Raw genomic sequence first — 57,671 nt, forward strand, 5'->3', positions numbered from 1 at the left:
TAAGTTTGCGGTTGAAGCACAAGGTGATGATCCTAGTCGTTACCCTAAACACCTTTTAAATTCTAACTATTACCCATCGCGTCATATTAGTATTCCTGTTAATAAAGACATCGTGCTTAAAAACGGTACCGTACAACCTAAAGACGCTGATAAAATAGTCGATAACGTTTATACACAAATTAGCGGAGGCTACCTTTACAAGAACCGTCTCTTAATGTTAGACATCCTCGCAAACAACAATTGGGAGCGCCCTATTTACTTTACCGGTGGAGCCTTTGGAGATGAGGATTATGTTTGGCTGAAGGATTACTTACAGTTAGACGGTATGTGCTATAAACTCGTTCCTATTAAAACACCAGTAGATAGAGCTAATCCTTATGATATGGGCCGTGTAGACCCAGATCTTATGTATGATATGGTGAAGAACTGGAACTGGGGTGGCAGCGGTGAAGACATCTATTACGATGTGGAAACACGTAGAAACGGTATCACCTATAGAGGAAACTTAGCGCGTCTTATCCAAGAACTTATCAACGATAAACAATTAGATAAAGCGGAAGAAATTACCGATTTAGCTATGGAAAAAATGCCCGTAGATCAGTTTGGCTTTTATTCCTTATTAGAACCTTACGTAAGTGCTTATTACGAAATTGGTAATGTAGAAAAAGGACGTGCCTTATATAAAGACGTTGCTAAAAAGTACCAAGAAAAGTTAATGTACTACAGCAGTCTGTCTTTAGAGAACCAAGACCGTATTGTTGGGGATGACATCTTTATGGACATACAACGTTACCGATCTTTAATTGATCTTTTAGTTATATATAATGATAAGGATTTTGCTTTACAGGAAACTAAGACATTCAATAGCTATTTAAGTTTATTTGATGCCTTAATGAATCATTATAGTGATGGCGAAATGCCTGCGGAAGTTCCTGATGAAGACTTAGATATTCAAAACGCTATTAAGGACACTATAGACCTTATTGCACCAGAGCAGTAAAACCAAATGAAGCTAATTCCGGTTAAAACACCCAAGATTGTAAAATCTTTGTTTCCACGTTATACATGGAATGTCAACACGCTTCAAAAAGAACTATATCTCACTTTTGATGATGGCCCCACTCCCGAAATTACGGAGTGGGTACTATCTACCTTAAAAGCCTATAAGGCCAAAGCCACATTTTTCTGTGTTGGCAATAATATTAAAAAGCACCCCGAGCTCTTTCAGAAATTAATACAAGACCAACACACTGTAGGCAACCACACTTTTAATCACCTTAAAGGTTGGAAAACCGCAACGGCAGCCTATCTTGAAGACGTAGAAGAGACCCAACAACTTATTGAACATTACCGAAACCGCTCTAACCCTGAGAGCACATCGGCCTCAAAACTGTTCCGTCCACCTTATGGTAAGTTTTCAGCAGCACAAAGCAATCAACTCTTACAAAAAGATTACACTATTGTATTATGGGATGTTTTAGCTTTTGATTGGGACCGTAAGCTTACAGAAGAACGCTGTTTTAAGAATATATGCACCAATGCCAAAGAAGGTAGCATTGTTGTGCTTCATGACAGCCAGAAAGCCTCAAAAAACTTAAGGTCTGTGCTGCCTAAAGTGCTAGAATATTACAGTAACTTAGGCTATCAATTTAAGGCACTCTGAGTCTTATCCATTTCCTTAGGAAACGGCTTTAAGATTCCAAATGAATACAATTGGAGTGAAGATTATAAATAGGTTTGTACAATATCGATTAAGGCATTAGCATCTTGCATACCACTATACCTCCATTTCATTTCGCCATGTTTATAAAGCATTAAGGTCGGTAAACTACTTACCCGCAAAGCTTCGGCCAATTCCTTGTTTTTATTGATATCTATTTTTATAATTTTAGCCTTATCCCCAAATGCAGCTGCTACTTCTTTAAGAACAGGATGCATGGCTGAAGACTCTAAATTCCCTTCAGTATAAAAGTCTAAAAGAACAGGTATATGAACATCTATTAATTCCCCAAATTTCGACATACGTTATAATGGTTTTAATCTCTTTACTGCGCAGCACTCGCCTCAAAAATCCCTGATCAGCGCTATCGGCATTATATAAAAATAAGCAATTCTTTACAATTACGCACTTTTAGTGCCTTTTTTGAGTTCAATGACTGTGATTTCAGGCCAAATCCCTACACGACCCGGATAGCCTAAATACCCAAAGCCTCTATTGACATTTATGTATTGTCCGAGTTCTGTATAGATCCCCGCCCAATGTTTGTAGCGCCATTTGGCAGGACTCCATTTTATCCAACCCGGAATTTCGATCCCAAATTGCATACCGTGTGTATGACCACTTAAGGTAAGATGATAATGGTTGGGATCGGGTAAGACTTGTGCTTCCCAATGGCTTGGATCGTGACTCATTAAAATTTTGAAATCGTCGGCTTGGATGTTTGCACTCGCCTTCGTTAAATCGCCTGCTTTTTTAAATCCGCCTTTACCCCAATTTTCAACACCCACTAAAGCCAAACGTTGTCCGTCTTTTTCAAGAAAACGACTTTCATTAAGTAATAAATCGAAGCCCATTTCTTTCTGGATGGCTTTTAAATCTTCAAGATTTTGATGCTTAGCCTCTGTAGAAGGCCACTCTACATAATCCCCATAATCATGATTTCCTAACACCGAAAACTTTCCATCTTTAGCCTTTAGACGACCAAAGGTGGCTTTCCAAGGTAACATTTCAGAAGCTTTATTATTCACCATATCACCGGTAAACAACAAGACATCTGAATTCTGTTCATTAATTAAGTCTATGGCATATTCAATCTTATTCCTATCATCAAAACTTCCGGAATGAATATCACTAATCTGTGTAAGGCGATACCCATCAAAAGCTTCAGGTAAATCTTCAAAATGCAAGGTATATTTTAGCACCCTAAAATTGTATTTTCCTTTATACATCCCGTAAAGTAAGGAGGCCAAAGGAACGGCTGCTAGACCTAAGGCTATTTGACTAATAAACCGACGACGCGACGGCAAGTAAAATCCTGTTTTCTTAATAACCACTTTATCATAGAGTGCAATAATACTGCGGATAATATCTTCCCCGAATAAAATAGGCACCAAGACCAAATTAAAAGCCATAAAGGCCAATAAAAATCCAAAAGCAAAACTCTTAGGTGGGGTAAGCACACGACCTTCACTAGCCGCGGTAAACTGATAGATAAAGTTACCAACGACCACTAAGGTGACTATAAAAAAGAGGTAGTACACCCATGTTTGTTTGGTGACGGTTCTTATGGCTTGAAATCCATAGGCCGTAAGAATAATGAATAAAATAGCAAAAAGTATCCAGCGAATCATCCTAATTATTTAGAATTACAAAATTAAGCAACTGCCTTAGGACTTATCTTATCAATATGTTAAAGGTTTTAGTTCACGGTTTTAAGGGCTTAAACCTACCTCAACAGAGAATAGAACTTTTAATTAGGCAACACGGTTTTAAAGACCGCACTAAGGCAAAGCCATTTTTTTTTAGGTTTGGAACGTCTAATATTAGTATTTTGCAGGGTATAAATTTTAATCTATTACGCTTTTCAAACGCAAAACAAAGTGTATTTTCACTTTTATATTAACTTTAGACCACTTAACAAACACCCCATAGAATGAGTAGTAATCAAAATAACAAATCGGCATTAGCAACCTTATGTACAGTGTTCTTCTTTTGGGGATTTATAGCGGCATCCAACAGTGTTTTTATTCCGTTTTGTAAAACCTATTTTAATATCGATCAATTCCAATCGCAATTGGTAGACTTCGCATTTTATGGTGCTTATTATATAGGAGCCCTTTCTTTATTTATAATGTCTAGTGCAGTGAAACGCGACATCTTAAACAACTGGGGTTATAAAAATGGTATTGTCTATGGTTTATTACTCTCTGCCATTGGAGCCTTTGTGATGTTTCCGGTGACCGCAGGTGCTGAACAAGGGCAAACCGGGGTATTCTATTTGGTACTCATTGCCTTTTTTATTGTAGCTTTAGGCTTTTCTTTACAACAAACGGCAGCTAATCCTTTTACGGTAGCGCTTGGCGATCCTAAAACCGGATCGCACCGTTTAAACTTAACCGGAGGTATAAATTCCTTCGGAACCACTATTGGGCCTATCGTGGTGAGTTTAGCCATTTTTGGTACGGCCTCTTGGTCTACCGATCAGTTGGCTGAAAAAATTAATTCTAATGAAATCACTCTAGTTACCGTACAAGTCTTGTATATGTGTGTTGGTGCCTTGTTTTTAACCGCAGCCGCACTATTCCATTTTTCTAAAAAGCTACCAGCACTAAAATCTGACACCGCATTTGAACCTGCTAATAAAGCAAGAAACCTATTAATTCTATTAACCCTTATTATTATTGGTTGCTTCGGTTATATTTTTAGCACTTATGCCGGAGATGCTGTAGCCACAGATCAGTTAGAACATACGAGACTGCTTATTCTATTTATTGCCTTGTTTGCAGTTATTGCTACCGTTTTTGTAGCCAATAGCAGTGCGGCTAAAAACCCAATAGGATGGGGTGCCATGAAATACCCACAATTGGTTTTAGGGATGCTCGCCATCTTTACCTACGTTGGGGTTGAAGTAACAATAGGAAGTAATTTAGGTGAACTCTTAAAACAAAGTTTTGAAGGTACGGGTTTAAATGCCCTTGGCTTTCCCGTTTTGAACGATTCGGAATTGGGAAAATACATCTCTTTATATTGGGGTGGATTGATGATTGGCCGTTGGGTAGGCGCCATTACCGTTTTTAATCCAAGTAAAGGCGTTAAGAAGGTTTTATTAATTATTGTCCCTTATGTGGCCTTTGCCGTAATCTTACTCGCTAATTTAGTGAAATACAGTTTTACCCTAAATGAAATTCTTTATTTCGGAATTTGTATTGCCGTACAAATTGCAGGATTCTTATTTGCCAAAGACAATCCCGTAAAGACCTTAAAAACATTTAGTTTATTAGGAATTCTAGCCATGCTTATTGGCTTATTCTCTTCAGGAAATATTGCCTTATTTGCATTTTTAAGTGGCGGCCTATGTTGTTCTATTATGTGGCCTTGTATTTTCACCTTAAGTATAGCAGGTTTAGGAAAATACACCTCTCAGGGTTCTGCTTTTTTAATTATGATGATCTTAGGAGGGGCTATTATCCCTCCTGTGCAAGGGAAGTTAGCCGACGTCTTTAGCATTCAATCTTCATATTGGATGGCCGTGGCTTGTTTTGCATATCTATTATTCTACGCGTTTAGAACCAAACGTGTGTTAGACAAACAAGGCGTGAGATACTAAAACAGCAGCAACATTAACCAATTGTTGTCCTTACCCTTAAAACCATTTAATAGTAAAGCGCGCTAAGCGTTCTTTGATTCCGGTATACGGTGGAAATAAAAACTCCGTCATCCCAAAGCTATATTGGGTCATTACAGATCGTGCATTACTAAAAGCTTGAAAGCCATAAAACCCATGACTTTTACCAATACCACTATGGTTTACCCCTCCAAAGGGTAAATTATGGTTGGCATAATGCAACACACTATTATTAATGCAGGTCCCTCCTGCCCTCGTGTTTTGGATAATTTTACGGGTTGTTGTTTTATTTTCACTATAAATATATAAGGCCAAAGGTCTAGGTTTCGCATTGATATAAGCAAGGGCCATATCTAAACGCTCATAACTGACAATAGGCAAGATGGGACCAAAAATCTCTTCCTCTAAAAGCAGCGCTTCTGGTTTTAAGTCTGAAATAAGCGTTGGTGCCATATATTTTGATGCCCTATCGGTTTCACCTCCAGTTTCAAACGTAGCGCCTAAACGTTTAGCATTGTCTAAATAGGTTTGTAAACGATCAAAATGTTTTTCTGTTACAATCCTTCCGTAAGACGACGAGGCTTTAGGTTGATTGTCATAAAAATGTTGAAGCCAGGTTTTACACGCCGCTATAAATTCTGATTTTACGGAGGCATCCACTAACACATAATCTGGAGAAACACAGATCTGACCACAATTAAGAAACTTAGCCCACATTATTTTTTTTGCGGCCCGACTAAGGTTTGCCGATTTATCTACAATTGTTGGTGATTTTCCGCCTAACTCTAGAGTTACGGAGCTAAGGTGTTTGGCCGCTGCTTTCATCACAATTTTTCCAACTTGAGGCGAGCCCGTAAAGAAGATATGATGAAACGGTAAGGCCAGCAAAGCGGTAGAAGCCTCAACTTCACCTTGAACCACCGCCACCTCATCTTCAGGAAAAATAGACTCAATAATTTTGGCCATTAAGGCAGACGCATGAGGTGTCATTTCCGAAGGTTTAATTACAACAGTGTTCCCCGCAGCAATTGCCGATATTAAGGGCCCGAAGGTTAAATTAAACGGAAAATTCCAAGGCGATATAATAAGACAGACGCCTTTAGGTTCATAACAAATATGCGAACGCGAGCCCAAAAGCGCAATAGGTGTGGCCACTTTCTGTTTCCGCATCCAACGGTGCAAATACGTTTTGGCATGTTTAATGTCTCCTATAATGGCATAAATTTCGGTTAACTCCGTTTCCAAAACTGGTTTTCCTAAATCCTTTTGCAAGGCCAATTGAATCGCTTCTCTATAAGTTACCGCAATCGCCTTGTGTAAGGCGTCTAAAACGGCTATTCGTGCTTTATAATCACGATTTCCTATATAAAACTGATTTTCTTGCTGTTTGCAAAACAATTCAAAGTAGGGATTATCTTTAAAATCTTCCATAAATGACCACTATGTTTTGGGCTTCAAACTTAAATATTGCACTTTATCGATATATGGTTCAAAAAAATGTAATTCATCTAAGAAACTTAAACCTTTAACCTTATTAAAATCGTTTTTAAAGGGCTGTAGGCGGACTTTATGTATTTCATCGATGTTTTTTACGAGCCATTTCCACTTAACCGTTTATCGATTGTTTTCATCTAAAAATTTCAACAAGGTGTGTAATGTTACGTTTCTTTGACCCGAAGTTAAAACAATCTTGTTACTTACAATTATGAAAAACGCTTTATTCATCTTTTTATTCTTAACTCTTTCTTTTGCAGGATATGCACAGCAAGAATCTATTGCTCTTACAGAGACGGAAGTTGTTGACACTAAAAAAGCTGAAAATACCGAAGCGAAAACTATAGATATGTCTGCTGCGATTAAAGCTAAGGTTATTAAAATGAACCGTAAAAAAAGTAAGGCTATTATCAGTATTAAAGCGTACAGAAAAAGTCTTCAGATTAAAGTAAAAACAGTAAAACTTTGCTAATCGTTTTACCTTAACATATATCTAAAAGCCGAAATTTACGTTTCGGCTTTTTTTATGCCCTTGTTTTTATAGGAAAGTTGGAAGATGACCTCCAAAATACCTTTACGTCTCCCAAGGCTACAGCGCTTTAAAATCCCCATAGTTAAGACCTCCCCTTCTATTAGGATTAGAAAGGCCCTGTTATTTCTAAAAAACCCATGAAAACCTTATCACTCATAGAAGTGCTAAGCTTCGGAAATAAATACAGGTGAAGCCTTTAAAAGCGCCATCGGTCTGCTAACTTTTTCGTAGTTTTGAAGTCCTTTCAAAACACATATAATGTCAGATAAAAAACGCCTATTTCTAGTAGATGCCTATGCTTTAATTTTCAGAGGTTACTACGCTTTTATAAAGAACCCAAGAATAAATTCTAAAGGAGAAGACACCTCCGCCATCATGGGTTTTATGAATTCCCTTTTAGATGTCATTAAACGTGAACGTCCCGATCATTTAGCCGTTTGTTTTGATAAAGGGGGGAGTGCCGACCGTGTAGAACTCTTTGAAGCTTATAAAGCCAATAGAGACGAAACGCCTGAAGGTATAAAAACGGCCGTGCCTTATATCTATAAGATTTTAAAAGCCATGCATATTCCTATTATGGTTAAAGAAGGTTTTGAAGCCGATGATGTTATTGGAACTTTAGCTAAAAAAGCTGAAAAAGAAGGTTATCAAACCTTTATGGTTACTCCAGATAAGGATTTTGCCCAATTGGTATCGGAGAATATTTTTATGTACCGTCCTGTTTTTGGTGGTGGTTATGAAACTTGGGGCATTCCAGAAGTACAAAAGAAATTTGAAGTTACAGACCCGCTTCAGGTTATTGATTATTTAGGGATGATGGGCGATGCCTCTGATAATATTCCCGGCTTACCAGGAGTTGGTGAAAAAACAGCGAAGAAGTTTTTAGCCGCTTATGGGACTATGGAAAACCTTTTTGCCAATACTCATGAGCTTAAAGGCAAGATGAAAGAGAAAATTGAAGCCAATAAAGAACTCGGTTTATTATCGAAACAACTGGCCACGATTATGCTGGATGTTCCGGTAGAATTTAATGCCGAAGATTTTGAAATGTCTGAACCTGATATCCCTAAAGTCACTGAGATTTTTCAAGGCTTAGAGTTTAGACGTTTAATAGATAATTTTACTAAAACCTTTACCTCAGCAACGGAGGCCACAGCAAAAACAAGCAGCACCACAACCAAGGCCTCAACTCCAGCAGCAAAAGAAAACACGAGTGCTAATGCCGGTGCAGGTCAGTTTTCATTATTTGGGGGCGGCGAGACATCTGCAACTGATGGCGCTACCACCGTAACCCGTAAAACTGCCGAGAACACCTCTCACTTTTACCAAAGTGTGGCTCCCGGAATGGCCACAACACTTTTTGTAAAGACCTTAATGCAACAAACATCGGTTTGTTTTGATACCGAAACTACTGGATTAAATCCGCTAACAGCAGAGCTTGTTGGCATTGCTTTTTCTTGGGAAACCGGAAAAGGGTTTTACGTCCCATTTCCTGAAGCTAAAGATGAAGCCCAAGAGCTTATTGAAGTTTTCAGACCTTTTTTCGAATCAAAAAGCATTGAAAAAGTCGGTCAGAATTTAAAATACGATATCAAAGTCTTAGCCAAATATAACATTCAGGTTAAAGGCAAATTATTTGATACCATGTTGGCCCATTATTTAATTAATGCCGATATGCGTCATAACATGGATGTGCTCGCGGAAACCTACCTCAACTACACTCCAATTTCTATTACAGAACTTATTGGTAAAAAAGGCAAGAATCAATTGTCTATGCGCGATGTTGCGTTAGAAAAGCTTACCGAATATGCCGTAGAAGATGCGGATATCACCCTTCAGCTCGCTGCTCATTTTCAGAATGAATTAGGCGAAGCCAATACCCAAAAATTATTCGACGAGATTGAAATTCCATTGCTACGTGTTTTAGCAGCTATGGAATTGGAAGGGATTAACCTAGATATAGACTTTTTAAACTCTCTTTCCGAAGCCTTAAATAACGACATTCAAAATTTAGAACAAGAGATTTATACGGCTGCCGGCGAAGAATTCAATATTGCCTCTCCAAAACAATTGGGGATTGTGTTGTTTGAAAAAATGAAATTGGTAGACAAGCCTAAGAAAACCAAAACCGGACAATATTCTACCGCAGAAGATGTGCTGAGCTACTTGGCTAAGGAGCACAAAATTGTTCAGAATGTCTTAAACTACCGAGGGCTTGCCAAACTAAAAAGCACCTATGTAGACGCCTTACCTTTACAAGTACAGGAGGCAACAGGACGTGTGCATACCGATTATATGCAAACTGTTGCAGCCACAGGACGTTTGAGTAGTAACAACCCGAATTTACAAAATATTCCGATTCGTACGGAGCGTGGGCGCCAGGTGAGAAAAGCCTTTGTGCCACGCAACGAAGACTATACCTTACTCGCTGCAGATTATAGCCAAATTGAACTACGAATCATCGCGGCTTTAAGTGAGGAAGAAACCATGATAGAAGCCTTTAAAAATGGTGAAGATATTCATGCCTCTACCGCTTCAAAAGTATTTAATGTGCCTTTAGAAGAAGTAACCCGAGAACAACGTAGCAATGCTAAAACGGTTAATTTCGGAATTATCTATGGTGTGTCTGCCTTTGGTCTAAGCAACCAAACCGATTTATCGCGTGGGGAAGCCAAAGAACTTATTGATACCTATTACGAGACCTACCCAAAGCTTAAAGCTTATATGAGTAAGCAAGTCGATTTTGCTAGAGATCATGGTTATGTGTCTACGGTTTTAGGGCGTCGTCGTTATCTTAAGGACATCAATTCCCGTAATGCCGTAGTTAGAGGTGCCGCAGAACGAAATGCCGTGAATGCACCTATTCAAGGCTCTGCTGCCGATATTATAAAAATCGCCATGATTAATATTTATAACAAACTGGAAGCCGGTCAATATAAATCGAAAATGCTCTTACAAGTACATGATGAACTGGTCTTTGATATCTACAAACCTGAACTTGAAGAACTCACCAGCTTAATTAAAACGGAAATGGAAAATGCCTTTAAATTAGAAGTGCCTTTGGATGTTGAAGTGGATACTGGTTTGAATTGGTTGGAGGCACATTAGAAAGTTTGAATATTTCAAAATGAACGAATTCAAAACTATAAAAACAGAATATCTAAGAGCTTCAATAACTATAGAAACGGTTTTAGTTTCAAATAAAAATTTAAGTGACATTTTCTTTATTTATAATTATGAAGGAACTTCATTTAGAGTCTTTAAAACACATCTTGAATTGGTAAACTTTTTTTTAAATAAACATAAAAGTATGTATCATTTTGATACAGTAGAAGAGGTAGATGATTTTTTATCTGAATTTAAATTAGTCGCATAGGATATGAAAATAATTCCTGTTACATGTGCTATAGTAAAATTTGATGATAAAATATTAGCTGTTCAAAGAAGTGAAACAATGAAACTTCCGTTAAAATGGGAATTTGCTGGTGGTAAAATTGAAGAAGGCGAAACAGAAATAGAATGTATAAAAAGAGAAATATCTGAAGAATTGAATATTCATATTGAAATTAAAGAAAAATTAACTCCCGTAATACATAAATATCCTGATTTTAAAATAAAATTGATTCCATTTACTGCAGACTATGTTTCAGGAGAGTTGAAGCTTAAAGAACATTCTGATTTTGTTTTAGCAAATAAACAAGAATTGATTAATTTAGATTGGGCAGAAGCTGATTTACCTATTTTAAAAGAGTTTATCGAATTATGAATCAAGGAATATACGAACAGTTGGTAACACAACTAGTGTCCGAAAAATTAAACGAACTTGATAAAAATAAATTCTTTCTAAAGAAAGACTTAATTGATAAAGAGGAAGTATCTAATGTCCTTTCTAAACATTTATCCAATACATTAAAACAAGCATTTAGTCTTTTAGGTAAAAACAAAGTCGAACAACAAATTCAAATTTCGAATAAAATAATCAAACTTCTAAAAGAAGAAATAGGTAAACAAGAATTTGATGATGACCTAATAAATATTAAAGGTGAAATTTTAAAAGCTGTATTCTCAAAAACTGATGCACATTTTTCAAATTTAGATTTACACCTACAAGAAATTACCCCGTACACTACTCTAACCCAAAGTGAATTATTTACTGGAGGTAATGGAGGCTTATCGCTAGAAAGCGAGTTAAAAAAAGAGATTCTTTCTTCTAATCAAATAAATTTGTTAGTCTCTTTTATAAAATTTAAAGGAATTATAATTCTTGAAAAAGAACTAAGAGAATTCACAGAACGAGGTGGAAAGCTAAAAGTTATAACAACAACTTATATTGGAGCTACGGACTACAAAGCAATCCAATTACTATCTAAACTACCAAATACTGAAGTTAAAATATCTTACAACACAAGCAATGAAAGATTGCACGCAAAAGCATATTTATTTTACAGAAATTCAGGTTTTCACACGGCATATATTGGTTCTTCTAATTTTTCAAGGTCAGCTTTAACAGATGGTTTAGAATGGAATTTAAAAATTACGACAAAAGAAGTAAGTCATATAATTGATAAATTTCAGAAGACATTTGATGCTTATTGGCAGAGTGATGACTTCGAAGTATTTGACGATTCCTTACATAAGGAGAAATTACAAACCGCATTAAAGCGAAGTAAATTCAGTAAACCTTACGAAAACACAACTGCTTTTTTTGACCTTAAACCTTTTCCTTATCAAAATGAAGTTTTAGAAAAACTAGAAGTTGAAAGAACTGTACATAATAGACACAAAAACTTAATTGTTGCGGCAACTGGAACAGGAAAAACTGTGATTTCGGCTTTCGATTATAAACGTTTCAAACAAAATAATAAATCCGCAAAACTTCTTTTTCTTGCTCACAGAAAAGAAATATTACAACAATCACTTTCTACCTTCCAAGGTGTTCTAAGAAATAATAATATTGGAGAGTTATGGGTTGATGGTTTAGTACCTGATAATTTTGAGTATGTTTTCGCTTCTGTTCAAACTGTAAACAATCAGCTTGAAACAGCCAATATACCTGCCGATTATTATGATTTTATCATAATAGATGAATGTCATCATCAAATCGCGAATAGCTACAGGTCGACAATCAATTATTTTAAACCCAAAATACTTCTTGGACTTACAGCTACGCCTGAAAGAATGGACGGTGGAAATATTCTAGAAGATTTTGAGCACAAAATTGCTGCTGAAATTAGACTACCTGAAGCAATGAACAGAAAATTACTTTGTCCTTTTCAATACTTCGGAATTACTGATAGTATAGATTTATCTAACATTAAATGGACCAAAGGACGATATGTTGCAAGTGAATTAACAGATATTTATACCGAAAACGACAGAAGAGTTGGAGAAATAATAACGTCCTTAGACAAATACACCAAAGACATCAATGACGTTAGAGCATTAGGTTACTGTGTATCTATGGAGCATGCTAAATATATGGCTGAAAAATTTACTTTAGCAGGGTTAAAAGCCAATTATCTAACCAGTAACAATAGCCAAAATAGAGCAAAGGTTAGACAAGAACTAGAAAAGAAAGAAATCAATTATTTATTTGTCGTTGACATGTTCAATGAAGGAGTAGATATACCCGAAATTGACACCGTTTTATTTTTAAGACCTACAGAAAGCTTAACCGTTTTTTTACAACAATTAGGAAGAGGCTTGAGACTACATGAAGACAAAGATTGCCTAACCGTTTTAGATTTTGTTGGAAATTCTAGACCAGAATATAACTTTGAAAGTAAATTCAGAGCATTAATTGGCAAGACAAACACAACAGTTATAAAAGAAGTAGAAGACAATTTCCCGCACTTACCTTTGGGCTGTTCAATAATTCTAGAAAAAAAGACAAAAGAAACAATTCTTAAAAATATCTCAGCAGCAACGTCATTAAACAAAAAGAAACTAATTCAAAGAATACAACAGTTCAATCACGACACAAATTTACCGTTGACTATCGGCAATTTTAGCACCTTTTATAATATTCCATTAGAGTCTATATATAAAAGAGGGAGCTGGAAGCGATCGTGTCAACTTGCCGGTAAAATAAAAGAATTTGATTCTAATAATGAAAAAGAAATTGTTTCTGCAATTTCGAAGAAATGGCTTTCAACAAATTCATTAACTTACTTCTCCTTTCTTTTGAAAGTTGCCAAATTGAATTTTAATATCAAGATTTCAGATTATAATTCAAGTGAAAAAACTATGCTCTTAATGTTGCATTATGATGTATGGCAAAAGGAAGCAGGCTTTGATTCTTTAGAAAAAAGCATACAAGCTATTGGTTCAAATATAGTTTTAGTTGAAGAAATAATAGAAATTCTCGAGGTGTTAATTGAAAACATAGATTTTAAAGAATTACCTATTGAACTCCCTTATGAACAACCATTAAAATTACATAGTCGATACACTAGGGATCAAATTTTAGCTGCTTTTAAGTTTAGTAGTTTTGAAAAAAAATCATCTAACAGAGAAGGTACAGCAGAAAACAAAGCGTTAAACACTGAAATATTATTCATTAACCTAATTAAATCTGAAGAAAATTTCTCTCCAACAACAATGTACGATGATTATGCTGTGAACGAATTAATATTCCATTGGCAAACTCAAAACTCAGCAAGACCAGATTTAGGCAAAGGCTTATCATACGTAAAGCATATAAAAAACGCGAAAAGAATACTACTATTTGTTAGAGAAAAAGCAAAAAATGAATTTGGTAATAGTTTAGGGTATGTTTTTATTGGAGAAGGCACACTGAAAGACCATTATGGCTCTAAACCAATGAGTATTAATTGGGAACTTAGCGAACCTATGCCACATTACTTATGGAAGGATGCTGCTAAATTATCGATTGGCTAAACCCCACCCAACCCACATAAACCCCTAAAAAACAACAACTTTAAAAATAAATGCTTAAATTAGGTAGGTAAAGATTACAAGGCTATTAATTAATCTTCATCTCATGAGCAAAAGCAATTTAAATCCCTTAGACCTCAGATCTGTTCTTTCTTTTAAATCCCTACTCTTAAAAATCATTGGCGTCTCTTGTACGGTAATTGCCATAAAAGGCTTTATGATCCCTAACCTCTTTTTAGATGGTGGCCTCCTAGGCATTTCCATTCTTATTCATGAGTTTTATCACATCGATGTTTCTATTCCCTTAATACTTCTCAACCTACCTTTTGTCTATATCGGTTATAAAAAATTCGGAAAAAACTTTGCGGCCCACACCTTTATATCCTTGGTATTCCTTGGCCTGCTCTTAAGTGTGTTAACCGTCCCAACGGTCACCCAAGATCATTTTTTAGTGGCTGTTTTTGGCGGGGTTTTTATAGGGCTTGGTATTGGCCTAATCATAAGAGGCGGCGGTGTTATTGATGGTTTAGAAGTTATTGCGGCTTACACCAATACCAAATTCGGACTTACCACTACCGAAATCATTATGGCCATTAACACCACCATCTTCTTAATTATTGCCTTTTTCTTAGGTCTAGAAAAAGCCATGTACTCCATTATTACCTTTTTTACGGCTTTAAAAATTTCAGATTATGTAGTCGATGGTTTTGAAAAATTAATCTCCCTAACCATCATCTCCCCCAACGATCAACTGATTAAAGAACTTATCGTAAATCAATTCAACAAACCCATCACCATCTATAAAGGCGAACGCGGAAACCTTCCTGGAAGCTACGACATCAAACACGATTGCGAGGTTATTGTTACTGTGGTCACCCGATTAGAGGTTCATAAAATGCGAAAAGCCATAGCCAAAGCAGACCCCAAAGCGTTTATGTTTATACAGAATATTAATGAAGTCGATGGCGGCCTGATTAGCAGAAAAACTGGACACTAATGAAACCGAGTCTCTCTACCATACGCCATGCTGTTATTCGTTATTTAAACGAAAACCTACCGGAGTATTACACCTACCATAACACTCAACACACCTTGTATGTATATGAAAAAGCCCAGTATATTGCTAAAAAAGAAAACGTAAACCCGGTAGACATAGACTTATTAAAGGTAGCTGCTTTATACCATGATATTGGTTTTGCAAAATCGCATATAGACCACGAAAAGTTAGGCTGTGCCATGGCCACAAAACAATTAAAGGCCTATGGGTTTTCAGAAGTAGAGATCAACACGATTTGCGGAATGATCATGGCTACCAAAATTCCACAAAATCCCAAAACCTTGTTAGAACAAATTTTAGCCGATGCCGATTTAGAATATTTGGCCACCGCTAAGTACCCAAGCACAAGCCAAGCCTTATACCAAGAATTACTGCATTTTAATCCAAATCTAAGTGAAACCGAATGGCATAATATTCAGATCGCATTTATTAAAAATCACAACTACCACACCGCCTACTGCAAACGCTATAAAACGTTCCGAAAAAATAAAAATTTAGCACGCTTAGAAGCCACACTCTAGGCATCCTCCGCGTATAATTTCAACTATTTTTACGTTAATAATCTTAATAACAGAGATTTACAACTAATTATTCACTATATTTAGTAACCTTCATTAGGCGCTTCAAAGAACAACAAACCTATTCTACTTAGAGCTGTGTACACCATACGGTTTTCAAATTAAGCCTTTAGTTTGAGTATCGTGACTATTAATTCAATCTAACTTATTAATTCATGAAAACATCGCACCGATTATTTCAAATGCTTGTTGTTGCACTGATTTTTAATGTAACCAACTTGTTTGCCCAAGACCTCTACTACATCACCATCCATGTTGAAACCGACAAGATTTCTAATCAAAATAAATTAGGAGTCTGTTATTTTACTTCGGAAGCGCCAAACGGAGACATCACCACTTCCACCGGTAATATTGAAGATTTCAATATTGAGGTCAAGCCTTCAGATATAATTATATGGAGAGGGGTGTCTAGTACCAATCCTGAGGGCGATATGGTTAATATCCGGTCTATAAACCACCAAGGCGGCCAAAACGTCTTTGATAGAAATATATTACACGGCAATGGCCAAACACCAGAAGTGGTGATTGGCGAGGTAAACCCAGGTACTCAAGGTCGTATTCAAAAATACGCCATTAAAATCACGGTTTATAATGAAGACCGCAAACGTGGCAACTACCGTATTGACCCCAAAATAACCGTTAAACCCTAATCTTCTAAAATGAAATTCAAGGCCGCACGTTTGTTCTTAACGTCTTTAAAAACCTGTTTGCTTGCAGGTTTTTTTTGCCTCTCTGCCTTGGGCATCAGTCAAGAAAAATCAGAAACGCATCCTCTTGAAATTAAATACAGCAATAACAACTTTTCCAAAGAAGAAAAACTAGCGCTTCTCAATGAATTGGCACAAAACCATCCCGATCCACAAAAAAAGCTACACTACAGTATCGTATTTATAAAAAACGCCAAAGCCTTAGATTCTACACATCTACTGTTTCAAGGTTATATGCACAAAGGCGCTGCTCTTAGATTAAAAAGCGATTTTACCCAAGCCTTAGAAAGTTATTTTAAAGCGGCCCACAGGGCTGTTAAAGACAACCACCAGCGCAATCTCGGTTTGGCCCATATTTCTATTGCCGATGTGTACTCCATTACCAGCAATCATGAAAATGCCGTAAAATATTACACCTCAGGCCTCGATTTACTAAAGCAAGAAAATGATCTTGAAAATTATGCCAACGGCCTACTAAACTTAGGCGATGCTTATTTTAATGAAAAGGACTACGATCTGGCTATGGAATGTTTTATGGAATCGGGCCTTCTATTTCGTAAAATTAATTCTTTAGAAGGGCACGCCTTTGTATTAGGCAATATGGGAATGGTCTATGCCGAACAAGGGAAGGACGATTTAGCCGAAGCCAATATCAATGAAGCCATTCACCTCTTAGAAGACCTACAATTGCACTACCCCATTTCGGTGTACCTCATTTATATGTCCGACATCTATGCTGCTAAATCCAACAGAAGCGCAGCTTTAGCCTACGCCAACAGAAGCTTGAAATTAGCCACAAAATACGGCCTAAAAGAGCAAATAAGTGATGCTAATTTGCAACTCTCGCTCTTATACGAACAGCAAGGCGGATACAAGAAATCTTTACAACATTTTAAAGCACACGTCACCTTTAAAGATAGTGTGGCCAATATTGAAAAAGTGCAAAAAATGGGCGATTTACGGACCGCCTTTGAAGTTTCAAAAAAACAAACTGAAGTAGACCTGCTCACCCAACAGCAAAAAGTTCAGAATATTCAAGTCGCTTTATTAAACCAACAAAATAAGAACAGACAACATCTCGCCATTGCTACCATCACTGCTTTGTTTTTAATTTTAATGATTGCCTTTGGTTTATACAGACGTAACAAATACATCACTAAAACCAAAATTATCATTGAAGAGGAAAAGCAACGTTCAGAAAACCTATTACTCAATATTCTACCTGAAGAAACAGCCTACGAACTTAAAACCAAAGGCAAAGTCGAGGCCAAACGCTTCAATTCGGTAACCGTTTTATTTACGGATTTTAAAAGCTTTACAAGTTATTCAGAAAAGCTCACCCCAGAGAAATTAGTAAAGAGTGTGGATTATTATTTTTCTGGATTTGATAGAATTATTGAAAAATATGAACTCGAAAAAATAAAAACCGTAGGCGACTCTTATATGTGTGCCGGAGGCTTACCCTTTCCAACCGCAGATCATGCCATAAAAATGACTTTAGCGGCCTTTGAGATTCTTCAATTTACCGAAGCGACGAAACAGTTAAACCATCCGGCTATTGCGCATTTCGATATTCGTATTGGCATCAACACAGGTCCTGTAGTTGCCGGTGTTGTGGGCACAAAAAAGTTTGCCTATGACATTTGGGGAGATACGGTGAATGTGGCCTCGCGAATGGAATCGAATTCCATCCCCGGAAAAATTAATATTGCCGAAAACACCTATCAATTAATTAAAGCTGCTTTTGACTGTGAATACCGCGGAGAAATTGACGTTAAAAACAAAGGGCAATTACATATGTACTTTGTAAAAGGCATTAAAGAAAAAACCTTCTATGCGTTTATGAACGGACAGAAGGCAGGTCTATAAAAAAGAAAGCGTCATCACTTAACGACGCTTCTGCTTATTTCGTTTTTTGGGTTTCCCTTTCCCTTTAAAACGCACTTTATCCTCAGGCTTACGCTGATTAAAAGGTACCGCATCATTAAAGGTATTTTTAGCCTCACCTTTCGGTTTATTTTTACGCCATTTCTCTGTTTTCTCAGGGAGTAAAACATTTAGTAGATCTTGACGGCCTACTTTATTTAAGGTCTTTTTAATCCAAGCTTTATTTTCATCCTTATACCAGAAGAAAAAACGATGCTGCTCCTCTTTTTCCTTACGTGTTTTAGGCGTATTGACCTTTTTTAAGGTGTAGGGATGGTACCCACTGTAATAAATAACTGTAGCTACCGTCATCGGTGTTGGTGTAAACCCTTGCACCTGCTCTAACTGGAAGCCCATATCTTTAGTTTCCGCAGCCAAATTAGCCATATCCTCCACCTCACAAGCCGGGTGGTTAGAGATAAAATACGGAATCAACTGCAGCTTTAAGCCTTTCTTAATATTAATTTTATCAAAGCGCTCTTTAAACTTATGGAAATACGAAAACGACGGTTTACGCATCAGCTTTAAAACCGGATCACTAGTATGTTCTGGAGCTACTTTAAGACGTCCCGAAACGTGCTTGGTCATCACCTCTTCGGTATAATCATCCAATTCCTTAGGATCGGCATTTTTATTAAATTCTGGCACCAACATATCATGGCGAATTCCAGATCCAATAAATGATTTCTTAACCTTAGGATGTTTATCAACCGCTTGGTACAATTCTGTTAATGGCTTATGAGAGGTATCTAAATTACTACAAATCACCGGCGAAATACAACTTGGTGCCACACACTTATCGCAAATAGACTGCACCTTTCCTTTCATCTGATACATATTGGCACTAGGCCCTCCAATATCAGATAAATACCCTTTAAAATCAGGCATATTCGCAACCGTATCGACTTCTTTTAAAATCGATTCCTGACTACGCGAGGCAATAAATTTTCCTTGGTGCGCAGAAATGGTACAGAAGCTACAGCCTCCAAAACATCCTCTGTGAATGTTAATGGAGAACTTAATCATTTCAAAAGCCGGGATTGGGCCACGCTTATTGTATTTTGGGTGTGGTAATCGGGTGTAAGGCAGATCAAAAGACGCATCAATTTCCGCTTCCGTCATGGTCGGGTATGGCGGATTAATCATCAAGGTCTTCTCGCCTATTTTCTGAAATATACGACGTGCCGCTAATTTGTTAGACTCCTGCTCAATGACTTTAAAATTAGAAGCGTACTTCTTCTTATCCTTTAAACAGGTTTCGTGCGATGCAATTTCTACATCTTCCCAATTGCTGTTCTTTGGTATTTTATCGTTCTTATCCATTAACACAGCCGTTTGCAATACTGTATTAATGCTATTAAAAGGGACTCCTTTTTCTAATAATCTTACAATTTCTCGCAAGGGCTGTTCGCCCATACCATACACCAACATATCGGCTTTAGACGTTTCCAAAATAGAAGGCATCAGCTGATCGCTCCAAAAATCATAGTGCGTAACACGGCGTAACGAACCTTCAATACCACCAATTAAAACTGGGGTATCGGGCCATTTTTCTTTTAAAATCTTACTATAAACGGTAGAGGCGTAATCTGGTCTAAAACCAATATCACCATTTGGGGTATAGGCATCCTTATCGCGCTTCTTTTTATTCGCATTATAGTTACTAATCATAGGATCCATACAGCCACCAGTGACACCAAAAAACAATCTTGGCTTCCCTAGTTTTACAAAATCCTGCAGATTATCATTAACGTTTGGTTGCGGTACAATAGCCACACGTAAGCCAAAACTCTCTAGGAGACGGCCAATTACGGCAGGCCCAAAAGTAGGGTGATCTACATACGCATCGCCGCTAAACAAGATGACGTCAAGCGCTTCCCATCCGCGTATTTTTACCTCTTTGTTTGTGGTAGGCAACCAATCTGAAAGTTGTAATTCATTCTTCACCGTGCAAAAGTAGTTAAAATATTGCCGCTAAGGCATTAGAAAACGTTAAGGTCATTATTTGGGACGTTACCACGCTTATACCGAAAAGGTTTCAACAGCCAAAACAAATTGGCGTTTCCGCTTTTCGTTAACGCTTAGGTCGCGCTCTCGGCCGTCGCTTTTTGTTGTGGCATATGCGCCACCACAACAAAAGAGCTTCAACAAAGGCCTCCATCACTAACGCAGTACGCTAAGAGACTTTGGGTACAAATAATATGGACATCGAAAACGCAGGTTATAAACACTTAGCTCAAGTTGGGTTAAATATAGAAAACGCGTATTGAAAATGAAGCTTATGCCCCCTTCAATACAAGATACTTTAAATTATAGTCTGGTTGTTAAAACGCTATAAACTATAAGTTTAAAGCTTTAACACTCTCAATTCTATTGCGTTCTAAAAAGGCGTCAATAGTTTCAAAATGTTCAATAACACGTTGGTCTTTAAATTCAAAAACCTTTTTAGATAATCCTTGTAGAAAATCACGATCGTGAGACACCAAAACAAGGGTGCCGTCAAAATTCTGAAGTGCTGTTTTTAAGACGTCTTTAGATTTTAAATCCAAGTGATTTGTAGGCTCATCCAAGATCAATAAGTTCACGGGCTCTAATAATAATTTCACCATGGCTAATCGGGTTTTTTCACCTCCAGAAAGCACACTGACTTTTTTATCAATATCATCACCTCTAAACATAAAACCTCCTAAGATGCTTTTTATTTGCGTTCTAACATCGCCTTGCGCCACTTCATCAACGGTCTGAAAAATGGTTAAACTTTCATCTAACAAAGCCGCTTGGTTTTGGGCAAAATACCCCACTTTTACATTATGTCCTAGACTACAAGTCCCTTCTACATCAATTTGACCTAAAATGGCTTTTATCATTGTCGATTTTCCTTCACCATTTCGTCCTACAAAGCAAACCTTCTCCCCTCTGGCAATAGACATATTCGCATTCTTAAACACCACATGATCGTCATAAGACTTAGACACCTCCTTCACCGTTACCGGATAATCTCCAGAACGACTACTCGGTGGAAAGCGTAATTTTAAAGCCGAGGTGTCAATTTCATCTACCTCAATACGCTCTAATTTTTCTAGCATACGCTCTCGAGAGGACACTTGGTTGGTTTTAGAATAAGTGCCTTTAAACCGTTCTATAAAAGCCATATTATCTGCAATAAACTTTTGCTGCTCTTGGTAGGCTTTAATTTGGTGTGCACGGCGCTCTTCTCGTAATTGTAAATAATGCGTGTAATTGGCTTTATAATCGTAGATTCGCCCCATAGTAACTTCAATCGTTCTATTGGTAATATTATCTACAAAAGCACGATCGTGAGAAATCACCACAACCGCTTTGGCTTTATTCACCAAAAAGTCTTCCAACCAAATCACCGATTCTATATCAATATGGTTGGTAGGCTCATCTAATAAAATTAAATCGGGTTTTTGTAATAGAATTTTAGCCAACTCAATACGCATACGGTAGCCTCCAGAAAAAGCATTGGTTTGTTTTGTAAAATCTTCAGGCTTAAACCCAAGACCTTTTAAGGCTTTTTCTACTTCAGCATCATAATTAACATCTTCTAAGGCATAGTACTTCTCCCCCAAATCAGACACCCTTTCAATAATTTTCATATAGGCCTCAGACTCGTAATCCGTACGGGTTTCAAGTTGCTTGTTAAGCGCTTCCATTTCGTCGCGCATTTCAAACACATGGCTAAACGCCTTAGAGGCTTCATCAAAAACTGTGGTATCGTCTTCGGTAAGCAAATGCTGTGGCAAATACGCAATTACGGCGTCTTTAGGACATCTTACATTACCGCGAGTAGCCTTTTGCACCCCGGCAATAATTTTCATCATGGTCGACTTTCCGGCACCATTTTTACCCATTAGGGCAATTTTATCATTTTCATTAATCGTAAAAGAGACCTCACTAAAAAGGGTGTGGCCACTAAATTCTACGGCTAAATTATCGACTGAAATCATATTCTAAATTTTAAAGCTGCAAAATTACTAAATGGTAAGGCATTATTTTTATATGTCTTTAAAATAATATCAGAAGGCATTTCAGTTAATCCTCATCCCGATAAAGCTAAGCGCTACCACAGTAATCCTGTAATTTTAAAGTCCTTATTCATTTTATTTAAATACAAACCTTATGATTATTACAAAACTATTAGGCGTAACCAGCGCATTCACAAAAAGTAAAAAAGCTAAAATGGTCATTCTTGGCGTAGAGATGGCTGTATTAGGCTATGCCCTTTACCAACAAAAACAAGAAAAGAAAAATAAGCGTCTTAAAGCATAGACGTATGAGATTTTGAAGTAATTTTGCAGCGTATTTTTAAGATTATGAGCATTATTTCAAAAGACATCGCTAAGGCGGTTCAACTATTAAATGACGAGCATATTGTAGCTATTCCTACAGAAACCGTTTATGGTTTAGCAGGAAATATATACAGTCCTAAAGCTATTACAGCAATTTTTGAAACCAAAAAGCGCCCGTTCTTTAATCCTTTAATTGTTCATATTCCTGCCATAGAGCAGCTCACTACCATAGTGGCGCATATTCCACCAAAAGCACAGTTACTCGCCAAAGCCTTTTGGCCAGGCCCAATTACCTTAGTTTTAGAAAAACAAGATCATATCCCGGATTTAATTACTGGAGGTAAACCAACCGTAGCCGTTAGAATTCCTAACCACCCCGTTACGCTTAGCTTGCTAAACGCTTTAGATTTTCCTTTAGCGGCGCCATCGGCAAATCCGTTTAGTAGCATCAGCCCTACCACAGCACAGCATGTAGAAAACTATTTTAAAGACCAAATCCCTATGGTTTTAGACGGTGGTCCTTGCCGTAGTGGTATAGAATCCACCATTATTGGTTTTGAAAATGACGAACCTATAATTTATAGATTAGGTTCTACTGCCCTAGAAGATATTGAAGCCGTTGTTGGTCCAGTGACCGTAAAAAATACGGTAAAACAAAAAACGGAAGAAGCGCCGACGGCACCTGGCATGTTAGATCGCCACTATGCGCCTAAGACCACAACCCTATTAAGCAATAATCTTTTAGAGAGCTTAGACCAGCATGCCAATAAACGTGTGGGCCTCTTAGTTTTTAAGACCCAAATCAGCCATAGTGCGGTAAAAACACAAGTTGTTTTATCTGAAAATGGCGACTTAAATGAAGCTACAGCCCATCTCTATGAGGCCTTGCATCAGTTAGATCAGGAAAATTTAGACCTTATTATAGCCGAAGAATTTCCAGATTACGGACTTGGAAAATCCATAAACGACAGGCTAACCAGAGCGACAAAAAGCTAAGTCCTACCCCCGTTTTCAAAACGTACTGATTCTCAGCACAAAAAAAGATTTCATTAAGATTTGGTATTCCCATTCTTTATCGTAAATTTGCAAACTCTTTTTTGAAGAGGAATGTTTAATCTATTGTGTCATTTAAGGCACAATTATAAATCAAATTAGTGTGGATACATTAAGCTACAAAACAGTTTCAGCAAACAAAGCTACCGTTAATAAGGAGTGGGTTTTAGTTGATGCTGAAGGACAAACTTTAGGTCGCTTAGCTTCAAGAGTAGCAATACTTTTAAGAGGTAAGCACAAACCTAATTTTACGCCACACGTTGATTGCGGTGATAACGTTGTTGTTATCAATGCTGAAAAAATCAACTTAACTGGTAACAAATGGACGGAAAAAAGTTACATCCGTCACACAGGTTATCCAGGTGGACAAAGAAGTCTGACAGCTACTGAATTGTTTGAGAAAGACCCAAGCAGATTAGTAGAAAAGTCAGTAAAAGGAATGTTGCCTAAAAACAAATTAGGAGCAACCCTTTTTAGAAATTTAACCGTTGTTACAGGTACTGCGCACTCTCACGAGGCTCAAAAACCTAAAGCAATTAAATTAAACGAAATTAACTAATGGAAGTAATTCACAAAATTGGCCGTAGAAAGACGGCTGTTGCTCGTGTGTACGTTGCCGAAGGAACCGGTAAAATCACAGTGAACAAAAAAGACATGGCGGATTATTTTAGTACTGCAACATTGCAATACAAAGTAAACCAACCTTTAGCCTTGACTAACAATGATGGCAACTTTGATATTACTGTTAACGTATATGGAGGTGGTATCACCGGCCAGGCAGAAGCAATACGTTTAGGATTAAGTCGTGCAATGTGCGAACTAGATCCTGAAAACAGACTAGTATTAAAGCCAGAAGGTCTATTAACGAGAGACCCAAGAATGGTTGAGCGTAAGAAATTCGGACAGAAGAAAGCGCGTAAGAAATTCCAATTCTCGAAACGTTAATATCCAAACAACACTTAATTCAGAACTTGATATTTCAGGTTCTGAATTATTTTATTTTATTGAATTTAAGACGGTCTTGAATGCTGTTCAAGATCTTTTAATAGTTCCCAAAATAATTTTGGGACATAAGTTTAGCATCTAAATGAAGCCAACGGATTATAGGTTAACCCTAAAATCTCACTGGAACATTGCTAATTTAACAGAACGTAAACGATTACAAAATGGAAAAAGTAGAAGTAAAAGAATTACTTGAAGCAGGTGTACACTTCGGTCACCTTACACGTAAGTGGAACCCAAACATGGCCCCTTACATCTATATGGAGCGTAATGGTATCCATATTATCAACCTTTACAAAACAGCAGCAAAAATTGAAGAGACTTCTGAAGCTTTAGCTAAAATAGCAGCTTCTGGAAAGAAAATCTTATTCGTTGCAACTAAAAAACAAGCTAAAGACATCGTTGCTGAAAAAGCAGGTGCCGTAAACCAACCGTACATTACTGAACGTTGGCCTGGTGGAATGTTAACAAACTTCGTAACTATTAGAAAAGCGGTTAAGAAAATGGCCTCTATTGATAGAATGAAGAAAGATGGAACATTCAACTCTTTATCTAAAAAAGAACGTTTACAAGTAAATCGTTTACGTGCAAAATTAGAAAAGAACTTAGGTTCAATTTCTGATATGACACGTTTACCAGGTGCTTTATTTGTTGTAGATATTATGCGTGAGCATATTGCAATTAAAGAAGCTCAAAAATTAAACATTCCAATCTTCGCTATGGTAGATACAAACTCTGACCCACGTGAAGTTGATTATTTAATTCCTGCAAATGACGATGCTTCTAAATCTATTGACAAAGTTTTATCTATCGTAACTTCTGCTGTAGCAGACGGTTTAAACGAAAGAAAAGCTGAGCGTGCTGACAAAGACGCAAAATCTCAAAAAGGTGAAGCAAAAAAAGCGCCTAAAGCGGCCGTTGCTGATCAAGAAGAAGAATAAATAACATTTAGAATATATTCAAAAGTCGTTTAATTCTTTTCTTGCAAAGAAAAATAATTAATCGACTTTTTTAATTTAGAAACTATGGAAAATACTGTAAAAGTTACTGCAGCAGAAGTAAACAAGCTTAGACAAGCAACTGGTGCTGGTATGATGGATTGTAAAAAAGCTTTAGTTGAAGCTGGTGGAGATTTTGATAAAGCCATTGAAGTTTTACGTAAGAAAGGACAGAAAGTTGCAGAAAAAAGAGCCGATAGAGATTCTTCTGAAGGTGCTGCAATCGCAAAAATTAATGCAGATAACACTTCTGGTGTTGCTATTGTATTAGGTTGTGAAACTGACTTTGTTGGTAAAAACGAAAACTTCGTAGCCTTAGCAAATGACTTAGCTGATATCGCTTTAAACCATGACACAAAAGAAGCTTTCTTAGCAGCTGACTTTGGTGGCATGACAGTGGCTGAAAAATTAGTAGAGCAAACAGGTGTTATTGGTGAGAAATTAGACATCACTGCATTTGAAAAATTAGAAGCTCCTTACGTTGGACAATATGTTCACATTAATAAAATTGCAGCTTTAGTAGGATTATCTTCTAAAGTAGATAACGCTGAAACTTTAGTTAAAGACGTTGCTATGCAAGTTGCTTCTATGGGTGCTACATCATTATCTTACAAAGATTTTGATCCTGCTTATGTGGCTTCTGAAACTGAAGCGCGTATCGCAGTAATCGAAAAAGATAACATAGAATTAGGACGTTTAGGTAAAACTTTAAAGAATGTACCAAGTTACATCTCTATGGCACAATTAACGCCAGAAGTTATCGCTGAAGCTGAAGAAGCTGCGAAAGCAGAATTAAAAGCTGAAGGGAAACCAGAACAAATCTGGGACCGTATTTTACCTGGTAAAATGGAGCGTTTTATTTCTGATAACACAACTTTAGATCAAGAACAATGTTTATTAGATCAGAAGTTTATCAAAGATGAAAAGAAAACTGTTGCAGATTACGTTGCTTCTTACGGAGACGTTGCTGTAACTGGATTTAAACGTGCTACAGTAGGATAATTAATCTACCTTTAGTACCGAAATCACATATTAAAAACCACTATTCTTTAAGGAATAGTGGTTTTTTTTGTACCACCTATAAACATTGAACTTCAAGCAAAACGCTTCAAAACTTTTTAGATAAAATCTGCTTTTGTCTTTTTTTTCACTTTTACGGATGCTAATAATTACGTAGCTTTGCTCAACTTTTAAAAGGTATAGAAAAATAGGTTCTAAAACAGTCTTATTTCAATATACACCTTACTTAGCGCCAATTAAAAGCAATAGACACGATCTAATGAAATATAAAAGAGTACTACTTAAATTATCTGGTGAAGCCTTAATGGGAGATCGCCAATACGGAATTGACCCAGAGCGTTTATCAGAATATGCCAAGGACATTAAAGAAATCACAGCATTAGGTGTGGAAGTTGCAATCGTAATCGGAGGAGGCAATATTTTTAGAGGTGTTGCTGGAGCCATGCATGGTATGGACCGCGTACAAGGGGACCATATGGGAATGTTGGCAACCGTAATTAATGGTTTAGCCTTACAAAATGCCTTGGAAGATGCCGATATTAAAACGCGTTTACAAACTGCAATAAAAATTAATGAGGTTGCTGAACCGTTTATAAGACGTAAAGCACTAAGTCATCTTAAAAAAGGACGTGTTGTTATTTTTGGTGGTGGAACCGGAAACCCTTATTTCACCACAGATTCTGCGGCCGTTTTAAGAGCCATTGAAATTGAAGCCGATGTTATTTTAAAAGGTACCCGTGTGGATGGGATTTATACCGCGGACCCAGAAAAGGATTTAAACGCTGTAAAGTTTGATCATATTACCTTTGATGACGTGTTACGCAAAGGCCTAAAAGTTATGGATACCACAGCTTTTACCTTAAGTCAAGAAAACAAATTGCCTATTATTGTTTTTGATATGAATAAAAAAGGAAACCTTCTTAAAGTGGTTTCCGGAGAGAACATAGGGACTACAGTAAATCTATAATTTGGCATAAATTTTAATCAGATATCATTAAGATTTTAAACTATGAACGAAGACATTACATTTATAATTGACAGCACAAAGGAGGCTATGGATGCCGCCTTAAAACACTTAGAAAAACAATTTGTTAACATTAGAGCTGGTAAAGCTAGCCCTGCCATGTTAGGAAGTGTTATGGTAGATTACTACGGGTCTCAAACTCCGTTAAGTCAAGTGGCTAATGTGAATACTCCAGATGGAAGAACTATTACCGTTCAACCCTGGGAAAAGAACATGTTACAAGAAATAGAACGTGGTATTATGATTGCCAATTTAGGGTTTAACCCAATGAATAATGGAGATCTTATTATCATTAACGTACCCCCATTAACAGAGGAGCGTCGTAAAGACTTAGCAAAGCAAGCGAAAGCAGAAGCGGAAGATGCTAAGATTGGAATTAGAAATGCTCGTAAGGATGCCAACCACGAGATTAAAGATTCGGACACTTCTGAAGATTTACAAAAAAATGCAGAAATCGATGTTCAGAAATTAACAGATACTTACGTTAAAAAAATTGACGCCCTTCTAGAGGTCAAAGAAAAAGAGATTATGACCGTGTAAACGTCATCTTAAATCCACATACTGTATCCCAAACCCTGTGGTTTGGGATATTTTTTACTAAATAAATTTAAATATTCAAAATGCTAAAGCATCTGTTTGTCGTTTTATTACTAACGCTTGCCACTTACAGTCATGCCCAACAGCAGCCTACCCCACAATCAAAAAAAGCAGAAAGAGACTCGATAAAACGTACCGAGTTTATTAAACAAATTGGTAATGGTTATTTGCCATTTAATTACTTTAATATTGATCTGCGTTACCTTATTAAATTTAATCAATATGAAGGCTTACGAAGTGGACTAGGCGGGATCACCAATGATGCGTTTTCAGAAAAGTACCGCATAAATGGCTATGCCGTTTATGGCTTTAAAGACAAAGCCATAAAATATAAAATTGGCGGCGGTTTTAGAATTGATGAAACCACAGACACTTGGATTAACCTCGCTTATATTGACGACTTACAAGAAACCGGAAGCTCTAAATTTTTAACCGATAAGCGTTTTTTTACATTTTTTGAACCACGTTTATTAAATATTGATTTGTTCCATAGACATATTACCAAGTCTATAGCCATTCATCATAAACTCTCTAACCACCTTCTTACTGAAACACAGGTGGCCACTTCTAAAATAAACCCCACCTATAATTATAGCTATCTCCTAAATGGAGAAAGCTATAACAATTTCAACCTCACTACAGCGCAGATGAGTTTGCAATGGAGTCCTTTTAGTACCTATAAATTTATTAATGATAACCTTAAAGAAACCAAAGATGGCTATCCAAAATTTACGCTTCAAGTCACGCAGGCCTTTAAATCTATTTTAGGAAGTGATTTTAATTTTTCTAAACTCGATTTTAGAACTCTACAACAATTCAACCATAAAAATAATGCTAAAACTAGCATTACCTTAGTGGCCGGTATTGCAGGTGGTAACGCACCATTAACGCACCTCTACCACGCCTACCCTAACAATATTACTAAAGAAGCCATTATGCAACGGTTTTCTGTGGCGGGATTAAATAGTTTTGAAACCATGTATTTTAATGAGTTTTTTAGTGATAAGTTTTCAACATTACAACTCAAACACGCCTTTAGTCCATTTAAGATTTCTAGCCGTTTCAAACCGCAATTGGTTCTTATTTCTCGTTATGCAGTTGGCGATATGAACAGTATTGATAAACATCAAGGTATTGACTTTAAAACCTTAGATAAGCTTTACTCCGAATCGGGCTTTGAAATTAACAAGCTACTCTTTGGCTTCGGGCTTAGTTTTGCCTACCGCTATGGAGGCTACCACCTCCCAAATTTAGAAGATAATATTGCCTTTAAATTTACCTTTAACATTTCCTTATAAAGGAAATTATATTCCTGTTAATTAAGTTACAATTCCTTAGGTTTTTTCTACCTTTGCCGCTCATTTCTCTCAAGGGAAGTGATTTATGAATGGGAACCATTTCATTAAAAAAATCGTTATTTCAACCCGTATCTTAAGAGCTGGCTCTGAGAAATATATTAATGCATGTTTAAAATTTTAACCACAGGATTTTGGGAAGCTATTGCAAGACTTATTCTTCGTAATAAAATTATAATACTCATTGCCATTGTTTTGGCCACGGTCTTTTTCAGTTCGCAATGGAAATACATGCAGTTTTCATCTACAGAGGCTAATTTATTGCCCGATGATCACGAAACCAACCTTGTTTATAACGACTTTTTAGAAATTTTTGGAGAGGAAGGAAATCTTGTGGTCCTAGGAGTTAAAGACTCTACCATCTTCACGGTAAAACAATTGAATGCTTGGAATAACCTGGCGGATTCCTTTAAAGGCTATGATGAAGTCGATGCGGTTTTATCCATTAAAGATCTTCAAAAATTAGTTAAAAACACGGAGAAAGAACGCTTCGATTTAAAACCGTTTATTAAAGACTCCATTGCCAATAAGCAACAAATTTTAGCCCTAGAAAAGGAGCTTTTTGAGCAGTATCCTTTTTACGATAATTTCTTATTTAATGCCGAGACTAAAACCATAAGAACGGCCATCTATCTTAAAAAAGATATTATTAATACTCCGGCAAGGAAAGTATTTATTCTTAATGTCCTTCAAGAAAAAATTGATGCTTTTGAAGCCCAATCGGGTCTCGATGTTAGAGTGTCTGGAATGCCGTACATCCGTACCCTAAACTCTAAAAGTATTATAGACGAAATTCCTGTTTTTATTGGTGGTGCGCTTTTTGTTACCTCTCTAATCTTCTTTTTATTCTTTAGGTCTTTTAGAGCCACCTTTATTTCTTTAATTGTGGTCTGTGTTGGGGTAATGTGGACCTTTGGTATTCTAGGCATGTTAGGTTATGAGATTACTGTACTTACGGCTTTAATTCCGCCCTTAATTATTGTTATTGGAATTCCGAATTGTGTTTTCTTAATTAATAAATACCAACAAGAAGTTAAATCGCATGGTAATAAAGTAAAATCCTTACAGCGTGTTATTACTAAAGTAGGGAATGCGACTTTAATGACCAATGTTACCACGGCTTCTGGTTTTGGTACATTTATATTAACAGAAAGTACCTTATTAAAAGAATTTGGTATTGTTGCCTCCTTAAGTATTTTGGCGATTTTCATGTTGTGCTTGCTAATCATTCCTATCATGTACACGTTCTTACCTTTTCCTAAAGAACGTCATTTAGAGCACTTAAATAAGCGTTGGATTGGCGCTTTTGTACATTGGATGGAGTCTATGGTGAAGAACAAAAAAATCAGCATCTACATCACCACCCTTATTTTAATTATCACAGGAATTATTGGGGTCTATCAAATTAAAATTTCAGGAAGTCTTATTGAAGACATGCCGCAAGACACCGATTTTTTTAGCGATATCCGATTTTTCGAATCTGAGTTTAATGGAATTATGCCCTTAGAGATCATGATTGATACTAAGCGTAAAAAAGGCGTGATGAAATTATCAACCTTAAAGCGTATGGATGAATTGGAAGATCTCATTATTGAAATTCCAGAATTATCACGTCCTATTTCTGTTGTGAGTTTGGTAAAATACAGTAAACAGGCCTACTATAACGGAAATCCTAAATATTACCAATTACCGACCAGTCAAGAAAACAGCTTTATTCTGTCTTACGCTAAAAACTCTACTTCCAACACGGATATGTTAAGTGATTTTGTAGATCGTACAGGGCAATATGCTCGTATCACGACGTTTATGAAAGATATTGGTACGGATAAGATGGAGCGTATTCAAGAGGATCTTCAAAATAAAATTGATAAATTATTTCCAGAGGAACGTTACGAAGTGACCATCACCGGAAAGGCTTTAGTCTTTTTAAAAGGGACCAAATACTTGGTTAAAAACTTATTGATTTCATTGACCTTAGCCATTGTTCTTATTGCCTTATTTATGGCTTACCTTTTCCGTTCGTTTAAGATGATAGTGGTCTCGCTAATTCCTAATCTACTCCCGTTATTAATTACGGCCGGTATTATGGGCTTTATAGGTGTACCAATTAAGCCATCAACTATTTTAGTCTTTAGTATTGCTTTTGGGATTTCGGTAGATGATACCATTCACTTTTTAGCCAAATACAGACAAGAATTACAAGCCAATAACTGGAAAATTAGAAAATCAGTTTACGGGGCTCTGAGAGAAACTGGGGTGAGTATGATTTATACCTCTATCGTTTTATTCTTCGGGTTTTCAGTATTTACCATCTCTAGTTTTGGCGGAACCGTAGCTTTAGGAGCGTTAGTTTCTATAACATTGTTATTTGCTATGCTCTCTAACTTATTATTATTACCATCGTTATTACTATCTTTAGAACGAAATATTGCAAATAAGGAAGTCTTGAAAAAACCGTCGATAAATATTATTCCTCCAGAGGGTGACGACGAAGCTTCTAGCGATAACAAAAAGCACGATTAAATTAAATTTTAGCATTCAAAATAATAAAAAAATGACTTCAAAAACTGTAGCTGAACTACTATCTCAAGAGGTAACTTTACAAGAAGTGACCATTAAAGGTTGGGTGAGAACTTTTAGAGCCAAGCGATTTATCGCTTTAAATGATGGGTCTACCATAAACAATATCCAATGTGTCGTTGATTTTGAAAATTTTGACGAGGCTACTTTAAAACGTATCACCACAGGCGCTGCCATCCATGTTACAGGAGATTTGGTAGAAAGCCAAGGGAAAGGACAATCCGTAGAGATTGTTGTAAAAACATTAGAGATTTTAGGTGATTCTGATCCTGAAACCTACCCTATTCAACCTAAAAAACACTCTTTTGAGTTTTTAAGAGAGAACGCACACTTACGTACAAGAACAAACACTTTTAGTGCTGTAATGCGTTTACGTTCTTCATTGTCTTTTGCTGTTCACAAATATTTTAATGAGAATGGTTTTAACTATATGCATACACCAATTATTACCGGAAGTGATGCTGAAGGTGCAGGTGAAATGTTTAAAGTGACCAACTTAGATGCAAAAAATCCACCGTTAAATGAGGACGGTTTTGTAAATTATAAGGAAGATTTCTTCGGAAAGGAAACCAATTTAACCGTATCTGGACAATTAGAAGCTGAGACGTATGCCATGTCTTTAGGTAAAGTCTACACGTTTGGCCCGACCTTTAGAGCAGAAAACTCGAACACCTCACGTCACTTAGCTGAATTCTGGATGATAGAACCAGAAGTTGCTTTTATGGATTTGGCCGGTAATATGGACTTAGCAGAAGATTTTATGAAATCGGTTTTAAGCTATGTTTTAGAGCACAATAAGGAAGATTTAGAGTTCTTAGATAAGCGTTTAGCAGATGAAGATAAGACCAAGCCACAAGCCGAGCGCAGTGCTATGGGCTTAGTTGAAAAAATTAAATTTGTTGTCGATAACAACTTTAAACGTGTAAGCTATACAGAAGCGATTGATATTCTTAAAAGCTCGAAACCTAATAAAAAGAAGAAATTCAACTATATTATTGAAGAATGGGGTGCTGATTTACAATCTGAACACGAGCGTTTCTTAGTTGAGAAGCACTTTAAATGTCCGGTAATTTTATTTGATTACCCTGCAAATATTAAAGCGTTTTACATGCGTTTAAACGAAGATGGTAAAACGGTAAGAGCCATGGATATTTTATTCCCTGGCATTGGTGAAATGGTCGGCGGATCGCAACGTGAAGAACGTTTAGACGTTTTAAAAGAAAAAATGAAAGCCTTAGATATTGACGAGGAAGAATTATGGTGGTATCTAGACCTCCGTAAATACGGTTCTGCGGTCCACTCTGGCTTTGGTTTAGGATTTGAGCGTTTAGTGATGTTTGCTACCGGAATGAGTAATATTAGAGATGTTATTCCTTTCCCTAGAACGCCACAAAATGCGGAATTTTAATGGATATATCATATAACCTGATGGGATTTTAGAATCCTATCAGGTTTTTTTCATTACTTTTATAAGCAACAGAAATTTTATGTCTCTTAAGCAGTTTTTACAATTTAAACTCTCACAAAAGCTCTCGCCACAGCAGATTCAACTGATGAAGTTGATACAACTGCCTACGCAAGCTTTTGAGCAACGTTTAAAACAAGAATTAGAAGAAAACCCAGCCTTAGATACGGGCAAAGAATCGGAAGCTTTAGAAGATAATTTTGACGAGTTTGATAACTCTGATACTGAATACGAAGAGGACAGCGACAATATTGATGCAGAAGATATTAATATTGACGAATATCTCAGCGATGATGAAGTCCCAGAATACCGTACACAAGCTAATAATTACAGTGCGGATGATGAGGAAAAAACCATGCCTTATGCTGCAGGAACCTCGTTTACTCAGCATCTTATTAACCAACTCAACACCTTTCGTTTAACCGAAAACCAAGAGGAAATTGCTTATTTCTTAGTGGGTAGTGTAGATGAGAGTGGTTACATTCGTCGTTCTTTAGCCGACATTACAGACGATTTAGCTTTTACCCAAAACATTTATACTACAGAAGAAGAGGTAGAAGAGGTTTTAAAAGTGGTACATCAGTTAGATCCGGCCGGGGTAGGCGCAAGAAATCTGCAAGAGTGCCTAAGCATACAATTACATAGAAAAGAGCAAAGTCCGGATGTGGCCTTAGCCACCACTATCATTGATAAAGGTTTTGAACAATTTACTAAGAAGCATTATAAAAAATTAATGCAGAAGTTCAATATCACTGAAGAACAACTTAAGGAGGCTATTGAAGAAATAGAGCGTTTAAACCCAAAACCAGGAGGCTCTTACGCCGGGAACAACAAGATGGTAGAACATATTGTACCCGATTTTGCCATTAAAATTGTAGATGGTGAATTAGAACTGACGCTCAATGGTAGAAACGCACCAGAATTACACGTTTCTAGAGAATATAACAACATGCTTAAAGGGTATAAGGCTACAAAAGAAAAGTCTAAAGCCCAAAAGGATGCCGTAATGTTTATTAAGCAAAAACTAGATGCTGCTAAATGGTTTATTGAAGCGGTAAGGCAACGCCAGCAAACTTTGTTTGTAACCATGAGCTCCATTATGCATTACCAAAAAGAATATTTCTTAACCGGTGACGAGCGCAATTTACGTCCGATGATTTTAAAGGATATTGCCGACGAAATTGATATGGACGTTTCTACCATATCACGTGTGGCTAATAGCAAATATGTAGACACCCCATATGGTACCAAATTGATTAAAGAATTCTTTTCAGAATCTATGACCAATGACCAAGGTGAAGAAGTTTCTACACGAGAAATTAAGAAAATATTAGAAACGGTTATCGAGGAAGAAAGTAAAAAGAAGCCTTTAACTGATGAAGCCCTTTCAAAGATTTTAAAAGAAAAAGGATACCCTATTGCAAGACGAACGGTTGCCAAATATAGAGAACAACTCGACATTCCTGTAGCAAGACTGAGAAAAGAACTCTAAGAACACTCCGATGAAAAATTTTATTTTAAAGGGAGTATCGTTTGTATTTCATCCGTTAATCATGCCACTGTTGGGAGTGTTATTTTACTTTTCTAAAACGCCGAGATATATTCCAACGGCGGTTATGAAAGCTAAAATATTCTCTATTGTTATTTTAACTATCATTCTCCCGATCCTCTTATTTTTCTTACTTAAAACGATTAATAAGGTTCAGAGTATCTATTTAAAAAGTACCCAAGAGCGTTTAATACCGCTTTTCATCAATTGTATTATTCTTGCTTTAATTTTAATTAGAGTCCTTACCCCTAATGAGATTATAGAGCTATATTATTTCTTTTTAGGGATACTATTTTCAACCTTGATCTGCTTTATTTTAGCCGTGTTTAAATTTAAAGCGAGTATCCATATGATTGCCGCATCCGGCTTCTTTATGTTTGCCGTTGGCCTTAGTTTACATTATCATATTAACATTAACGGAACCATAGCGCTCATGATGATTATTATGGGGGCCATAGCAACCTCTAGACTGCATTTAAAAGCGCACACCAACAAAGAACTCATTATTGGTGTTTTAACGGGCTTAGGGCCGCAATTTTTACTCTTAAATTATTGGTTATAGAATATAGAACATCAATCCTAATTTGATGGCTTTTGTATCTAAAGCGTTACCATTAAATGTCGATTCCTTATCAAAAATGGTATTCAAACCATAGTACATATGAAAATTCCAAGTGCCATAGCCAGCGCTTAAGGTTAAGCCATATTGTAGAGGTTCAAAACGATCGCTATTACTAATTTTAACGTCCCCTAAATCGCTTTTAAACTTAGCGATACTCTGTACGAGGTAACCAACTTTAAAACCGGTATAAATACGCCAAAAGTTGTAATCTGTAGCGGTAGAGGTTCGCCAACGGATCTCAAAAGGAACTTCAATAAGATAGGTTTCAAATTTATTTTTAGACACGTTATAGTCATCTTCATCAATAGCTGTAAAAACAACCTCATTATCGACCTCTTGAATTAAAATATTTTTCTGATTATAACTATTTCCAGAAATTCCCAAACCAATACCTATAGCCACGTTACGGCGTTTATTAATCGGCATATCTCTGATAACGCCAAAATGGAATCCCGCAGAAAACCCGTTTTGAGAAATTCCTGAAGGTTTATCATTAAGTAAGTCATAGGTTACAGATGCATAAAACTGATCTTCTCTATAATCCTTATAACGTTCTGTTAAATCGGTATTACCATTCTGAGAAAACCCCATAACACCTATAAACCCAAGTAAAAGTAAAACATGCCTTTTCATGTTGATAAAGCTACAAAATCTTTAAAAGTAAATAAACAAAAAAACGTCCTGATTGCTCAGGACGTTTTCTATATAAAATTAAGAAATTTTACATTTATTGTGGCGCTTTTGTATTTGCAATGTACATTACTTTTAATGCATTTGCTTTACGTAGCTCTTGTTTAATATCGGATACCAAACCTGCATTTGTCTCTTTGTCTACTTTAAGACCGATAACAACTTTACTTTGCAGTTCTTCATTCATTTCGCTGATCCCTTGGTACACTGAAGACTGAACATCTTCAACGGTAATAAAAGCATCATTAAACTGAATTCTTGGCTCTTCACCAAATTGCTTATACTGACTACTTGGTTTCCCTGCATAAATAAAGATTGTTCTATCTTTCTTAAGCTTTTCAACCTGATCTGCACTAGGCAATCTGTTTTCAATCATTAGCGAACTGTCTCTCATTACAGTAGCAACCATAAAAAAGAAAAGCAACATAAATACAATATCTGGAAGTGATGCCGTTGAAATCGCTGGCAATTCACCTTTCTCCTTTTTTCTAAATTTAGACATACTTATTTGTTTTTAACTTTTATCTGGTTCTGCTTCAGACAATTTCATTGGGAAAAGTTTCTTAATGGTCTCAATACGCTCATTAAGGACTTCATCCTTACTAAATTGATTCTTCTCTTTCTCTTCTAACATTGCAGCGTAAACATTGTCTGCATTAGGATAATACTTCTTGTATAATCTTTCTGCCTCACGTTCTCTTAAGAAGTTGTAGGCTGCGACCAATTCATTCTGTACATCCATGTACTTCTCGTAAGAAGTCTCTCTGTCATGCTTCATTGAGATAATTGCTTTATCGGGGTGATCAGAAGACTCTTCTAATCGTTTCCCTTTACAATAATCACAAGATTCACCTGCTGGGTTAGTACCACCACCATTATCTAAAAAGTCAATTGCTGCTTGTCTTAATTCACTAATAGGCATTTCCTCTTCTTCTACTAAGAGTTGGTTATTCCTGTTAATGTTTACAGTAAATAGATTTTTTTGTCTAATGATAGGAGGCTCTACTTGAGTATCGTCAATAGGTGGCAAACTTCTTAATAATCCTTTATCCTTTTCAATAGTAGTTGTTACTAAGAAAAATATAAGTAATAAGAAGGCAATGTCAGCCATTGATCCTGCATTTACTTCGGGTGCTGCTCTTTTTGCCATACTATTAATTATTTACTTATTACTTTTTTAACACCTGAGAAAGTCATTGTAACAGCCGCAATTGCTAATAGAATATAAAATGCTATTAAACCTGCGCCTACCATATGAGACTCTCCTTCTGTAGCCATTACGTCTCCGTTTTTATAACCCATTGGGTCACCACCAGAAACGACATAAGAAATAATTAATACTACTGCAAAAGCACCAATACCAATTAAAGTACTCTTAAGAGAACCTGTGTTTGTAAATAGATTTTTTAAAACAAAAACTACTACAAATAGCACAGCTAATCCTAATATAACGTAAGCAGTGTAAGCCATAGGCTCAAACAACCCTGCTTTTTCGCCTGTCTCCATAGCTTCATCACCAGCAGCCAAAACTCTTATTAGAGAAATGATACCGAACAAGCTAAGAACAGCGACTAATATTTTTAATATTTTGTGCATAATTAATTTTTATTTTTTGTGTCTTACTAATAAATCCATCAATGTGATAGATGCATCTTCCATATCATTTACAATACTATCAATCTTAGCGATGATGTAATTATAAAAGATCTGAAGAATAATCGCTACGATAAGACCAAATACAGTTGTTAAAAGTGCTACTTTAATACCACCTGCTACTAAAGAAGGTTGCATATCACCTGCAGCTTCAATTTTATCGAAGGCTTGAATCATACCGATTACCGTACCCATGAAACCAAGCATTGGTGCCAAAGCGATAAATAAAGAAATCCAAGACACATTCTTTTCTAATTGACCCATTTGTACTCCACCGTAAGCGACAACAGCTTTTTCAGCAGCATCGATACCTTCATCGGTTCTGTCTAAACCTTGATAGAAAATAGAAGCAACAGGTCCTTTTGTATTTCTACAAACTTCCTTAGCAGCCTCAACACCACCTGAATTAAGGGCATCTTCTACATTTTGGGTTAATTTCTTTGTGTTTGTTGTGGAAAGGTTTAAGAAGATAATTCTCTCAATAGCAATCGCTAATCCAAGAATTAAACATAGTAGTACAATACCCATAAAGCCTGGACCACCTTCAATAAAACGCTTTTTTAATTCTTGATGGAAACTTACATCCTCAGAAGCAGGCTCTTCTTGAGCTAAAGTTGTTACAGTTGCTGTTGTAGTTGCCAATGTTGTTGCATTCGCATTAACAGTTCCGATCGCCATTAAACATGTTATGGCAAGGATAGAAAATAATCTTTTCATTGTCTAAATCTTAATTTTATTAGTTAAAGTGTTAAAGATAAAAAAAAATATGCAATTACAACCTAAATATCAGCAGAGAGGAAGGGATTCGAACCCTCGATACCCTTTTGGAGTATACACACTTTCCAGGCGTGCGCCTTCGACCACTCGGCCACCTCTCTCTAAATTTATTTCAAAATTACATTGTGCCAAATAACGAAAAAATCTTCAAACACTAAAATTTATACTGTTATTTTTAGGACATTTCTCCGCGTAATGACGTTTCAAAAATAGTTTTAAATTCTTTATGATTTACATTTTCTCCTAAAAGATACATCAATTTTGTAACGGCTGCTTCCGTAGTGATGTCTCTTCCAGATATTACGCCCAATAATTTAAGATCGGAGCTGGTTTCATACTGTCCCATATTCACACTTCCACCAGCACATTGGGTCACATTCACAATGTGTAGTCCGTTTCTTATCGCATTTGCAATTAGCGTTAAAAACCAAGGTTCGGTCGTGGCATTTCCGGAGCCATAAGTTTCAAGAACAAGCCCTTTAATGAGCTTGCTTGTAAGAATAGCCTCGCAAATAGGTTGCGAGATTCCTGGAAAGAGTTTTAAGACTCCAATTCTGGTGTCCATTGCCGTTCTTAAAACCAGTTTACTATTAGGTTTCGGTCGCCATAAGGAGTCTGTATTTACCTTTAAATGCACGCCCGATTCTGCTAAATTGGGGTAGTTAAACGATTCAAAAGCTTCAAAATGTTCGGCGTTTAATTTTATGGTGCGGTTACCACGGTATAATTTGTATTCAAAATACAATCCGACTTCTCGAATTACAGGTTTCCCTTCTATTTGAAGAGACGCCATTTGAATAGAGGTAATCAGATTTTCTTTGGCATCGGTTCTTAAGTCGCCAATAGGCAATTGCGACCCGGTTAAAATTACAGGCTTGGCTAGATTTTCTAACATAAAACTTAAGGCTGATGCCGTGTAGCTCATGGTATCGCTGCCGTGCAAGACTACAAATCCGTCAAAATCTGAATAATGCGTTCCTATTATTGTGGCGATATCGGCCCAATATTTAGGATGCATATTAGAGGAATCTATAGGCTCTTCAAAAGAAATGGTTTCTATACTACAATCTAAGAGTCTTAGTTCGGGAATTTTTACCAGCAAACTATTAAAATCGAACGCTTTTAAAAACCCGGTATCAACATCTTTGATCATACCAATGGTTCCCCCAGTATATATTAATAAAATATGCGGTTGTTTTCCCATTTTAGATTCCGAATACGGCTTTTGAATTTTCTGTAGTTACTTTAGCGATCTCTTCTACAGAGACGTCATAAAGTTCTGATAATTTCTCTGCCACTTTATAGATGTAGGCACTCTCATTTCGTTTTCCACGGTAGGGTTTTGGTGCTAAATACGGCGCATCTGTCTCTAAAACAATATATTGAAGGTCAATTTGATTTATAAACTGATCGATCTTCCCATTCTTAAAGGTCACCACACCACCAATACCAAGTTTCATTTGATACGATATAGCTTGCTGTGCTTGCGCTAAAGTACCGGTAAAACAATGGAAAATTCCGAATAAATCATCCGACTTTTCCTCCTCTAACACCTGAAAAACTTCATCGAAAGCCGCTCTACAGTGAATTACAATCGGTAACTTGTACTGTTTTGCCCATTGTATTTGTTGTCTAAAGGCTTCAATCTGAATTTCTAAAGTAGACTGATCCCAATACAAATCAATTCCTATTTCTCCGATGGCCACAAACGAACGTGTTGCCAATTGAGTTTCTACATGACGGAGCTCTTCTTTATAATTCTCCTTAACAGAAGTGGGGTGTAAACCGGCCATTAAAAAGACATGTTCAGGAAAATCAGCTTCGAGTTGCAGCATAGATGCGGTATGTGAAGCATCGATGGCAGGAATAAAAAATCGAGACACGCCAGCCTCTAAAGCTCTTTGCATCATCGCAGCGCGATCTTCATTAAAAGCATCGCTATATAAGTGGGTATGGGTATCGGTAATTATCATGCTGCAAAAATAAAAAAGTCAACGTGGATAGGCCTACTTTCATAAGAGTATTTGCTCCATTATCCTTTGGTCTGTCAAACCTATATACACCTCCTCACCTACACCGCATTGCAACTTGTTTTATTCTAAACGCTTGAGCAATTGCTGCGCCTTCATATAGGTATTTGCGTCTTGAGGTATACTTTGTAAAACGTCAATGCAAGCCGCAATATTATCTTGCTTTAAATGGCTTAAGGCTAAAATCCACTTTGCCTTAGCCCTATATGCCGAACTGCCCTCTATAATTTTTAAAAGTAAATGATTAGCCTCTTCAAACTGGTTGGTTTCTACCAAGGCTATACTTTTATACATTTGAATCTCTAAATTGGCAAAATCGGCCTCTAGGATTTCATTAAACGCCTCCAAAGCTCCCGCATAGTCTTGCGTATTAAAACGTTCTTCTGCTAATTTGGTGGTGATATCATCCGGACTTCGCTGCATTAAACTAATGCTTTTAAAATCGTTATAATCTTCATAGCTAGGATTTGCAAAAATAGAGAACACCAGCACGACACCTATTAAAAAAACAACCACCACAACAGCAATTGTTAAGGTTTTAGATTTTTTTGATGGTTTGGGTTGAAGCGCTTCAGCCTCTAAAGCATTAAAATATTGATTAGAAATAACATCGAGGTTGGCCTTAAAGTCTCCAATTTCTTGTTCGTGTTTTAGACCATCTTCCAAATAAGCTTGAAGGCTGCTATAGATTTGAAAGGCTTCTTTAAGATTGCCATCGCCATTTAACTCGGCTTCAAAATTCAAACGGACATCCGAGGACATGGTTTTGGCTTGGTACTTTTGAAACATATCGAAACCCTCCGTATTTAACTTCACATGGTTACTCGCGTCTGACTGCTGCAAAACCAAAGTGGTCCATTCTGCTAAACAAGTGGTTTTGTTATTCTCTTCCGCTGAGGGATTCTTCAATAAAGAAAGGTCTTCTTCAGAAGTTAGCAACACGTCTTTACATGCGTTAGACAATTGCTGAAAACCGGTTTCATACCTACGGTTTTCATTTTCGTGAGCGATGGTTTTAGAAACCCACATTTCTACTACGGCTTCTGAAGGAGCTAACGCATTAAGATCAACTTGCCGGTTTGTATCGCGCCGCTGTAATTCTAACCCCCAACGGTGTTGACAAAGGGATAAAAAGTAGGTGCCAAATGCACAAGGAAGCACAACATTATGCTGCCTAAAATAATGGTAGATGACAATGACCGTTTCTTGAATGATATCTTGAGCATCGTAAACATCACCGTGCTGTTGCTTAATAAAGTTAATGACGCTTGGTGCCCACTGCTTATAAATAGCGTGAACAATCGCGGTATCGTTAGCAACTAATCTATTACAATAATTTTGATCCTTATGGTTTTGCATTTAGGCATGTATTTATAAACGAATTTAAAACATTTTCATGTAACACTAGGTCATAAACCCTAAGCTTCATTGAAGTAAAATAAGAAATACATTATAGCTTCATTGGTGAATTTAAAACATTACAATTTAAAAAGAATAATGCCCACTTGATTCTTAAAAAGCGAAACCTTTACTGATTCAATCAAATGGCAGATTTATATGGCTCTATTTTACACATTTCGTCATTATTCATCCTAACGGCTTGATAATTGCATTAGCAATTATTCGATAAAAACGATATAAACCACATGGAAACGCTAAAAGATTTTCTCTTAACCAAAGGGTATTCTAAAATAAAATTAAAATACACCAAAACCAATCACTTTGAAATTAAAGCCACTGTCAATGGCGTAAAAGGCCGCTTTATTTTAGATACTGGAGCCTCTAATAGTTGTGTAGGTTTTGAAGCCATAGAACGTTTTAACCTTAAAGTGAAGGATTCTGAAATTAAAGCCGTGGGCGCAGGTGCTTCTGACATGATGACACAGATTTCTACCTCTAATGCCATTAAAGTGGGGAAATGGAAAAAGAAACGCGTCTCCCTGATCCTCTTTAATCTGTCTCATGTGAATAACGGTCTTATTAGCCATGATGCAGATCCGGTAGACGGGATTTTAGGCGCTGATATTTTAAAGAAAGGGAAAGCCGTGATTGATTATGAGAAAAAGTACTTGTATTTAAAATTGTAATGGAAATAACAGCGTTGCCCTCCTTGGCAAAACAACCTTTCAATTATTCTAACCTCAACTAAACCTTTTTTTCAAAGGAAACAATTGTAAGAAATTCCATATACCATAGATTATTTTTATCTTTAGAATCTATTTCTTGAATTAATAGCAATATGAATCCTACTATTATAATTGCCGATGATCATCCATTGGTCTTAAAAGGCCTGCATGACTTTTTAATTGAAAAAGAATTTAATGTTATCGCTAGTGCAAAAAATGGCAAGGAAGCCTTAGCCTTGCTTAAAGCCCATAAACCAGATATTGCTATTTTAGATATAAAAATGCCTTTTTACACAGGTTTAGAGATTGCTGAACAATGTAAATCTGAAGAAATCCCCACCAAAATTGTTTTAATAACATTTGAAAAGGACGAACAAACCTACAACAATGCCAAAGCTTTAGGGATTTACGGATATGTCTTAAAAGAGTTTGCCTTAGTTGAAATTGAAAATTGCATCCTCTCTATCCTAGATAACAAGCCGTATTTTAGTCCGGAGTTGCTCAACTTTCTAGAACTTCAAGAGCTTCCTAAATATTTTGATACGCTTACCAATCATGAAAAGGGCATCGTAAAACTTATTTCGGAAAATAAAACTGGAGTGGAGATTGCAGATCACCTAAACATATCTCCTAGAACTGTAGAAAAACACAAGAGTAATATTATTAAGAAACTTAATTTAGAACCTAAACAAAACAGTTTATTGATTTGGGCCAAAGAACACTCTAAATTTTTAACATCTTAACACGACCTCTACCTTAGAAAATACGTAAAGTTACGTATAGTATGCCATTTTATTTTTTATGACCTTTACTCTATGTTACAAATGTAGGGGTTGTAGCATGAATTTTGTTATTAGTTAATTCTAAAACAATTGGATTAATTAATTCTTAGGGATTATTATGGGCCTCGAACATCCGTTCGAGGCCTTTTTTTGATTTAACCTTTAAAAATTTACGTAAAGTTACGTATTGCACTGTAAACTAATTATTTGCAATTTTACATCAGCTATTAATTCTAACTTAGGTTAAATCCTAAAAAAGCTCTGGATAGCATTATTTATTCAGAGCTTTTTAAAACGTATTAAGACTATGGAAACAATGAAAAATCATTCAACAACAAAAAGGGACAGAGTATTTATCATCTTGTTAATTGTGAGTTCAGTCATAGTAATCTCAGCAAATCTAGCTGTTAATTTTTATAGTTCATAAACATTTTAATAAGGGGAAAAAAAAGCGCCATCTCTAAGGAGATGGCGCTTTTGATATATCTATAAGTACGGCTTATAATTCTAAAGCCTTAGTTATATTATTATCCATTAATAATTCTTGTGGATTTTCTAATGCTTCTTTTACCGCAACTAGGAATCCAACAGATTCTTTACCATCAATAATTCTATGGTCATAAGATAATGCCACATACATCATTGGGTGAATTTCAACTTTACCATCTACAGCGATAGGACGCTCTATAATGTTGTGCATTCCTAAAATACCACTCTGAGGAGGGTTAATAATAGGTGTAGACAACATACTTCCAAAGACACCACCGTTAGTAATTGTAAAGGTACCACCAGTCATTTCATCCACAGTAATTTGTCCGTCTCTAGCTCTAAGTGCTAAACGTTTTACTTCAGACTCAACACCTCTAAACGATAGGTTTTCTGCATTTCTAATTACAGGAACCATTAAACCTTTAGGTCCTGAGACAGCAATACTGATGTCTACAAAATCATAGGTTAACATCTCCTTACCATCAATCATAGAATTTACAGCAGGATACATTTTTAATGCTCTTACAACCGCTAAAGAAAAGAAACTCATAAACCCTAAGCTTACACCGTGCTTGGCCTTGAATTCTTCTTTGTATTGCTTACGTAATTCAAAAATAGGCGTCATATTAACCTCATTAAAGGTGGTTAACATAGCCGTCGTATTTTTAGCTTCCACTAAACGTTCTGCAACTTTACGACGTAACATAGACATTTTACTATGCGTCGTTCCTCTATTTCCTCCGGTTGGTGTTCCCATGGAAGGCACAGCTTTTACAGCATCTTCTTTAGTTACTCTCCCATCTTTACCGGTACCAGAAACAGCACTTGCATCCATACCTTTTTCAGCTAAAACTTTCTTTGCAGCCGGACTTGCAGTCCCCGTCGCATAGGTTTTAGATTCTGAAGCTGCTGGTTTTGGCGCTTCTGCTTTAGGCGCTTCTTCCTTAGTTTCTGTAGTCGCTGACGCTTCTCCACCTTCTGGCTTTTCGGCACTTGTATCAATTAAACAAACTACCGCACCAACGGCAACCGCATCACCTTCTTCAGCTTTAAGTGTAATTGTTCCACTCACTTCCGCTGGCAACTCTAATGTTGCTTTGTCACTGTCTACCTCAGCAATGGCCTGATCTTTTTCTACATAATCTCCATCTTGCACTAACCACTCTGCAATTTCCACCTCAGTAATTGACTCGCCTGGTGAAGGCACTTTCATTTCTAAAATCATATTGTAATATTTATAACCTATGGTTTTAAGTTGTTCTTGTTTGACGGTATCTTCTCTAAAGAAAAGATCCTTAATTTATTATCGCTGATTATTTTTAGTTTTATCAAAAACAAAATCAATCACTTCTTTGTGTCTTATTTTTGAACGTACAGAACTACCTGCAGCAGGAGCCCCATAAGGTCTTCTACTTGCCACTCTAAAGTTCTTAGACTCTTCGAAGTTCATTAACATATGTGCATAAGCTCCCATGTTTCTTGGTTCTTCTTGAGCCCAAACAATATCATCTGCATTCTTGTACTTCTCCAATACCGCTCTCATATCTTGAGTTGGTAGTGGGAATAACTGTTCTATTCTAACTAAAGCAACATCATCTCTTTCAAGTTTTTCTTGCTCTTCTAATAAATCGTAATAAAATTTACCCGTTACAAACACTAAAGTTTTTATCTGCTCTACATTTGCTCTAGCATCATCAATTAACATCTGGAAACTACCGTTAGCAAATTCGTCTACCGTAGACACCACTTTTGGATGACGTAATAAACTTTTTGGTGTAAAAACGATTAATGGTTTTCTATAAGCCGCTTTTACTTGTCGTCTTAATAAGTGGAACATGTTGGCTGGCGTTGTACAATCTGCAATAAACATATTGTCCTTTGCACAAAGCTGTAAATAACGCTCCATACGACCCGATGAATGTTCTGCACCTTGACCTTCATAACCATGAGGCAATAGCATAACCAATCCATTCTGTAATTTCCATTTATCTTCAGCCGCAGAAATATATTGGTCTAACATAATCTGTGCTCCATTACTGAAATCTCCAAACTGTGCTTCCCAAATGGTTAAGGTTTTAGGACTTGCCATAGCATAACCATAATCAAAACCTACAACACCATATTCTGATAATAAGGAATTATAAATATAGAATTTACCTTGGTCATCACTTAGGTTATTCTGAAGTACAATTTCTTCTTCACTGTCTTCCACTTTAACAACGGCATGACGGTGCGAGAAGGTTCCACGTTCTACATCTTGTCCAGAAATACGAACATCGCTACCTTCTAATAATATAGAACCGTAAGCTAAATGCTCTGCCATAGCCCAATCTAATCGATCTTCATCAAACATCGCTTGTCTCGACTCGATTAAACGTTGAATTTTTCTAATGAATTTCTTGTCTTTAGGAAGATTTGAAATGGTCTTAGTAATTTTCTTAAGCGCTTCTATAGGGTAAGTTGTATCTACCGGCTTCATCATTTTATCTTCTTCAACAGAAGTAAAATCTACCCATTCATTTTGCATAAATGGTGTAATCTCTGTCTTTTCGACCTTACGAGAATCAACCAGCTTTTCTTCAAGCTTATCTTTATATTCTTTTTCTATTTTAGAAACAAAACCTTTATCAATAACGCCTTCAGACATTAAGCGCTCCGCATAAATATCTCTTGGATTTTTATGTTTCGCAATTGCTTTATAAAGTAAGGGTTGTGTAAACTTAGGCTCGTCACCTTCATTATGCCCGTATTTTCTATACCCTAACATATCGATAAAGACATCCCGCTTAAATTTCATTCTGAAATGCAGCGCAAATAATGTGGCATGTACTACGGCTTCTACATCATCCGCATTGACGTGTAATACAGGAGATAAGGTCACCTTACCAACATCTGTACAATACGTACTAGAACGTGCATCTAAATAATTGGTGGTAAACCCAATTTGGTTATTTACCACAATATGTATAGTTCCTCCTGTTTTATAACCATCTAATTGTGCCATTTGCACTAGCTCATAAACTAAGCCTTGTCCTGCTATAGCAGCATCACCATGTACAATAATAGGTAATACTTGCGATGGATTATCAGGATATTTATCATCTTGTTTAGCTCTGGCTATACCTTCTACGACTGCACCAACCGTTTCTAAATGTGAAGGGTTAGGAGCAATATTCAGGTTAATTCTTTTACCAGAATCGGTAACACGATCACTCGTCCAACCTAAGTGGTATTTTACATCCCCATCAAAAATAGCTTGCTCATAATCTTTACCATCAAATTCGCTAAAGATATCTTTGGCTGATTTTCCGAAGATGTTTGTTAATGTACTTAAACGCCCTCTGTGCGCCATACCCATAACGAATTCTTTTACATCGTAACCTGAAGCTTGCTCAATTAAAGCGTCTAAAGCAGGTATTAAGGCCTCACCTCCCTCTAAAGAGAATCGTTTTTGACCGACATATTTAGTATGTAAAAAGTTTTCGAAAGAAACCGCTTCATTAAGCTTTCTAAGAATAGTTTTCTTTTGATCTGGAGAAAACTGTGGGTTGTTATCGTTGACATTAAGCTTTTGCTGAATCCATTTAATTTCTTCAGGCTTTCTTATGTACATATATTCCACACCGATAGAATCGCAATACACTTTTTCTAAATGATCTATAATCATCTGTAAGGTTGCCGAAGATCCTAAACCTAAAACTTCACCTGCAGAGAACACTGTTTGTAAATCGCTCTGAGATAAGCCAAAGTTTTCAACTTCTAAGGTAGGGGCATATTTTCGTCTAGCACGTACTGGATTTGTTTTGGTAAACAAATGGCCTCGACTTCTATAGCCTTCGATAAGTTTTAAAACTTGGAATTCTTTTTGAATTTGTTCTGGTATTTGCGTAGAAACACCTTCAATAATTTCACCCTCTACACCATAATTTTCGGATCCAAAGTCGTAACCTTGAAAAAAGGCCCGCCAGCTTGGCTCTACAGAATCTGGGTTTTTGAGGTATTGGTCATATAAATCAGCAAAATATGCTGTATGTGCCGCGTTGAGAAAGGAATATTTATCCATTTTACTTTTTGAGACGTTGTCGTTTCAACATAATTTAGTCAAAAATACAACTTTTAACAAATATAGATAAGGATTTATTATATTTATAACATATTGATTTGAACTTCTAAAAACAGACCCAACGTGAAACCTCATTTTACCTTTAAAATACTTATTGCGAGCCTTCTTTACTTTTTGTTTACAAACCTCTCTTTTGCGCAAAACTCGAAATCTTACCCCAGTGATTTTTGGAGTCATATGGAATATGGTGGCGGGATAGGACTTAATTTTAGTGATGGTTATTTTAGCGCCTTTGTAGCCCCAAACGCCTTGTATCGTTTTAATCCTTATGTGGCGACAGGAATTGGTTTAAACTACTCATACAGCAGCCAAAAAGACATTTATAAATCGACTGTTTTGGGTGGAAGCCTTATCGCTTTAGTTAATCCTATTAAGGAGATACAGCTTTCTGCGGAATTTGAGCAATTACACGTCAGTCGTAATTACGACAATCGATATGTAGGAAATGCGGATGAAGACTATTGGTATCCGGCCTTATTTTTAGGAGCAGGTTACAGCAGTGGCAATGTGACCATTGGAATTAGATACGATGTCCTTTACGACAAAGATAAAAGTATTTACACGGAAGCTTGGATGCCTTTTGTACGCTTTAGGTTTTAAGAAGTGCCTTCATATTGTCTCATTTTCCCTGTAAATTCTTCAATATGAATTACAAATATAACGGCAACCTCATCCTTATTTATTTTAGCGGAGAACTCACTGATATAATCGAGATCGCGCCTCTCGGTGCGCATCACCACCTCTTTTACGCCAAGTGAAAATTCGTGCAGTAATGCTTTGGCATCGCAGCCATCGAGTTCCTCATAAACCCCATGAGCGACCACCGACCTCCAGCTATTGATGTTTTTTATTTCTGCGACCTCCAAGGCTACTTTTCCGTGCAACCGTAAGGCATTAATCTTATGCCCTTCATTAGAGTAACATATAATACGGTTATTCTTATAAAAGTAAGTAATAGGTACAATAAACGGTTCATTATGATAAATGTATGCTAAATGACCTACGTAATGTTGACTTAATAGCAACATGCAGTCTTCTTGTTGTAATGATTTTATCATAATATTTCGGTTTAAATTATACTATTGGCTATGTAATACTAGCAAGGGTAGGTTCATTCTCGATTTTATTTCTTTATTGGGTGAGGCACTAAATAGACGTTCTACAAAGGATTTATCTTGGGCAACATATGTGGTTATATCTATAGGATGAGTTTCCAAGTACTTAGCCACAGCCTTATCAACGTCATCGGCCTCAACCCTTTGGTAACGCGCCCCTAAATAGGCTAAATTATCCAGGTCATTAACCACCACAGTGGTATCTACTATATTTTTAACCAAACGCAGCACATGCAATTTCAGCTTAAATCGTGTTATAAACGCAATAATGATATCCATTAAATATTGGTCTAAAAGCGTTGTTGGATTTAAAACCACCAAAAACTCATGAGGCAACTTAAAACGATAGCCACTAGGTACAACTAAAGTTTTACAACTTACTTTTTCAATGACATTAATGGTGTTGCTCCCCATAAGTACTTCTTTTACATTAGAAGCACCATTACTCCCCATCACAATATAGTCTAGAGAAAATTTACGTACGGCCTGCTTAATCGCATCGGTAAATACATCATAGTCAATCACGGTTTTAAACTCGTAATGTTCATGAGCGTAATCTTTTATTAATGTTGCTTTTAAAGACTTTAATTTCGCTTTTGGTTTTTCAGCAATGGCTTCATACACACTATCTTTAGAATTCTCCAATAAATCATCAGAAATATAGCTTTCAACCTTATGCACATACATTAAATAAAAGGTACAAGGGTTGCCACTAAAAAACTGCAAAGCATACAAAATAGCATTGGTTGCATTCTTAGAAAAATCCGTAAGTAATAGTATCTTTTTCATAACTTTAAGACTTGTCACTAAAGCTAATAGAACCTTCTCAAAAAAACTATGACAAGAATCAGTTCCATTAAAAAGAGACAAAAAAGCGACTTATCTTAGCCACTTCTATACCAGCCCTTTAAAGATACATATAAATAAATTTAAAATTGAAATAAAACTTAGGTTTACCAAGTTCGTTTTTAAGAATATTGGGCTTTATACCACACTTTTTGCCACTCGCGCTGCAGAATGATGAAAGCCACTTGTTGGGAGAGTACATAAACGTCACTGCCATCGAGGCTTTTAATGGTAGCCTCGGGAACGTCTACTATATATAATAGATTGAGATAGTCTGAAAACTTGGAATTGATAAGATGCAAGATGGTTTCGTGAAGCAGCATATTTAGACTCGTTGGCAAAATATCGTCTTTAAACTCAAGATCTATATTGGCATATAAGAGATCCTTATTGAGTTGTGCCACCAGTTTATGATAAAGCTCTAAGCCTTCGGCCTCTTGGATTAAATCATCAAAATTAGAAGGCAATTTCATTACACACGTCTATTCATTAACTGTTCACCAAATAAAAGTAAACCTTGTTTTTTAGCGGCATCAACATTTAAGGTCTCTAGGACTTTAAATGCTTTTTCCGTATAGGTTTTAACAGCATTTTGCGTTGCTTCAGCCGCACCAGATTTTAAGAATAAAGCTTTTACGCTAACCACCTTATCCTCATGAGAGAGCTCCGCATTATTCATCGCCGTTTTTAAACTTACGGTATCAGCTTCTGTCCCCAATTCTAAGGTTTTAAGGTAGAGGTAGGTTTTTTTGTTCTCAATAATATCACCACCTACTTGTTTTCCAAAGGTTTCAGGATTTCCAAAGGCATCTAAATAATCGTCTTGCAACTGAAATGCAATCCCTAATAAACGACCAAACTCGTAAATGGCGTTCTGATCTGCATCGGAGGCTTTGGCAACAATAGCTCCCATTTTCATAGCAGCTCCTACTAAAACTGCTGTTTTATACTCAATCATTTTCAGGTATTCTTCAATAGTGACATCATTACGCGTTTCAAAATCGATATCGTACTGCTGGCCTTCACAAACCTCTAAAGCCGTTTTACTAAATAGTTTTGCTAAGTCTTGGAAGGTTGAAGAATCATAGTTTTCAAACAACTGGTACGCCATTATTAACATGGCATCTCCAGATAAGATTCCGGTATTAAGATTCCATTTTTCATGTACCGTTTCTTTCCCTCTACGTAAAGGCGCATCATCCATAATATCATCATGGACCAATGAAAAGTTATGAAACACTTCTATAGAAAGTGCCGCATCCATAGCTTTTTCTGCTGTAGCCCCAAAAACCTCAGCGGTCATTAAGGTTAATATTGGTCGTAAACGCTTCCCTCCTAACTGAAGAATGTAGTTTATAGGTTGATATAAATTTTGAGGTTCTTTATGTACAGTAAAACGTTCTAAATATTTTAGAAATGGTTTTTGGTATTGTTCAATGTGTTGCATAGGGCAAAAATAAATCAATTGTTTTAATAATAAAGACTGTCTAGTTTTAAAAAAACAGAAGGCTTCAAGGTCGACCTAAAAAAAGATTTTTAAACTATGGAAACTATTTTGGTTTTTAAAGTTTCCTGCCGTAGTTTTGCAGCCTGATAAAAAAAGCTTTCCACAATTGCTGGAGAACCAAATTATGAAAGACAAAATAATACTTAAATCTGTTGATCTCTTCTTAAACTTAGGGTTTAAAAGTGTTACTATGGATGATATTGCCAATGAGATGGGCATTTCAAAAAAAACCATTTATCAACATTTTCAAAACAAAACCAAATTAGTTGAAGCGACTGCCATGAATGTTTTTAGTAACATTTCTCAAGGTATTGACTGTATTTGCGCGTTGGATAAGAACCCCATTGAAGAACTTTACGAAATTAAGAAGTTTGTGATGCATCATTTAAAAAATGAAAAGTCATCACCGCAATATCAACTTCAAAAATATTACCCTAAAATATTTTCAAATTTAAAGCGTAAGCAATTTGACAAAATGATGACCTGCGTTACCCATAACTTAGAACGTGGTGTAGCCCAAGGCATTTATAGAGACTCTATTAATATTGATTTTGTAGCACGCCTCTATTTTAACAATATGCTCTCTTTAAAAGACCCTTATATTTTCCCGAGAGAACAATTCTCCATGACCTTATTAATGAACAACTATTTAGAATATCATATTAGAGGTATTTGCTCAGAACAAGGTTTAAAAACACTAACTCAATTACATATCAAAGAAAACTAAGCAATGAAAAAAATACGCTTTATTTTAATCGCTTTTATTCTTTTTCAAATGGGCTATGCGCAGCAGGAGCCTACAAGTCTTTCGCTTCAAGAAGCTATTGACTATGCTTTGAAAAACAATAGATCTTCCCTTAACGCCTCTCAAGATATTGAAGCTGCCAAACGCCAAAAGTGGGAGACCACCGCTTCGGGTTTACCGCAATTAAGTGGAAGCGTTAACTACCAAAACAATTTAAAACAGCAAGTTTCTGTTATTCCTGCTGAATTTTTTGGTGGTCAACCTGGAGAATTTACGGAAGTTATTTTCAGTACCAAACAAAGCATGACGGCTTTTGCAACTTTAAATCAGAAAATATTTGATGGTTCTTATATTGTAGGACTACAATCTGCTAAGGTTTACCTTAAAATATCAGAAAATGCCAAAGTTAAAACCGACCTAGAAGTTAGACAGGCCGTTATTGAAGCTTATGGTAATGTGCTTTTAGCCGAAGAGAGTATCGCTATTTTAGAACGTAACATTAGTGTGCTTGAGAAAAACCTTTACGAAACCAACAAGATTTTTGAAAACGGTTTGGAAGAAGAAGAAAGTGTAGAGCAACTAAAAATTACACTCTCTAGTGTAAAAAGCAATTTAAACAACACCAATAGACTCAAAACTTTAGCCTACCAGATGTTGAATATTACCTTAGGTCTAGATGTTTATAAACCTATTGAACTCACGGATAACTTAGAAGCCTTAACCACGCAGAATATGGCTCTAGACATCTTAGATTCTGACGTTAACCCAGAGAACACTATAGATTATCTTATTGCACAAAACGATGCCGAATCTAAAGCGCTTTTATTAAAGTTAGAAAAAAGTAAAGCCTTACCAACATTAAACGCTTTTATTAATGGTGGGTATTCGGGATATAGTGATGAATTCACTTTTAATAAAAAGAGTCAAGACTGGTTTGGATCGTCTTTATTCGGTGTTAGCTTAGACATTCCTATTTTTAGTTCCGGAATGCGTACGGCCTCTACCCAAAGAGCACAAATCAACTTAGAAAAAGCAGAAACGGAATTAACAGAAACCGAGCAACGCATTAAATTAGAAATTGCATCGGCTAAAAGTGATTACCAATTTGCTATTGAAGATTATCAAAATAAAAAAGAAAACTTAGCTCTTGCAGAACGCATTGAAACTAAAAACCAAACTAAATTTTTTGAAGGTATAGGCTCTAGTTTTGAACTTAGACAAGCCCAAACCCAATTATACGCTGCCCAACAAGAACTGCTTCAAGCTATGCTCGATGTTGTAAACTCTAAAGCAGACCTAGAAACCGTCTTAAACACTCCAATCCAAAATTAAAAATAACGACTCCGATGAAATATATCTCTCTATTAATAATTGTTGCTGCGTTAACAGCATCATGCACAGGAAAAAAGAAAAATTCCGTAGAATATGTCTTAGAGCAGGGCAATCTAGAAACCATAAGAACTAAACGAAGTGAACTTGTGGCAGACCAGCAAGCCATAAACGATAAAATTAAACTTTTAGATCAGAAAATAAAAAGCTTAGACACCACTAAAAACGTTCCTTTAATTACAACGTTTAAAGCTGAAGGCCAAGTTTTTAATCACGTTTTAGAATTACAAGGTAACGTGACCACTAAAAACCTTTTAACCATTACCCCAGAGTTTAATGGGATCTTAACTAAGGTTTATGTTAAGGAAGGACAAAAAGTAACAAAAGGACAGACCTTAGCAAAAATTGACGATGGCGGACTTAGCCAGCAATTGGCACAATTAAAAATTCAGGCCGAACTAGCAAAAACCACCTATGAGCGTCAACAACGTTTATGGAAACAAAACATTGGTAGTGAAATTCAGTACCTGCAAGCGAAATCGACTTACGAGTCCCAACAAGAAGCGGTAAACCAACTTAATCAACAAATTGCAAAGGCGACCGTTAAAGCACCTTTTACAGGAACAATTGACGATATTATTACAGAGCAAGGTAGTGTTGTGGCTGCAGGCCAAACGCCATTAATGCGTATTGTAAATTTAGAAGATATGTATATTGAAACTGAAGTACCAGAACGTTATGTTTCTGATGTAACTAAAGGGAAAAGTGTTCATGTTAGCATTCCTGTTTTAGGAAAAACAATTGAAACTAACATTCGTCAAGCCGGTGATTTTATCAATCCTGCTAACCGTACTTTTAAGATTGAAGTTGAAATCCCAAATAAAGACAAAACAATTAAACCTAATTTATCGGCACGTTTAAAAATTAACGATTACACGAGTGAAAATGCAGTATTAATTCCACAAAGTGTTGTTTCAGAAAACTCAGATGGCGAGCAGTATGTTTATGTGGTTTCAGATAAAAATGCAAAAGGTATTGGCACGGCTAACCGTGTTATTATTACCACCGGAAAAACACAAGACGACGTTATTGAAGTTTTAGAAGGTTTAGAACCTGGTGCAGAAATTATAAAAGAAGGTGCTCGTAGCGTTAGAGACGGGCAAGCTGTAGAAGTGATTAATTACGAAATTAAAAACTAATGACTGAAAACAAAAAAAATACCGAAAAGGAATTTGGTTGGTCATCTTGGGCCATCAACAATAAGACCACAATGTATGTGCTTATTGCTGTATTTTTCTACTTAGGAATTTCAGCATTTTTCGACATGCCTAGAGAGGCTTTTCCGGAGGTTAACGAAACCAAGATTTACGTAAGTACCATCTACCCTGGGAATACCGCGGAAGATATTGAAAAGTTAATTACAAATCCGGTTGAAGATCAGCTTAAAACCGTAAGTAATGTTGTAGAAATTACCTCAACCTCACAAGAAGATTATTCTATGGTGGTTGTAGAATTTGATGAGCATATTACGGTAGAGCAAGCCAAACAAAAGGTTAAAGATGAAATTGACTCGGAAACGGCAAGTGAAGATTGGCCAACTTTTAATGGCGCCAAGGTAGAGCCTGATGTTTTTGAATTAAGCCTTTCCGAAGAAATGCCAATTCTTAACATTAATATCTCTGGAGACTACCCTATTGAAAAATTAAAGGATTATGCCGAATACCTTCAAGAAGAAATTGAAGATTTACAAGAAATTAAAAAGGCAGATATCCGTGGAGCTCAAGAGAAAGAAGTTGAAGTCGCTGTAGACATCTATAAAATGATGGCTGCAAAAGTGACCTTCAATGATATTATTGGTGCTATTAGCAGCGGAAACGTTACCCAATCTGCAGGAAACCTGAAAGCGAGCGGTCAACGCCGTACCATTAGAATTATTGGAGAGATTGAAACGCCTTCAGAACTTGAAAACTTTGTGGTTAAAGCCGAAAATGGTAATCCAATTTATTTAAAAGACGTGGCTACAGTTTCTTTTCATGAAGAAGACAAAACCACCTTTGCCCGTAAATCTGGAAAACCCGTTGTAATGCTAGACGTTAAAAAACGTGCTGGTAAAAACATGGTGGCCGCTGCAGAACAAACCCAATCGATTGTTCAGAACGCTATAGATAATGAATTCCCTAAAGACCTTGAGGTGACCATTACTAATGATCAATCTCCTGTAACCATAGGTAAGGTTGACGATTTGGTAAACAACATCATCTTTGGTGTTATCTTAGTCGTTACCGTCCTTATGTTCTTCTTAGGGTTTAAAAATGCCCTATTCGTTGGTTTTGCAATCCCAATGTCTATGTTTATGTCCTTAATGATCTTGGGGCTTATTGGCTATAGTTTAAATACCATGGTTTTATTCGGACTTATCATGGGACTCGGAATGTTGGTGGATAACGGAATTGTGGTTGTAGAAAACGTGTACCGTCTTATGGAAGATGAAGGCATGAACCGTATTGAAGCTGCAAAAAAAGGAATTGGTGAAATTGCTTACCCTATTATTATTTCTACCGCAACAACAGTTGCCGCCTTTGTCCCTATTGGGTTATGGCCTGGAATTATGGGTGAGTTTATGAAAATCTTACCAATTACCCTATCCATTGTATTAGGCTCCTCGTTAATTGTAGCCATCTTCTTTAACTCTGTATTGGTCTCACGTTATATGACCACAGAAGATAAGGATATGCCGCTAAAGCAAATTATTAAAATCACGGTAATTATTGCCGCTTTCGGCATCTTAATCTTAGTATTTGGTGGGACCTACCGAGGCTTAGGAACCATTATGGTCTTTACCGCTATTATGCTTTGGGCTTACCGCTATTTTATTAGAGGCTGGGCCAATAGTTTTCAGAATAAAGCCCTTGTAAGTCTAGAGAATTGGTACGAAGTTCGCTTAAGAAAAGCGCTTTCTAAAAGGCAACCTTACGTATTAACTATCGTAACCTTCGTTCTTTTATTTGCGGCATTTATCGCCTTTGGTTTATCTTTAAAAAGTCAGCGTACTAAAGTCGAGTTCTTCCCAGATAATAAGCCCAACCAAATTATTGTCTATATAGAATATCCACAAGGAACGGCTATTGAAAAAACCAATGCCATTACAGCACAGATTGAAAAACGTGTAGAAGCCGTTATTAACGACGGGCAATACATGGATGGGGATCGTAACTTTTTAGTAGAAAGTGCCGTTTCTCAAGTTGGTGAAGGAGCCGGAAACCCTCAAACCGATATGGGATCTGGAGCAGAAATGCCCCATAAAGCTAAGATTACAGCCTCTATGCGGGAGTACAAATATAGACG

51 protein-coding genes and 1 tRNA gene (2 of these 52 cut by a window edge) are annotated in these 57,671 nt (G+C 36.5%); 32 read left to right on the plus strand and 20 right to left on the minus strand.

From position 1 onward, the window contains the following. Both DFQ08_RS00220 and DFQ08_RS00225 read left to right on the plus strand, forming a co-directional pair. A protein-coding gene (locus DFQ08_RS00220; RefSeq protein ID WP_114307795.1) for a glycosyltransferase family 117 protein crosses the window boundary here: on the plus strand, positions 1-1,000 show its 3' portion. It extends 2,417 nt beyond the left edge of the window; the window shows 1,000 of its 3,417 coding nt (coding positions 2,418-3,417); its start codon lies off the left edge, out of view; it ends in the stop codon at positions 998-1,000. 6 nt (positions 1,001-1,006) lie between these two features. Then, positions 1,007-1,663: a polysaccharide deacetylase family protein gene (locus DFQ08_RS00225; protein WP_114307796.1), complete on the plus strand. Its 657-nt coding sequence runs from the start codon at positions 1,007-1,009 to the stop codon at positions 1,661-1,663. Between the two features lie 62 nt (positions 1,664-1,725). Here DFQ08_RS00225 and DFQ08_RS00230 read toward each other — a convergent pair whose 3' ends face one another. Together DFQ08_RS00230 and DFQ08_RS00235 are read right to left on the minus strand one after the other, a co-directional pair. Further along, positions 1,726-2,022, minus strand: a complete 297-nt coding sequence (locus DFQ08_RS00230; RefSeq protein WP_114307797.1) for a thioredoxin family protein — start codon at positions 2,020-2,022, stop codon at positions 1,726-1,728. 99 nt (positions 2,023-2,121) lie between these two features. Beyond that, positions 2,122-3,351 (minus strand): metallophosphoesterase, encoded by a 1,230-nt coding sequence (locus DFQ08_RS00235; RefSeq protein WP_114307798.1) that lies wholly within the window; start codon positions 3,349-3,351, stop codon positions 2,122-2,124. A gap of 302 nt (positions 3,352-3,653) precedes the next feature. Between DFQ08_RS00235 and DFQ08_RS00245 the strand changes: the two genes are divergently transcribed. Next, a complete protein-coding gene (locus DFQ08_RS00245; RefSeq protein WP_114307800.1) occupies positions 3,654-5,327 on the plus strand; it encodes an MFS transporter in 1,674 nt (557 codons plus the stop codon). A gap of 36 nt (positions 5,328-5,363) precedes the next feature. On the opposite strand, the gene DFQ08_RS00250 is transcribed toward DFQ08_RS00245, so the two are convergent. Continuing rightward, a complete protein-coding gene (locus DFQ08_RS00250; RefSeq protein ID WP_114307801.1) occupies positions 5,364-6,776 on the minus strand; it encodes an aldehyde dehydrogenase family protein in 1,413 nt (470 codons plus the stop codon). Between the two features lie 274 nt (positions 6,777-7,050). Between DFQ08_RS00250 and DFQ08_RS00255 the strand changes: the two genes are divergently transcribed. The 9 genes from DFQ08_RS00255 to DFQ08_RS00295 all read left to right on the plus strand — a co-directional run bounded on the left by DFQ08_RS00255 (position 7,051) and on the right by DFQ08_RS00295 (position 18,479). After that, the gene (locus DFQ08_RS00255) at positions 7,051-7,311 is read left to right on the plus strand and encodes a hypothetical protein (RefSeq protein WP_114307802.1); all 261 of its coding nucleotides are present in this window, start codon (positions 7,051-7,053) and stop codon (positions 7,309-7,311) included. 318 nt (positions 7,312-7,629) lie between these two features. Beyond that, entirely contained in the window at positions 7,630-10,479 is a 2,850-nt protein-coding gene (polA, locus tag DFQ08_RS00260; RefSeq protein WP_114307803.1) for a DNA polymerase I, read from the plus strand. A 19-nt stretch (positions 10,480-10,498) separates the two neighbouring features. Further along, on the plus strand, positions 10,499-10,747 hold the full coding sequence (locus tag DFQ08_RS00265) for a hypothetical protein (RefSeq protein WP_114307804.1): 249 nt from the start codon (positions 10,499-10,501) through the stop codon (positions 10,745-10,747). 3 nt (positions 10,748-10,750) lie between these two features. Then, positions 10,751-11,137: a (deoxy)nucleoside triphosphate pyrophosphohydrolase gene (locus DFQ08_RS00270; protein ID WP_245935338.1), complete on the plus strand. Its 387-nt coding sequence runs from the start codon at positions 10,751-10,753 to the stop codon at positions 11,135-11,137. Further along, on the plus strand, positions 11,134-14,271 hold the full coding sequence (locus DFQ08_RS00275) for a DUF3427 domain-containing protein (protein ID WP_114307805.1): 3,138 nt from the start codon (positions 11,134-11,136) through the stop codon (positions 14,269-14,271). Before DFQ08_RS00270 ends, DFQ08_RS00275 begins: the two co-directional genes overlap by 4 nt. Before the next feature lie 103 nt (positions 14,272-14,374). Then, complete coding sequence (locus tag DFQ08_RS00280; protein ID WP_114307806.1) at positions 14,375-15,265, plus strand: YitT family protein; 891 nt, start codon at positions 14,375-14,377, stop codon at positions 15,263-15,265. Continuing rightward, entirely contained in the window at positions 15,265-15,846 is a 582-nt protein-coding gene (locus tag DFQ08_RS00285; RefSeq protein ID WP_114307807.1) for an HD domain-containing protein, read from the plus strand. The genes DFQ08_RS00280 and DFQ08_RS00285 overlap by 1 nt, the downstream gene beginning before the upstream one ends. A 212-nt stretch (positions 15,847-16,058) precedes the next feature. Further along, complete coding sequence (locus DFQ08_RS00290) at positions 16,059-16,553, plus strand: hypothetical protein (RefSeq protein WP_114307808.1); 495 nt, start codon at positions 16,059-16,061, stop codon at positions 16,551-16,553. 9 nt (positions 16,554-16,562) lie between these two features. Further along, complete coding sequence (locus tag DFQ08_RS00295) at positions 16,563-18,479, plus strand: adenylate/guanylate cyclase domain-containing protein (protein ID WP_114307809.1); 1,917 nt, start codon at positions 16,563-16,565, stop codon at positions 18,477-18,479. 18 nt (positions 18,480-18,497) lie between these two features. On the opposite strand, the gene DFQ08_RS00300 is transcribed toward DFQ08_RS00295, so the two are convergent. Next, on the minus strand, positions 18,498-20,483 hold the full coding sequence (locus tag DFQ08_RS00300) for a YgiQ family radical SAM protein (RefSeq protein WP_114307810.1): 1,986 nt from the start codon (positions 20,481-20,483) through the stop codon (positions 18,498-18,500). A 392-nt stretch (positions 20,484-20,875) separates the two neighbouring features. Further along, positions 20,876-22,507: an ABC-F family ATP-binding cassette domain-containing protein gene (locus DFQ08_RS00305; protein WP_114307811.1), complete on the minus strand. Its 1,632-nt coding sequence runs from the start codon at positions 22,505-22,507 to the stop codon at positions 20,876-20,878. 172 nt (positions 22,508-22,679) lie between these two features. Here DFQ08_RS00305 and DFQ08_RS16050 point away from each other — a divergent pair, with 172 nt between their 5' ends. The 13 genes from DFQ08_RS16050 to DFQ08_RS00365 all read left to right on the plus strand — a co-directional run bounded on the left by DFQ08_RS16050 (position 22,680) and on the right by DFQ08_RS00365 (position 36,054). Further along, positions 22,680-22,829 carry a hypothetical protein gene (locus DFQ08_RS16050; protein ID WP_181858339.1) on the plus strand — a complete coding sequence of 50 codons (150 nt, stop codon included), beginning with the start codon at positions 22,680-22,682 and terminating at the stop codon, positions 22,827-22,829. 44 nt (positions 22,830-22,873) lie between these two features. Next, positions 22,874-23,845: an L-threonylcarbamoyladenylate synthase gene (locus DFQ08_RS00310; protein WP_114307812.1), complete on the plus strand. Its 972-nt coding sequence runs from the start codon at positions 22,874-22,876 to the stop codon at positions 23,843-23,845. 160 nt (positions 23,846-24,005) lie between these two features. Next, positions 24,006-24,461, plus strand: coding sequence for a 50S ribosomal protein L13 (gene rplM, locus DFQ08_RS00315; protein ID WP_114307813.1), 456 nt, complete (start codon positions 24,006-24,008; stop codon positions 24,459-24,461). Next, positions 24,461-24,847, plus strand: coding sequence for a 30S ribosomal protein S9 (gene rpsI, locus DFQ08_RS00320; RefSeq protein ID WP_092446510.1), 387 nt, complete (start codon positions 24,461-24,463; stop codon positions 24,845-24,847). The genes rplM and rpsI overlap by 1 nt, the downstream gene beginning before the upstream one ends. Before the next feature lie 221 nt (positions 24,848-25,068). Then, on the plus strand, positions 25,069-25,845 hold the full coding sequence (gene rpsB / locus DFQ08_RS00325; protein WP_114307814.1) for a 30S ribosomal protein S2: 777 nt from the start codon (positions 25,069-25,071) through the stop codon (positions 25,843-25,845). An 84-nt stretch (positions 25,846-25,929) separates the two neighbouring features. Further along, entirely contained in the window at positions 25,930-26,904 is a 975-nt protein-coding gene (gene tsf / locus DFQ08_RS00330) for a translation elongation factor Ts (protein ID WP_114307815.1), read from the plus strand. A gap of 277 nt (positions 26,905-27,181) precedes the next feature. Then, a complete protein-coding gene (pyrH, locus tag DFQ08_RS00335; protein ID WP_114307816.1) occupies positions 27,182-27,889 on the plus strand; it encodes a UMP kinase in 708 nt (235 codons plus the stop codon). Between the two features lie 42 nt (positions 27,890-27,931). Then, positions 27,932-28,486 (plus strand): ribosome recycling factor, encoded by a 555-nt coding sequence (frr, locus tag DFQ08_RS00340; protein ID WP_114307817.1) that lies wholly within the window; start codon positions 27,932-27,934, stop codon positions 28,484-28,486. Positions 28,487-28,566: 80 nt separating this feature from the next. Beyond that, on the plus strand, positions 28,567-29,841 hold the full coding sequence (locus tag DFQ08_RS00345; protein ID WP_114307818.1) for a DUF5686 family protein: 1,275 nt from the start codon (positions 28,567-28,569) through the stop codon (positions 29,839-29,841). A 165-nt stretch (positions 29,842-30,006) separates the two neighbouring features. Further along, positions 30,007-32,421, plus strand: coding sequence for an efflux RND transporter permease subunit (locus tag DFQ08_RS00350; RefSeq protein ID WP_114307819.1), 2,415 nt, complete (start codon positions 30,007-30,009; stop codon positions 32,419-32,421). 31 nt (positions 32,422-32,452) lie between these two features. Then, complete coding sequence (asnS, locus tag DFQ08_RS00355) at positions 32,453-33,886, plus strand: asparagine--tRNA ligase (RefSeq protein WP_114307820.1); 1,434 nt, start codon at positions 32,453-32,455, stop codon at positions 33,884-33,886. Positions 33,887-33,965: 79 nt separating this feature from the next. Then, the gene (gene rpoN, locus DFQ08_RS00360; RefSeq protein WP_114307821.1) at positions 33,966-35,435 is read left to right on the plus strand and encodes an RNA polymerase factor sigma-54; all 1,470 of its coding nucleotides are present in this window, start codon (positions 33,966-33,968) and stop codon (positions 35,433-35,435) included. Positions 35,436-35,445: 10 nt separating this feature from the next. Continuing rightward, positions 35,446-36,054 (plus strand): hypothetical protein, encoded by a 609-nt coding sequence (locus DFQ08_RS00365; RefSeq protein ID WP_114307822.1) that lies wholly within the window; start codon positions 35,446-35,448, stop codon positions 36,052-36,054. Here DFQ08_RS00365 and DFQ08_RS00370 read toward each other — a convergent pair. From DFQ08_RS00370 to DFQ08_RS00410, 9 genes are all read right to left on the minus strand, one after another. Beyond that, a complete protein-coding gene (locus DFQ08_RS00370; protein ID WP_114307823.1) occupies positions 36,049-36,747 on the minus strand; it encodes a porin family protein in 699 nt (232 codons plus the stop codon). The genes DFQ08_RS00365 and DFQ08_RS00370 overlap by 6 nt on opposite strands. Before the next feature lie 94 nt (positions 36,748-36,841). Continuing rightward, entirely contained in the window at positions 36,842-37,306 is a 465-nt protein-coding gene (locus DFQ08_RS00375; RefSeq protein ID WP_114307824.1) for an ExbD/TolR family protein, read from the minus strand. A 12-nt stretch (positions 37,307-37,318) separates the two neighbouring features. After that, a complete protein-coding gene (locus DFQ08_RS00380) occupies positions 37,319-37,954 on the minus strand; it encodes an ExbD/TolR family protein (protein ID WP_114307825.1) in 636 nt (211 codons plus the stop codon). Positions 37,955-37,962: 8 nt separating this feature from the next. Then, positions 37,963-38,400: a hypothetical protein gene (locus DFQ08_RS00385; protein WP_114307826.1), complete on the minus strand. Its 438-nt coding sequence runs from the start codon at positions 38,398-38,400 to the stop codon at positions 37,963-37,965. Between the two features lie 9 nt (positions 38,401-38,409). Further along, positions 38,410-39,174 carry a MotA/TolQ/ExbB proton channel family protein gene (locus DFQ08_RS00390; RefSeq protein WP_114307827.1) on the minus strand — a complete coding sequence of 255 codons (765 nt, stop codon included), beginning with the start codon at positions 39,172-39,174 and terminating at the stop codon, positions 38,410-38,412. Positions 39,175-39,247: 73 nt separating this feature from the next. Next, positions 39,248-39,335, minus strand: a tRNA-Ser gene (locus DFQ08_RS00395). 74 nt (positions 39,336-39,409) lie between these two features. Beyond that, positions 39,410-40,438 (minus strand): asparaginase, encoded by a 1,029-nt coding sequence (locus DFQ08_RS00400; protein WP_114307828.1) that lies wholly within the window; start codon positions 40,436-40,438, stop codon positions 39,410-39,412. A 1-nt stretch (position 40,439) separates the two neighbouring features. Beyond that, positions 40,440-41,207, minus strand: coding sequence for a TatD family hydrolase (locus DFQ08_RS00405; RefSeq protein ID WP_114307829.1), 768 nt, complete (start codon positions 41,205-41,207; stop codon positions 40,440-40,442). Positions 41,208-41,327: 120 nt separating this feature from the next. Continuing rightward, the gene (locus DFQ08_RS00410; RefSeq protein ID WP_114307830.1) at positions 41,328-42,623 is read right to left on the minus strand and encodes a hypothetical protein; all 1,296 of its coding nucleotides are present in this window, start codon (positions 42,621-42,623) and stop codon (positions 41,328-41,330) included. Positions 42,624-42,910: 287 nt separating this feature from the next. Between DFQ08_RS00410 and DFQ08_RS00415 the strand changes: the two genes are divergently transcribed. Both DFQ08_RS00415 and DFQ08_RS00420 read left to right on the plus strand, forming a co-directional pair. Further along, positions 42,911-43,351, plus strand: coding sequence for a retropepsin-like aspartic protease (locus tag DFQ08_RS00415; RefSeq protein WP_114307831.1), 441 nt, complete (start codon positions 42,911-42,913; stop codon positions 43,349-43,351). Positions 43,352-43,503: 152 nt separating this feature from the next. Further along, positions 43,504-44,133: a response regulator gene (locus DFQ08_RS00420; RefSeq protein WP_114307832.1), complete on the plus strand. Its 630-nt coding sequence runs from the start codon at positions 43,504-43,506 to the stop codon at positions 44,131-44,133. A 538-nt stretch (positions 44,134-44,671) separates the two neighbouring features. Here the strand turns inward: DFQ08_RS00420 and odhB are convergent. Both odhB and DFQ08_RS00430 read right to left on the minus strand, forming a co-directional pair. Then, positions 44,672-45,886, minus strand: coding sequence for a 2-oxoglutarate dehydrogenase complex dihydrolipoyllysine-residue succinyltransferase (gene odhB, locus DFQ08_RS00425; protein WP_114307833.1), 1,215 nt, complete (start codon positions 45,884-45,886; stop codon positions 44,672-44,674). A 78-nt stretch (positions 45,887-45,964) separates the two neighbouring features. Beyond that, entirely contained in the window at positions 45,965-48,724 is a 2,760-nt protein-coding gene (locus tag DFQ08_RS00430; RefSeq protein WP_114307834.1) for a 2-oxoglutarate dehydrogenase E1 component, read from the minus strand. Between the two features lie 123 nt (positions 48,725-48,847). Between DFQ08_RS00430 and DFQ08_RS00435 the strand changes: the two genes are divergently transcribed. Continuing rightward, complete coding sequence (locus DFQ08_RS00435) at positions 48,848-49,384, plus strand: alpha-ketoglutarate decarboxylase (RefSeq protein ID WP_114307835.1); 537 nt, start codon at positions 48,848-48,850, stop codon at positions 49,382-49,384. On the opposite strand, the gene DFQ08_RS00440 is transcribed toward DFQ08_RS00435, so the two are convergent. The 4 genes from DFQ08_RS00440 to DFQ08_RS00455 form a co-directional block, all read right to left on the minus strand. Further along, positions 49,381-49,842 (minus strand): pyridoxamine 5'-phosphate oxidase family protein, encoded by a 462-nt coding sequence (locus DFQ08_RS00440; RefSeq protein ID WP_114307836.1) that lies wholly within the window; start codon positions 49,840-49,842, stop codon positions 49,381-49,383. The genes DFQ08_RS00435 and DFQ08_RS00440 overlap by 4 nt on opposite strands. Before the next feature lie 21 nt (positions 49,843-49,863). Further along, on the minus strand, positions 49,864-50,688 hold the full coding sequence (locus DFQ08_RS00445) for a universal stress protein (protein ID WP_114307837.1): 825 nt from the start codon (positions 50,686-50,688) through the stop codon (positions 49,864-49,866). Between the two features lie 179 nt (positions 50,689-50,867). Continuing rightward, complete coding sequence (locus DFQ08_RS00450) at positions 50,868-51,218, minus strand: hypothetical protein (protein ID WP_114307838.1); 351 nt, start codon at positions 51,216-51,218, stop codon at positions 50,868-50,870. Continuing rightward, positions 51,218-52,192, minus strand: a complete 975-nt coding sequence (locus tag DFQ08_RS00455; RefSeq protein WP_114307839.1) for a polyprenyl synthetase family protein — start codon at positions 52,190-52,192, stop codon at positions 51,218-51,220. Before DFQ08_RS00455 ends, DFQ08_RS00450 begins: the two co-directional genes overlap by 1 nt. A 184-nt stretch (positions 52,193-52,376) precedes the next feature. Between DFQ08_RS00455 and DFQ08_RS00460 the strand changes: the two genes are divergently transcribed. The 4 genes in view from DFQ08_RS00460 to DFQ08_RS00475 are tightly spaced (at most 14 nt apart) and all read left to right on the plus strand, a layout consistent with a single transcriptional unit that may run on beyond the window. Beyond that, on the plus strand, positions 52,377-52,979 hold the full coding sequence (locus DFQ08_RS00460) for a TetR/AcrR family transcriptional regulator (protein WP_114308630.1): 603 nt from the start codon (positions 52,377-52,379) through the stop codon (positions 52,977-52,979). A gap of 3 nt (positions 52,980-52,982) precedes the next feature. Further along, positions 52,983-54,329 carry a TolC family protein gene (locus tag DFQ08_RS00465; protein ID WP_114307840.1) on the plus strand — a complete coding sequence of 449 codons (1,347 nt, stop codon included), beginning with the start codon at positions 52,983-52,985 and terminating at the stop codon, positions 54,327-54,329. Between the two features lie 14 nt (positions 54,330-54,343). Then, on the plus strand, positions 54,344-55,525 hold the full coding sequence (locus tag DFQ08_RS00470; protein WP_114307841.1) for an efflux RND transporter periplasmic adaptor subunit: 1,182 nt from the start codon (positions 54,344-54,346) through the stop codon (positions 55,523-55,525). After that, positions 55,525-57,671, plus strand: partial view of an efflux RND transporter permease subunit gene (locus DFQ08_RS00475; RefSeq protein WP_114307842.1) — the 5' portion only. The gene runs 1,345 nt beyond the window's last position; the window shows 2,147 of its 3,492 coding nt (coding positions 1-2,147); it begins with the start codon at positions 55,525-55,527; its stop codon lies off the right edge, out of view. The genes DFQ08_RS00470 and DFQ08_RS00475 overlap by 1 nt, the downstream gene beginning before the upstream one ends.

This window comes from Winogradskyella arenosi (assembly GCF_003337305.1).
Taxonomy (GTDB): Bacteria; Bacteroidota; Bacteroidia; order Flavobacteriales; family Flavobacteriaceae; genus Winogradskyella; species Winogradskyella arenosi.

Coding starts and splice junctions, on each gene's coding strand:
- DFQ08_RS00410 (WP_114307830.1), bottom strand. CDS start 42,623: ATGCAAAACCATAAGGATCAAAATTATTGTAATAGATTAGTTGCTAAC.
- DFQ08_RS00455 (WP_114307839.1), bottom strand. CDS start 52,192: ATGCAACACATTGAACAATACCAAAAACCATTTCTAAAATATTTAGAA.
- DFQ08_RS00390 (WP_114307827.1), bottom strand. CDS start 39,174: ATGAAAAGATTATTTTCTATCCTTGCCATAACATGTTTAATGGCGATC.
- DFQ08_RS00470 (WP_114307841.1), top strand. CDS start 54,344: ATGAAATATATCTCTCTATTAATAATTGTTGCTGCGTTAACAGCATCA.
- rpsI (WP_092446510.1), top strand. CDS start 24,461: ATGGAAGTAATTCACAAAATTGGCCGTAGAAAGACGGCTGTTGCTCGT.
- DFQ08_RS00285 (WP_114307807.1), top strand. CDS start 15,265: ATGAAACCGAGTCTCTCTACCATACGCCATGCTGTTATTCGTTATTTA.
- DFQ08_RS00460 (WP_114308630.1), top strand. CDS start 52,377: ATGAAAGACAAAATAATACTTAAATCTGTTGATCTCTTCTTAAACTTA.
- DFQ08_RS00405 (WP_114307829.1), bottom strand. CDS start 41,207: ATGATAATTACCGATACCCATACCCACTTATATAGCGATGCTTTTAAT.
- DFQ08_RS00275 (WP_114307805.1), top strand. CDS start 11,134: ATGAATCAAGGAATATACGAACAGTTGGTAACACAACTAGTGTCCGAA.
- DFQ08_RS00225 (WP_114307796.1), top strand. CDS start 1,007: ATGAAGCTAATTCCGGTTAAAACACCCAAGATTGTAAAATCTTTGTTT.
- DFQ08_RS00265 (WP_114307804.1), top strand. CDS start 10,499: ATGAACGAATTCAAAACTATAAAAACAGAATATCTAAGAGCTTCAATA.
- DFQ08_RS00230 (WP_114307797.1), bottom strand. CDS start 2,022: ATGTCGAAATTTGGGGAATTAATAGATGTTCATATACCTGTTCTTTTA.
- DFQ08_RS00295 (WP_114307809.1), top strand. CDS start 16,563: ATGAAATTCAAGGCCGCACGTTTGTTCTTAACGTCTTTAAAAACCTGT.
- pyrH (WP_114307816.1), top strand. CDS start 27,182: ATGAAATATAAAAGAGTACTACTTAAATTATCTGGTGAAGCCTTAATG.
- DFQ08_RS00365 (WP_114307822.1), top strand. CDS start 35,446: ATGAAAAATTTTATTTTAAAGGGAGTATCGTTTGTATTTCATCCGTTA.
- DFQ08_RS00290 (WP_114307808.1), top strand. CDS start 16,059: ATGAAAACATCGCACCGATTATTTCAAATGCTTGTTGTTGCACTGATT.
- DFQ08_RS00430 (WP_114307834.1), bottom strand. CDS start 48,724: ATGGATAAATATTCCTTTCTCAACGCGGCACATACAGCATATTTTGCT.
- DFQ08_RS00350 (WP_114307819.1), top strand. CDS start 30,007: ATGTTTAAAATTTTAACCACAGGATTTTGGGAAGCTATTGCAAGACTT.
- DFQ08_RS00385 (WP_114307826.1), bottom strand. CDS start 38,400: ATGCACAAAATATTAAAAATATTAGTCGCTGTTCTTAGCTTGTTCGGT.
- DFQ08_RS00270 (WP_245935338.1), top strand. CDS start 10,751: ATGAAAATAATTCCTGTTACATGTGCTATAGTAAAATTTGATGATAAA.
- DFQ08_RS16050 (WP_181858339.1), top strand. CDS start 22,680: ATGATTATTACAAAACTATTAGGCGTAACCAGCGCATTCACAAAAAGT.
- DFQ08_RS00345 (WP_114307818.1), top strand. CDS start 28,567: ATGCTAAAGCATCTGTTTGTCGTTTTATTACTAACGCTTGCCACTTAC.
- rpsB (WP_114307814.1), top strand. CDS start 25,069: ATGGAAAAAGTAGAAGTAAAAGAATTACTTGAAGCAGGTGTACACTTC.
- DFQ08_RS00445 (WP_114307837.1), bottom strand. CDS start 50,688: ATGAAAAAGATACTATTACTTACGGATTTTTCTAAGAATGCAACCAAT.
- DFQ08_RS00235 (WP_114307798.1), bottom strand. CDS start 3,351: ATGATTCGCTGGATACTTTTTGCTATTTTATTCATTATTCTTACGGCC.
- tsf (WP_114307815.1), top strand. CDS start 25,930: ATGGAAAATACTGTAAAAGTTACTGCAGCAGAAGTAAACAAGCTTAGA.
- DFQ08_RS00250 (WP_114307801.1), bottom strand. CDS start 6,776: ATGGAAGATTTTAAAGATAATCCCTACTTTGAATTGTTTTGCAAACAG.
- DFQ08_RS00310 (WP_114307812.1), top strand. CDS start 22,874: ATGAGCATTATTTCAAAAGACATCGCTAAGGCGGTTCAACTATTAAAT.
- DFQ08_RS00255 (WP_114307802.1), top strand. CDS start 7,051: ATGAAAAACGCTTTATTCATCTTTTTATTCTTAACTCTTTCTTTTGCA.
- DFQ08_RS00380 (WP_114307825.1), bottom strand. CDS start 37,954: ATGGCAAAAAGAGCAGCACCCGAAGTAAATGCAGGATCAATGGCTGAC.
- DFQ08_RS00420 (WP_114307832.1), top strand. CDS start 43,504: ATGAATCCTACTATTATAATTGCCGATGATCATCCATTGGTCTTAAAA.
- DFQ08_RS00400 (WP_114307828.1), bottom strand. CDS start 40,438: ATGGGAAAACAACCGCATATTTTATTAATATATACTGGGGGAACCATT.
- DFQ08_RS00305 (WP_114307811.1), bottom strand. CDS start 22,507: ATGATTTCAGTCGATAATTTAGCCGTAGAATTTAGTGGCCACACCCTT.
- asnS (WP_114307820.1), top strand. CDS start 32,453: ATGACTTCAAAAACTGTAGCTGAACTACTATCTCAAGAGGTAACTTTA.
- frr (WP_114307817.1), top strand. CDS start 27,932: ATGAACGAAGACATTACATTTATAATTGACAGCACAAAGGAGGCTATG.
- DFQ08_RS00450 (WP_114307838.1), bottom strand. CDS start 51,218: ATGAAATTGCCTTCTAATTTTGATGATTTAATCCAAGAGGCCGAAGGC.
- DFQ08_RS00440 (WP_114307836.1), bottom strand. CDS start 49,842: ATGATAAAATCATTACAACAAGAAGACTGCATGTTGCTATTAAGTCAA.
- DFQ08_RS00245 (WP_114307800.1), top strand. CDS start 3,654: ATGAGTAGTAATCAAAATAACAAATCGGCATTAGCAACCTTATGTACA.
- DFQ08_RS00370 (WP_114307823.1), bottom strand. CDS start 36,747: ATGAAAAGGCATGTTTTACTTTTACTTGGGTTTATAGGTGTTATGGGG.
- polA (WP_114307803.1), top strand. CDS start 7,630: ATGTCAGATAAAAAACGCCTATTTCTAGTAGATGCCTATGCTTTAATT.
- rpoN (WP_114307821.1), top strand. CDS start 33,966: ATGTCTCTTAAGCAGTTTTTACAATTTAAACTCTCACAAAAGCTCTCG.
- odhB (WP_114307833.1), bottom strand. CDS start 45,886: ATGATTTTAGAAATGAAAGTGCCTTCACCAGGCGAGTCAATTACTGAG.
- DFQ08_RS00465 (WP_114307840.1), top strand. CDS start 52,983: ATGAAAAAAATACGCTTTATTTTAATCGCTTTTATTCTTTTTCAAATG.
- DFQ08_RS00280 (WP_114307806.1), top strand. CDS start 14,375: ATGAGCAAAAGCAATTTAAATCCCTTAGACCTCAGATCTGTTCTTTCT.
- DFQ08_RS00375 (WP_114307824.1), bottom strand. CDS start 37,306: ATGTCTAAATTTAGAAAAAAGGAGAAAGGTGAATTGCCAGCGATTTCA.
- DFQ08_RS00415 (WP_114307831.1), top strand. CDS start 42,911: ATGGAAACGCTAAAAGATTTTCTCTTAACCAAAGGGTATTCTAAAATA.